At 62.3% G+C, this 56,823-nt stretch carries 48 protein-coding genes and 1 pseudogene (1 of these 49 only partly in view); 12 read left to right on the forward strand and 37 right to left on the reverse strand.

Going from position 1 to position 56,823, the window contains the following annotated elements; translation table 11 throughout:
* From E8E78_RS19560 to tssB, 13 genes are all read right to left on the reverse strand, one after another.
* A partial coding sequence (locus tag E8E78_RS19560) for a T6SS effector BTH_I2691 family protein (RefSeq protein WP_280337138.1) occupies positions 1–2,086 on the reverse strand: 2,086 nt, incomplete at its 3' end.
* Complete coding sequence (locus tag E8E78_RS19565) at positions 2,079–2,942, reverse strand: DUF4123 domain-containing protein (RefSeq protein WP_232876859.1); 864 nt, start codon at positions 2,940–2,942, stop codon at positions 2,079–2,081. The genes E8E78_RS19565 and E8E78_RS19560, both read right to left, overlap by 8 nt.
* Positions 2,943–2,998: 56 nt before the next feature.
* Positions 2,999–5,167: a type VI secretion system tip protein TssI/VgrG gene (gene tssI / locus E8E78_RS19570; RefSeq protein WP_049275551.1), complete on the reverse strand. Its 2,169-nt coding sequence runs from the start codon at positions 5,165–5,167 to the stop codon at positions 2,999–3,001.
* 71 nt (positions 5,168–5,238) lie between these two features.
* Positions 5,239–5,763, reverse strand: a complete 525-nt coding sequence (locus E8E78_RS19575) for an Hcp family type VI secretion system effector (protein ID WP_049275553.1) — start codon at positions 5,761–5,763, stop codon at positions 5,239–5,241.
* 131 nt (positions 5,764–5,894) lie between these two features.
* Positions 5,895–6,764, reverse strand: a complete 870-nt coding sequence (icmH, locus tag E8E78_RS19580; RefSeq protein WP_049275554.1) for a type IVB secretion system protein IcmH/DotU — start codon at positions 6,762–6,764, stop codon at positions 5,895–5,897.
* 1 nt (position 6,765) lies between these two features.
* Positions 6,766–8,103: a type VI secretion system baseplate subunit TssK gene (gene tssK / locus E8E78_RS19585; protein WP_049275555.1), complete on the reverse strand. Its 1,338-nt coding sequence runs from the start codon at positions 8,101–8,103 to the stop codon at positions 6,766–6,768.
* Between the two features lie 55 nt (positions 8,104–8,158).
* Positions 8,159–8,956 (reverse strand): type VI secretion system lipoprotein TssJ, encoded by a 798-nt coding sequence (gene tssJ / locus E8E78_RS19590; RefSeq protein WP_059396226.1) that lies wholly within the window; start codon positions 8,954–8,956, stop codon positions 8,159–8,161.
* A complete protein-coding gene (locus E8E78_RS19595) occupies positions 8,953–9,522 on the reverse strand; it encodes an FHA domain-containing protein (RefSeq protein WP_049275557.1) in 570 nt (189 codons plus the stop codon). The genes tssJ and E8E78_RS19595 overlap by 4 nt, the downstream gene beginning before the upstream one ends.
* The gene (gene tssG, locus E8E78_RS19600) at positions 9,519–10,535 is read right to left on the reverse strand and encodes a type VI secretion system baseplate subunit TssG (protein ID WP_049275558.1); all 1,017 of its coding nucleotides are present in this window, start codon (positions 10,533–10,535) and stop codon (positions 9,519–9,521) included. Before tssG ends, E8E78_RS19595 begins: the two co-directional genes overlap by 4 nt.
* Positions 10,499–12,265 carry a type VI secretion system baseplate subunit TssF gene (gene tssF, locus E8E78_RS19605; RefSeq protein WP_049275559.1) on the reverse strand — a complete coding sequence of 589 codons (1,767 nt, stop codon included), beginning with the start codon at positions 12,263–12,265 and terminating at the stop codon, positions 10,499–10,501. The genes tssG and tssF overlap by 37 nt, the downstream gene beginning before the upstream one ends.
* Positions 12,266–12,268: 3 nt before the next feature.
* Complete coding sequence (tssE, locus tag E8E78_RS19610) at positions 12,269–12,679, reverse strand: type VI secretion system baseplate subunit TssE (protein WP_049275561.1); 411 nt, start codon at positions 12,677–12,679, stop codon at positions 12,269–12,271.
* The gene (gene tssC / locus E8E78_RS19615; protein ID WP_049275562.1) at positions 12,676–14,166 is read right to left on the reverse strand and encodes a type VI secretion system contractile sheath large subunit; all 1,491 of its coding nucleotides are present in this window, start codon (positions 14,164–14,166) and stop codon (positions 12,676–12,678) included. The genes tssE and tssC overlap by 4 nt, the downstream gene beginning before the upstream one ends.
* 17 nt (positions 14,167–14,183) lie before the next feature.
* Positions 14,184–14,687 (reverse strand): type VI secretion system contractile sheath small subunit, encoded by a 504-nt coding sequence (tssB, locus tag E8E78_RS19620; RefSeq protein ID WP_049275563.1) that lies wholly within the window; start codon positions 14,685–14,687, stop codon positions 14,184–14,186.
* Between the two features lie 420 nt (positions 14,688–15,107).
* Here tssB and vasI point away from each other — a divergent pair, with 420 nt between their 5' ends.
* From vasI to tssM, 3 genes are read left to right on the forward strand one after another with little or no spacing between them, the layout of a single operon-like run.
* On the forward strand, positions 15,108–15,665 hold the full coding sequence (vasI, locus tag E8E78_RS19625; protein WP_232876824.1) for a type VI secretion system-associated protein VasI: 558 nt from the start codon (positions 15,108–15,110) through the stop codon (positions 15,663–15,665).
* Complete coding sequence (gene tssA, locus E8E78_RS19630; protein WP_049275564.1) at positions 15,653–17,116, forward strand: type VI secretion system protein TssA; 1,464 nt, start codon at positions 15,653–15,655, stop codon at positions 17,114–17,116. Before vasI ends, tssA begins: the two co-directional genes overlap by 13 nt.
* Positions 17,113–20,739 carry a type VI secretion system membrane subunit TssM gene (gene tssM / locus E8E78_RS19635; protein ID WP_114942385.1) on the forward strand — a complete coding sequence of 1,209 codons (3,627 nt, stop codon included), beginning with the start codon at positions 17,113–17,115 and terminating at the stop codon, positions 20,737–20,739. Before tssA ends, tssM begins: the two co-directional genes overlap by 4 nt.
* A 19-nt stretch (positions 20,740–20,758) precedes the next feature.
* On the opposite strand, the gene E8E78_RS19640 is transcribed toward tssM, so the two are convergent.
* From E8E78_RS19640 to E8E78_RS19655, 4 genes are read right to left on the reverse strand one after another with little or no spacing between them, the layout of a single operon-like run.
* On the reverse strand, positions 20,759–22,441 hold the full coding sequence (locus E8E78_RS19640) for an FAD-dependent oxidoreductase (RefSeq protein WP_049275566.1): 1,683 nt from the start codon (positions 22,439–22,441) through the stop codon (positions 20,759–20,761).
* A 42-nt stretch (positions 22,442–22,483) separates the two neighbouring features.
* Positions 22,484–22,804, reverse strand: coding sequence for an NIPSNAP family protein (locus E8E78_RS19645; protein ID WP_016500295.1), 321 nt, complete (start codon positions 22,802–22,804; stop codon positions 22,484–22,486).
* Entirely contained in the window at positions 22,789–24,522 is a 1,734-nt protein-coding gene (locus tag E8E78_RS19650; protein WP_049275567.1) for an FAD-dependent oxidoreductase, read from the reverse strand. The genes E8E78_RS19645 and E8E78_RS19650 overlap by 16 nt, the downstream gene beginning before the upstream one ends.
* 4 nt (positions 24,523–24,526) lie before the next feature.
* Complete coding sequence (locus E8E78_RS19655; protein ID WP_049275568.1) at positions 24,527–25,336, reverse strand: shikimate dehydrogenase; 810 nt, start codon at positions 25,334–25,336, stop codon at positions 24,527–24,529.
* Positions 25,337–25,487: 151 nt separating this feature from the next.
* Here E8E78_RS19655 and E8E78_RS19660 point away from each other — a divergent pair, with 151 nt between their 5' ends.
* Positions 25,488–26,258, forward strand: coding sequence for an IclR family transcriptional regulator C-terminal domain-containing protein (locus E8E78_RS19660; protein WP_049275569.1), 771 nt, complete (start codon positions 25,488–25,490; stop codon positions 26,256–26,258).
* A 75-nt stretch (positions 26,259–26,333) separates the two neighbouring features.
* Here E8E78_RS19660 and E8E78_RS19665 read toward each other — a convergent pair whose 3' ends face one another.
* Genes E8E78_RS19665 through E8E78_RS19695 form a run of 7 tightly spaced genes read right to left on the reverse strand, consistent with a single transcriptional unit; the run spans position 26,334 to position 32,851 of the window.
* Positions 26,334–27,377: an ABC transporter substrate-binding protein gene (locus E8E78_RS19665; RefSeq protein WP_016500291.1), complete on the reverse strand. Its 1,044-nt coding sequence runs from the start codon at positions 27,375–27,377 to the stop codon at positions 26,334–26,336.
* Entirely contained in the window at positions 27,374–28,510 is a 1,137-nt protein-coding gene (locus E8E78_RS19670) for an FAD-dependent oxidoreductase (RefSeq protein ID WP_049275570.1), read from the reverse strand. Before E8E78_RS19670 ends, E8E78_RS19665 begins: the two co-directional genes overlap by 4 nt.
* The gene (locus E8E78_RS19675; protein WP_049275571.1) at positions 28,507–29,865 is read right to left on the reverse strand and encodes an FAD/NAD(P)-binding oxidoreductase; all 1,359 of its coding nucleotides are present in this window, start codon (positions 29,863–29,865) and stop codon (positions 28,507–28,509) included. Before E8E78_RS19675 ends, E8E78_RS19670 begins: the two co-directional genes overlap by 4 nt.
* Positions 29,862–30,152, reverse strand: coding sequence for a (2Fe-2S)-binding protein (locus E8E78_RS19680; protein ID WP_043201539.1), 291 nt, complete (start codon positions 30,150–30,152; stop codon positions 29,862–29,864). The genes E8E78_RS19675 and E8E78_RS19680 overlap by 4 nt, the downstream gene beginning before the upstream one ends.
* Before the next feature lie 14 nt (positions 30,153–30,166).
* Positions 30,167–30,961 (reverse strand): ABC transporter permease, encoded by a 795-nt coding sequence (locus E8E78_RS19685; protein WP_016500286.1) that lies wholly within the window; start codon positions 30,959–30,961, stop codon positions 30,167–30,169.
* A 4-nt stretch (positions 30,962–30,965) separates the two neighbouring features.
* Positions 30,966–31,835 carry an ABC transporter permease gene (locus tag E8E78_RS19690; protein WP_049275572.1) on the reverse strand — a complete coding sequence of 290 codons (870 nt, stop codon included), beginning with the start codon at positions 31,833–31,835 and terminating at the stop codon, positions 30,966–30,968.
* Positions 31,832–32,851, reverse strand: coding sequence for an ABC transporter ATP-binding protein (locus tag E8E78_RS19695; RefSeq protein ID WP_049275573.1), 1,020 nt, complete (start codon positions 32,849–32,851; stop codon positions 31,832–31,834). Before E8E78_RS19695 ends, E8E78_RS19690 begins: the two co-directional genes overlap by 4 nt.
* Before the next feature lie 249 nt (positions 32,852–33,100).
* On the opposite strand from E8E78_RS19695, the gene E8E78_RS19700 reads away from it, so the two are divergent.
* Positions 33,101–33,928, forward strand: a complete 828-nt coding sequence (locus E8E78_RS19700; RefSeq protein ID WP_049275574.1) for an IclR family transcriptional regulator — start codon at positions 33,101–33,103, stop codon at positions 33,926–33,928.
* Between the two features lie 146 nt (positions 33,929–34,074).
* Here the strand turns inward: E8E78_RS19700 and E8E78_RS19705 are convergent, their stop codons facing one another.
* Entirely contained in the window at positions 34,075–35,931 is a 1,857-nt protein-coding gene (locus E8E78_RS19705; protein ID WP_049277302.1) for an ABC transporter ATP-binding protein, read from the reverse strand.
* Between the two features lie 119 nt (positions 35,932–36,050).
* Positions 36,051–36,296, reverse strand: a complete 246-nt coding sequence (locus E8E78_RS19710; RefSeq protein WP_162465295.1) for a hypothetical protein — start codon at positions 36,294–36,296, stop codon at positions 36,051–36,053.
* On the opposite strand from E8E78_RS19710, the gene dapA reads away from it, so the two are divergent.
* Positions 36,295–37,164: a 4-hydroxy-tetrahydrodipicolinate synthase gene (gene dapA, locus E8E78_RS19715; protein WP_049277304.1), complete on the forward strand. Its 870-nt coding sequence runs from the start codon at positions 36,295–36,297 to the stop codon at positions 37,162–37,164. The two genes, E8E78_RS19710 and dapA, sit on opposite strands and share 2 nt — an antisense overlap.
* Positions 37,165–37,268: 104 nt before the next feature.
* On the opposite strand, the gene E8E78_RS19720 is transcribed toward dapA, so the two are convergent.
* Positions 37,269–37,502: a hypothetical protein gene (locus E8E78_RS19720; protein WP_049277306.1), complete on the reverse strand. Its 234-nt coding sequence runs from the start codon at positions 37,500–37,502 to the stop codon at positions 37,269–37,271.
* 351 nt (positions 37,503–37,853) lie between these two features.
* Here E8E78_RS19720 and E8E78_RS19725 point away from each other — a divergent pair, with 351 nt between their 5' ends.
* The gene (locus E8E78_RS19725) at positions 37,854–39,812 is read left to right on the forward strand and encodes a hybrid sensor histidine kinase/response regulator (protein WP_049277307.1); all 1,959 of its coding nucleotides are present in this window, start codon (positions 37,854–37,856) and stop codon (positions 39,810–39,812) included.
* Here the strand turns inward: E8E78_RS19725 and E8E78_RS19730 are convergent.
* Positions 39,740–40,510 carry a response regulator transcription factor gene (locus E8E78_RS19730; protein WP_016500269.1) on the reverse strand — a complete coding sequence of 257 codons (771 nt, stop codon included), beginning with the start codon at positions 40,508–40,510 and terminating at the stop codon, positions 39,740–39,742. The genes E8E78_RS19725 and E8E78_RS19730 overlap by 73 nt on opposite strands.
* 222 nt (positions 40,511–40,732) lie before the next feature.
* On the opposite strand from E8E78_RS19730, the gene E8E78_RS19735 reads away from it, so the two are divergent.
* Positions 40,733–41,866 (forward strand): aminotransferase class V-fold PLP-dependent enzyme, encoded by a 1,134-nt coding sequence (locus E8E78_RS19735; RefSeq protein ID WP_049277309.1) that lies wholly within the window; start codon positions 40,733–40,735, stop codon positions 41,864–41,866.
* Between the two features lie 194 nt (positions 41,867–42,060).
* On the opposite strand, the gene E8E78_RS19740 is transcribed toward E8E78_RS19735, so the two are convergent.
* The 4 genes from E8E78_RS19740 to E8E78_RS19755 form a co-directional block, all read right to left on the reverse strand.
* On the reverse strand, positions 42,061–42,420 hold the full coding sequence (locus E8E78_RS19740) for a cupin domain-containing protein (protein ID WP_016500267.1): 360 nt from the start codon (positions 42,418–42,420) through the stop codon (positions 42,061–42,063).
* Positions 42,417–43,010, reverse strand: a complete 594-nt coding sequence (locus E8E78_RS19745; protein WP_016500266.1) for an N-acetyltransferase — start codon at positions 43,008–43,010, stop codon at positions 42,417–42,419. The genes E8E78_RS19740 and E8E78_RS19745 overlap by 4 nt, the downstream gene beginning before the upstream one ends.
* A 214-nt stretch (positions 43,011–43,224) precedes the next feature.
* Positions 43,225–43,677, reverse strand: coding sequence for a GNAT family N-acetyltransferase (locus tag E8E78_RS19750; RefSeq protein WP_049277311.1), 453 nt, complete (start codon positions 43,675–43,677; stop codon positions 43,225–43,227).
* 84 nt (positions 43,678–43,761) lie between these two features.
* Positions 43,762–45,450, reverse strand: a complete 1,689-nt coding sequence (locus tag E8E78_RS19755; RefSeq protein WP_049277313.1) for an NAD(P)H dependent flavin oxidoreductase family protein — start codon at positions 45,448–45,450, stop codon at positions 43,762–43,764.
* Between the two features lie 80 nt (positions 45,451–45,530).
* On the opposite strand from E8E78_RS19755, the gene E8E78_RS19760 reads away from it, so the two are divergent.
* Positions 45,531–47,018, forward strand: a complete 1,488-nt coding sequence (locus tag E8E78_RS19760; protein ID WP_059396209.1) for a PLP-dependent aminotransferase family protein — start codon at positions 45,531–45,533, stop codon at positions 47,016–47,018.
* Between the two features lie 82 nt (positions 47,019–47,100).
* On the opposite strand, the gene E8E78_RS19765 is transcribed toward E8E78_RS19760, so the two are convergent.
* A complete protein-coding gene (locus E8E78_RS19765) occupies positions 47,101–48,342 on the reverse strand; it encodes a DUF1835 domain-containing protein (RefSeq protein ID WP_280313460.1) in 1,242 nt (413 codons plus the stop codon).
* 226 nt (positions 48,343–48,568) lie between these two features.
* Between E8E78_RS19765 and E8E78_RS19770 the strand changes: the two genes are divergently transcribed.
* The gene (locus E8E78_RS19770; RefSeq protein WP_049277318.1) at positions 48,569–49,459 is read left to right on the forward strand and encodes an alpha/beta hydrolase; all 891 of its coding nucleotides are present in this window, start codon (positions 48,569–48,571) and stop codon (positions 49,457–49,459) included.
* Between the two features lie 155 nt (positions 49,460–49,614).
* Entirely contained in the window at positions 49,615–51,240 is a 1,626-nt protein-coding gene (locus E8E78_RS19775) for a methyl-accepting chemotaxis protein (protein WP_059396206.1), read from the forward strand.
* A 202-nt stretch (positions 51,241–51,442) separates the two neighbouring features.
* Here the strand turns inward: E8E78_RS19775 and E8E78_RS19780 are convergent, their stop codons facing one another.
* From E8E78_RS19780 to E8E78_RS19795, 4 genes and pseudogenes are all read right to left on the reverse strand, one after another.
* Entirely contained in the window at positions 51,443–52,669 is a 1,227-nt protein-coding gene (locus E8E78_RS19780; RefSeq protein WP_059396205.1) for an MFS transporter, read from the reverse strand.
* A 184-nt stretch (positions 52,670–52,853) separates the two neighbouring features.
* Positions 52,854–53,564 (reverse strand): TetR/AcrR family transcriptional regulator, encoded by a 711-nt coding sequence (locus E8E78_RS19785; RefSeq protein WP_080889292.1) that lies wholly within the window; start codon positions 53,562–53,564, stop codon positions 52,854–52,856.
* Positions 53,565–53,809: 245 nt separating this feature from the next.
* Positions 53,810–54,682, reverse strand: a pseudogene (locus tag E8E78_RS19790) (universal stress protein); the annotation flags it as partial.
* 154 nt (positions 54,683–54,836) lie between these two features.
* Positions 54,837–55,775, reverse strand: a complete 939-nt coding sequence (locus tag E8E78_RS19795; protein ID WP_061202411.1) for a LysR family transcriptional regulator — start codon at positions 55,773–55,775, stop codon at positions 54,837–54,839.
* Positions 55,776–55,917: 142 nt separating this feature from the next.
* Between E8E78_RS19795 and E8E78_RS19800 the strand changes: the two genes are divergently transcribed.
* On the forward strand, positions 55,918–56,823 hold the 5' portion of the coding sequence (locus E8E78_RS19800) for an iron-containing alcohol dehydrogenase (RefSeq protein ID WP_059396203.1). The gene runs 237 nt beyond the window's last position; only the first 906 of its 1,143 coding nucleotides appear in the window; its start codon is at positions 55,918–55,920; its stop codon lies off the right edge, out of view.

Consider the following 56,823-nt stretch of genomic DNA (forward strand, 5'->3'; position numbering starts at 1 on the left):
GACTCAATTTCAGCATTACAGCCTTCTGCGTTGCTCGCACGCTGACCATCGTCGCCGCCGCTGCACCGATCACTCCGAAAATCGATGAAGCAAAGCCCAAGGTGTATTCCGGTGCATCGTTCTTTTGCAGGCTGTTATAGGCCGTCTTCAGCGATAAGATGTTGAACCACAGCATCCCCGCGTTCAAACCACCGCCACCGCCCGAGGTGAGCAACCCGAGAAAGTTGGGCTTCACTCGCGCAGTGGTGGTCAGTTCTATCGATATTGTCCGGCTACCCGAGATGCGCAGTTGTTTCATTTCCTCAACCTGCGCCATACCGCTCTTCAAATACTTCTGTGCCTCCTGGCTAAATGGATTTTCCGTGATGGCCTGTTCGGTGATTCGATAGCGCGCTGCCAACAACCCCAACGCCTTCTCGGCATTCGCCTCCCGTGCCGCCAACAGCACCTGCTGACGCAGGCCATGACTGGCATCCCACCGTGTCTGGCCATGCAGGCGCTTGAGCACTACGGTATTGACCGCCTGGGCGGTAAGGTCGGTGATGTCGGCCATGGCCGGGAAGCGACCCGCCAATCCTTCGATTACGTTGTCGCTGGCGCCGAACAAAGAGCCGGTCGAATCCGCCTTGTCCTTGAACGGGTTGAACGGCGCCAAGGCGGTGTACAGCGGGCTGTCGTGCTGGTCCAGCCATTGCTCCAGGCGTTTGAAGCGTCGGTCATGCTCTTCGGTGCCGGGTGTCGGCTGGCCCATCGGGTGAATCAGCAAAGCCAGCGAGATTTCCAGACCGCGGGCGGAGGTGCGTTCGTCGCGGTCGTAACACGCCAGCGCGGCTGCCAGGCTGTAGGGGTTGTCGATATGTTGCGATTCGGCAGTGGCCAGCCAGGCGTCATGATCATTGCTGGCTTGCAAGGCCAGGTTGCGCAGGGCTGCAATACGCCGTTCCAGTTCATCGCGCTCGGCGAGGAAATGCCGGTATTTGGCGCTATCGATGCGCCGCGCCAGGCGCGCGCCGTGGGGGGAGTAATCCTGATGGGTGAGGGCCTGGAAATGTGACTCGGCCGCAGACAGCGCAGGGCCACGCCGCTCCGTGCCAAGCCTGAAGGCGGCCAGTTCAGGTGAAGGCGCATCGGCCGGGTACATGCTTTCCAGCGTCTTGTTCAGCAGCATGCCCACCAGGTTGCGATGGTGGAAATCGCGGCTTTGCACGCTCAGTTGCTCGGCATCCAGGCGGTAGCACGCCGGCACGCGTTCCTGCTCGGGAGGTTGCGCGGGTTTTGTGTGTGCCAGTTGCTCGGCGGGCATCAGGTCGCGCATTTGATGTTGGTAGGCCGAGACCGACAGGCTCAGGTCCAGGGCCATGCCTTCGGCGTCGGCGAGTGCTACCACCACCGGTACCTTCGGTTGGGTCCAGGGGTAGTGACGCGCCACGGCGACCAGGTTGCCGATAGGCAAGGTTTCGGTGACCGGGTCGCTGCTCCAGGTCAGCGGCATGCGCCGTTCGGTTGGCTTGAAGTCTTCGACCCAGGTTTGCAGGGCACTGACCGGCAACACATGGGGCTGGGTGGACGGCGCCTGATTGCCGGCGATCAGTTCGGCCATGTCCAGCTGGCGCATGTGCCGTTTGCGCAGGGCTGATGAACCGGTGATGCGGGCGGTCACGGCGTTGGTCCACAGGTGGGGGCTGTAACCGATCCACACTTCCCTGGCGGTATCGGGGCAGGTATCGGCCCACACCCAGCCCATGCTCCGGCTGGAGAGGTAGCGATCACGCAGGTGGTAGTTCTCCAGCCCTTTGTAACTCAGTTCCTTGTAAAGACCCGCGCCAACGTACTCATGGATGACCAGCTTTTCGCCCTTCGGGCCTTTCATGAACACGTAGACATAACCCGGGCGCAAAGCGCGCAGGGTGTAGGCAGAGTGTTGCAGCGGGGCGAAGCCCTGTTCCAGGTTGAAACCTGCACCGGCATAGCGGCAGGCGGGCGTGTCGCCGGTGCGTGGCACGATGGCATAGCGCACTGGCAGGATGGGGATGCGTGCGCTGCAGGCAGGGCCGGAGGTAGCACTGCTGACACTGGCGTCATTCATGGGTGGATTCCTTGCTTTCGATCAGTGCGTGCAGCTCGCGGAGGCGGCCTTGGGGTGACTCCTCAAGGTTGGTGTAGATCTTCCCCGCGTGGTCATCGCTCATGAGCCACATGTGGCTGGCAACCAGCCTGATGAATTGCCCAGCGACTTCCTCATCGCCAAAGTTGAGGGCTTTCAGTTGCGGCAGCAGGCGTTCGATCCATTGCCGGATGTCGGCCAATGTGTAGGTGGCGTGCTGTGGCAGTGCCAACACCTCATGCGCCAACGTGAGCACGAAGTGCTCGTGCATGCCTGCTTGCAGCCGCTCAAGTTCAAGCTGGCGAAGGGGTAATGCAGGTTCCTGATAAGAGCGGGCAGTGGTCGGGCTGCGCTCGAGCGTTTTCCACGCGTGCACCGGCCCCCAGTTGACTCGCCAGGCCAGCGACGTCACAGGGCCGAGCCACGTTGCTCGATGGTCTTCATCCAGTGCATCCAGCCAGGCCGCAAGGTGGTCAGGTTTGAATTGGAAAGTGGCCAGCCCCTGGTCTGGAAGCGCGATCTGCACAAGGCTGGTGAAGTGGTCTGCCAACTGGGCAAGGCCGATCTCGGCATCCAGCGCGATGGCACCGCCAATGGGCATCCAGGCCGATGTTGCATGGGCAAGCAGTTCGGGCGCTTCTGACACGTCTACCAGCAATGGCCCAAAGTCGTGACGGTCGTCCAGGGCGCTGCGCCTCCACAGCCAGGCGTGCTGGGTATTTCGGCTGATTTCATTGATGAGTTCCAGTACCGAAGGGGCATAGGCCGGGACCAGTTCGCCCTCTTGGGGTATTGGTCGGTAGGCCCAGTGCTCGATCACGCGGGTCAACAGCAACATGAACCGAGCGTTATTTGCGAAGTGCTCGTCTGGCAGCGCATTTGAAAGGGCGGTTGTCATTGGCCTGGCCCTCTGATGCAGCGGCAGTCGGGCAAAGTGCAGGTGCCATCGGGGCGGCGTCCGCACTGGCGCTCCAGGGGCTTCCCATTGACCGGCGCGCCGCTGATGGAAAAGAGGTTGCTTGCCCCATCTGCCGACTTGAGCATCTGGCCGGTGATGCGAATCGTCGGGCTGTCCAGTGTGATGCCCGTTTCATCGATTCGAATGGAGCCCCCAGGACCTTGGATGACCACTGCTTCCGATGCTCGAAGTTCATAACGGCGAGTACGTCTGCGGATATCCCCTCGGGCATCAAGCTCGGCATGCCCTTCGACCTGCTGCTCAAGGTTGCCGCCAATGTGGGTGTGGTGATTGGCTGTGATCTGGTCGTGGCGGTGATTGCCGATGGTTTCCACACGATCCTTGGCGATCTTGATTGTGTGGTTTCGACCGATGCCGAGCGTGGCGTCCTGCCCGATGGTGACGTGCTCATCGTTGCCGACCGTTTCATTACGGTCGTGGCCGATCAGGATTGATTCGTCGTTATTGACCTGTTCTTTGCGGTCATTGCCTACCTGCGTACTTTCATCGTGCCCGACCACATTGTTCTGGTCCTTCTGGGCATGAATGAACACTTCCTCCTGGCCCAGTTCGTCCTCAAAGCGCAGCTCATTGAAGCCATCTCCCTTGTGGGTCTGGCTCTTGATGGTCATGCGGGTCTTGTGGTGGGGAAGGTCGTACGGCGGCAGCTGGTTGCCACAGTAGGTACGGCCGGTGATCATCGGCTGATCGGGGTCGCCATTGACGTAATGGATGATCACGTCCTGGCCAATGCGCGGGATGGCCATCGAGCCCCAGCTGCCGCCGGCCCAGCCCTGGGATACCCGAATCCAGCAGGAACTGAATTCGTTGTCCTGGCTTTCGCGGTCCCAGGGGAAGCTGACCTTGACCCGGCCCCATTCGTCGCAGTAGATCTCTTCACCGGGTGGCCCGACCACAGTGGCCATATGCGGGCCGTCAACGCGTGGTTTGGGCAACGGTGCCGGGCGCCACTCGGTTCTGCCCGGCACCAGTACCGCCTTTTGCTCATAACGTGTGCCCTGGTCAGCCCCGCCAGCTTCTTCCTGCAGGCTGGTGAACTGGCTGCCTTCGTGGCTGACTGTGCTTACCCGCCAATGCACATTAAGGTCTTCGCGCGGGTGGCCGGTCAGGGTGAAGCTCAGGCCCGGTTGCAGGCGTATATCGTCGCCTTGCACCTCGGCAATGCGCACATCGTGGCGCAAGGCGGTGATGCGGTTTTCGGTGAACGGCTTGCCAACGGCATCGCGTTTGTAGCGGCCTGGGTAGTCGAAGCACTCATAGTCGGCGGACTGGTGCTTCAGATAGGGGCCTGAGGCCCTGTGTTCCTGGCGGTAGGCGGGGTGGGTGAAGGTGTAGTCGCGTTGAACCTGCCGTGCGGGACGCACCTGTTCGCTGTAGCGCAAGCGCCGCAGACAGGGTTGGGGCTGGTCGCCGCCTCTGTTGGCGTGGTACAGCACTGTGTAGGGTTTGGTTGATTCATCGCCATCGACAAACCCTTCATCGATGATCTTTGCTTTAGCTGCGTTGCACTCGATGTGCCCCAATGTCAGCAGTCGGTCGGTGATGATCAGCTTGTGATGCTTTTCAGTGTGCTCGAACCGATAGACCAAACCTTCTTCAGCAGCGATGCGCGCAAAAAAGTCGAGATCGGTTTCGCCGGCCTGTACGCAGAATTCCCGCGGGTGATAGTTGAAGCCAGTTCCGAATTGATACTGGGTTATGCCTTGTCGCTTCAGCATCAGTTCGAGAATTTGCGGCGCGGTCTTGTGCTGGAAGATGCGCCAGTTCGAGCGCAGTCTGGCTCGGGCCAGTTGCGGCTCGACCAATGCGTGATAGTAAGTGCGGTGGAAGCCGCTCTCGCCCTGGCTGAAACTGCTGACCAGGCCGTGCACGTAGCGGACGGGGCGTTCACTGTCGCAGATGGTGAACAGCACGGGCTTGTCGAGCAGGTGGCCGAAGTCGACATCGTATTCGAAGCTGATGAGTTTCAGGGTCAACTTGAACGGTTGGCTGAGTTCCTCCTTGAGCTCGAACGACACCACTTCGAATTCAGTTTTTCCGACCAGGGGCTGGAAGCTGTATCGCAAATCAGATTGGGTAGGCATAAGCAGTCGTTGTCCGCCGTCTGAAGTATCAGAAGTCCGGGCAGGCAGGCCTGCCCGGCTCCGCAGCTAGATCACACAGCTGTTTCTTTGGGCTTGCGCCAGTCGTCTGCACCTGCGGTACTTGCCGTGATGTGCTCCCACTCAATGCCGCGGTAGGCCATCGAGACTTTGAAGAACTGGGTGAAGTTGCTGTTGTCCTTGTCCTGCACGTGCGGCATTTCAAGGTCGATATCGATGATCACAGCGTCGATCAGCTTGGTCGTAAAGAAGCGTTCCTGGGTGCCTTCGACCGAGGTCCGATACCAGCTGAGCTCGACGTTGGGCAGCATTTCTCCGCTGGACAGCGCGCTGTAAAGCAGCGGCACCGCCTTGTTCAGGGCGCATGTGAAAATCAACGGCCCGTGTACCCGTTGGCCGGCCGGCTGCCCGCTTTGCGGATCTGTGGGCACAGTGATGCGGTGATTGACTTCCTGCACCAGGATCTGGTCTTCGTGACCTTCTACGAAGATGTTGCCGACTGAGTCGGAGGTGAAGGCGCCTTTGGTGATGTTGCCTTGGGTCTTGCCTTCGATGGCGATGTAAGCGGGTGTTGGCATGGCAGTTTCTCCTGCGTCCATGTGGATTGACACGCGCACAACAGTGGCGTGGCCATCGGTAACGATGGGCTTTTCAACAAGGCCGAAGCCTCATTAATTCGTTGAATTCTGTTGGGCTGTATAACCGCGACCTACTGCTGCAAGATGCCGTTGAGCGACTCCAGAACCTCTGTAGTAATCAGGTGCAGGCGATAGCTGTAGATGCCGTAAGCCACCGCCATGGCGATGGCCGAGATCACCAAAGGACTCCACCAGGGCCACTGCCGGTTCATGCGGAAATTGCGTGGGGCCACGTTGGTGTAGGGGTCGCATACTTCTTCTGGCGTGGGGCCGCGCAGTTCGCGGATGATCCCGTGCAGTTGGTGAATCAGAGCGTTGAGTGTTTCTTCGCCTTTTGGCGCGAGCGCATACTTGCCTTTCAGCCCAAGGCACAGGGCGTAGTACATGAACTCCAGTACGTCCTGATAACGCTTGGGCTCCTGCATCAGGCGGGTAATCACGGTGAAGATTTTTTCCCCGCCCCAGGTTTCGTCGTGGAAGATGCTCAGCAGCGGCTCCTGGCTCCAGCAACTGCTCTTGCCCCAGGGCCGCTCCATGACGGCCTCGTCTATGAACAGGCACAGGCCGTAGGAATACGCCAGCAACTGAGCGGGCTCGTAACCGTGCTGGCGCATTTCCTCCTGAATGTTGTCGATCTGGTTACGTACTTGCTGGTGCACATCCTTGATGTTTGGCAGTTCGTCCAGCGTGCGCAGGCGTATGACCAAGCCGAACAACGGTGACGCGGCATCCAGCATCAGGTTGGCGAAGCCGCCCCGCAGCTGAAATTCCGGGTCGGCGGGGTAGCCTTCCGGGGCGGGCTCTGGCTCAGGGGTTGCCGTGGATGCTTGCGCATTGGTTGCCGTGGCCTGGGCGCTGGATGCCGGCTTTTTAAGGGTTGGATCAAGCGGGCTGACTTCAGCGGTTTTGTCATCGATGGGCGTTTTGTTGTCTTCTCCCATTTCACTCACTCCTGATCGCCCAGAACTGCAGTTCAAGCCCTGGGAAATCGCCCGCAATATGGATGCCGAAGCCATTCGCCTTGGCCATGCATGCCCAGGCGGGGTCGCGCCGGTCCAGCTCGAAGTAACTGAAGCCCGCATGGAAGGGCAGGTCGCGTGGCGCCACCGGTAATGGCAAAAGAGGGATACCCGGCAGTTGCAGCGGCACCAGGTTGCTCAGTGACTCAAGCGAGGTGATCTTGGCTTTCTGGATGAACATCTGGCGCAACGCTTGCGGTGGCAGGTCGGCGCGCACGGCGAGTATGAAGTCGGCTTCGTCGATCAGCCGGCGGTCTTGCAGCGTGGTCGTCATCACGCCGAACTGTTCGCTTTCCAGCGGCAGTGAAACAGCGCGTGGCTGCAACACGGTGCTCAGGGACCGGCGCAGGGTGTCTTCCAGTGGTTTGAACGAGGCGCGCAGCGCAGTGTGGTGGTACGCGGGGTACTCTTGGGGCAGCCTGTTCTGGTCGGTGAAGGTGACGAATTCGCCGCAGGCCTGGCTCATGCAGAGGTACAGCTGCTCGGGGTGCGTGTGCGCTTGTCTGGCCAGATGCTGGAAGCACGGCCACCAACGGTTCATGGCCTGCAGCAGGTTGAAGTCGCGGATGTCGGCGATACCAGACTGGCCCGAGGCGCCTATACGCGTGGCAAGGCCGCGCGCCCGCTCGCGCAACGTGTTGGTGATTTCGTCAAGGAACCGTTGCAGTGCCGGCACCGCCCGCACCGACACGCTGGTGGGGTAGAACGCTTCGTCCAGTTGCACGCTGCCGTCGGGGCGTCGTTCCAGGATACGTGCCACGGCCAGGCGGGTGTAGGCGCTGCTGTCTTCGGTGGTGCGTCTGAGCTGCAGGTTGGGCACGGCAAGGTCTACCTGTACCAGGTCACCGTCAGCGGTGTGGGTATCCTTGATTTCCTGTGCCTGGGCGGTGTAGCGGAAGTTGGCGGCATTGTCGGGCCAGCTCACTTCGCGGCCGCCATTGGTGCGCAGCGGCAGGCACAGATACACCTCGCTGTCTTTGCTGGCGTCGTCGTCGATTTCCAGTGGCGGCGGTGGAGGCAGGTCGGCGGGAATATCGAACACCGTGCCGTCCGGCATGACGCCCCGCGCCCGGGTGATGGCGATCTTGCCAAGGCTCAAGTATTCGTCGTTCAGTTGAAGTTCGCTGAAGCCGTAGAAGGCTGCGTTGAGGCTGGCGAGGCGCTGGTGCAGGGCTGCTTCGCTTGCCCTGGCCGCCTGCTGGAAATGTTGTGGTTTGACGAACAGGCCTTCAGGCCAGAGAACGGGGTTACGTGAACTCATGGGCGCTCCGTGTCAGCGTGAGTAAGCAGGAAGGGCAAAGGGTGTCGAGGCGCCATCAGTCTTCTTCCTTGAGCACGATGTGCGTGTCGTTGACCAACACCGACAGCATGATCTGGCGGCCACGCGGCGGAATGCGCAGCACTTGCCGCCATGTGGCGCTTTCATGTCCTCGGTAGTCCCCAATCACCGCGACGAAGCGCGTTTCGGCGTGGATGGGCTCGAACGGGATGTACTTGAACTGGCCAGGGCGCAGCAGGTAGTCGTCACCGCGGATGTAGGTACTGCGCAGTGCCTTGGCCGGGTCCTGGTCCAGCAGCTGGTACACGGTGTTGCGCAGCAGTGAGTCGTCGCGCAGTTGCAGGATCTTGATGGCGATAGGCGTGGCCACAGGCTCTGAGGTAACGGCTGTGGTGCGCGGCAAGGTCAGCACCACGGCAGGGTCGTCGTAGCTGCCGGGTGCGCTTTCTTCCAAGGGCGAGCGTGCCGGGTCGCTTTCGTCCTCGTCGTGCATTTCGACGGGGGACATCGCAGGAAATTGCGCCTGCAGGTATTCGAACAAGGTCCCGATTTTTTCGGTCAGCGCATAGGGGTCCCCGGCACTCAGGGTCACTGCGTAGGGGCTGGGTTCCAGGGCAGGCTCCTGTTCGTCCGCTACGTCAAGGCTGTTCGGATTGCCGTTGAGGGTAGGGCTGGCATTGATGCTGAACGCGACCTGGGTCGCATGATCCTTGGGCGGCCCGATGGGCAACGAAGGGTTCATGACAACCTGGCTCGCTCTGCTCAAAGAGGTGCAGCCGGTGAGCCCGACCAACGCAAGCAGCAGCGGCGCGATCAGTAGTGGATGACGCGTCATGGGTGTTCTCCTGCAATCAGGCGCTGCAGTGGGCATTCTCGGAGTGCCTCGGCATCAGCCGCTGCGTCCAGCGCTGCCAGAGGGTCAGTGCCCATGGCTGCCTTGAAGACCGAGCAGATCTCGACCGCTGGTTGAGGGGCAGAAGGCTTTGTCGGCCAAGGGGTGGCAGGCTCTTCAGCTATCAGGCGGTCGAGCACCCTTCGGTCCGGGTTGAACAGGTCCTCCAGCGAGCGTGTGCAGGCTTGATCCTGGGCGTACTGAACCTGTAGGCGGTAGGCACCAATGCGAAGCTGATCACCTTCAACAAGACGCCTGGGTGCAAGCGTTTCCAGGCTGGTGGAGCTGTCATTCAGGTAGGTGCGGTGGCAGTGGTCGATCACGCAGAAGCTGCCTTCGAGCCAGCGGATTTCGCAGTGCAGGGGCGCAACGGCCTGAGCACGGTCATTGATCCGCCAGCTTGCCCGTTCGCTGCCGATGGTGCCGCCCTTGCAATCGAACCGGTGCCGGGCAGTAACGTCGTGCTGCAGTTGGTCGAGGTTGGTGATGCTCAAGGTCACTGAATTCATGAACGCCCCCGGAAGCGTACAATCGGGCTGATCTGGCCATGCCGATCATCGACGAAGCTGGTCCACCCCAGGTAAGCGCCCTGGCTGCGGTGCAAGCAGAAGGGTGACAACGCGTTCTGTTTCAAACGCAGCTCCAGGTCGTAGGCCAGACCGTCACGCAGCAGAAAGTCGATCAGTGCGCGCAAACGGCCGAAGTTGATGCCGCTGGGCAACAAGTCCCGCAGTTGCGCCTGGTCGAGCTCGCTGATCACGATGGTGAACTTGCTGCTGCGGGTGCGCGTGCGGCTGCCGACCATGAACGTGCTGCCCAACTGCCCGTTGGCACGCCCCAGGCTTGCAAGCTGCCTGGATGTGGTGGTGACTGAGCGCGTCTCGAATTCGCGGATCTGCACATGCTTGAGGTCGAAGCAGTGCGCAATGATGCCGGCCACAGTGCCCGGCGCACGGCTGCGGCTGGCGATCACCCCGGCAAAACTGAGCAGGCGGCTCCAGGGCAGCGCCGTGTCCCCTCGCAACTGCGCGTCGTTAAGCCCCAGCAGGGCAAACACATACTGCGAAAACCCGTCACTGGCACCCGGCTGGAAGCGGATGTAGTAGCGGTACTTGCGCCATATACGGTGCAACAGGCTGAGCAGGTAGTGGTTGAAAAAGTCGAAGAAGGCCGGGCGTACACCGATGCCCTGCGCATGTTCATAGGCCACCTGTTCCAGGTAGTAGGTGGGCAATGGCGAATCGGTGCCGTGCAACCCCAGAAACGTGGCAACGACGCGGTAGCGTTCTTGCTCAGCGGGTATCCTCTGGGCTTTGTACACGTCCGACACCGGGAAGCTCAGCCGTGGGTCGCAGGCCAGGCGCACCCGCCGCCGGGTGACTTCGTCCGGCCAACGTGGTTCGAGGTCATCGCCATGCAGCCCGTGCAGCCGCTCCAGCAACTGGAAGAAGTTGTACTGATGCGCCTCCGAGAGCAGCTTGTCGGCTAGATCAGCGGTTGCTTGCCGGTCTGTATTGGCCATGTGTAGTGCTCGTTATTGGTGGTGTTGATCACTTCCAGCTGATGGAAGGAGTTGATGCTGGCGTACAGGGCGAAGAAGTGGGCGAGCACGCAGCTGAACAGGTACAAGTCGCCCTCGCAGAGGAAGGCGGTCTGGTCCAGTTTCAGACGGGTGTGCAGGCCGCGAATGGGCTGCCCCTTGATCAGCCAGTCCATGGGCTGTGTATGAATGTCGCGCATGCCGGCCAAGCGTTTACGGGTGGTGCGGGCCTGCTGGATGTCGTGCAGGGCCATGAAGTCGTAGGCGCGGATCACGGCTTTCAGCGGCTCTACCGAGAGCAGGGACAGGTAGTTGAGCGACATGTTGGAGATCAATGCCCACTGCAACTGGCCGTCCAGCACCGGCCGACAGGGGCGGGTGGGTTTACAGAGATTGGTGTAGGTGGCCAGCGGGGGCGTCAGTTCGGTCATGACGTTGATGTCATCGATGCCCAGCGCCAGCGGCAGGTCCCGATTGGTGCAGGTCAGGTCGATGGACGCGGTTTCCAGTTCGCCTATGTAGCTGTTGGCGTCGGCGCGGACGAAGGCGATTCGATGCGTGACGCCATCGCCGCGCAGAGACTCTTCCAGCTGGCAGCGGTAGTACAGCGCCGTGCGCCCCTGAACGTGCTCTATTTCATGAGCGAACGACTCGAAGGGGCGGAAGGTTCGCAGCTGCTCGCCGGTGTTCCCGTCAGTCGTTGTTCGGGTGCTGATCACCTGGTCGACACTGAAGATTTCGTAGCCGTGCGGCTCTGTGCCCTTGGGCTTCAGTGGAACCAGGGCCTCCTGGCCGGAAAGGTCGATGGGCTCGGCGCTGTGCTGGAACAGGTTGACTGCAGGTGCGCAGAACAGGTTGAAATCTGCTCTGCCGACACGCAGCGTGTCGGGTAGCTGGCGGGTGAAGTGAAATTCGAGGCCTACCTGCTGGCTGTAGTGAGCTGGCCAGATTTTTTCCAGCCCGGTCACGCTGAAGAAATGGAAACGTTGGGGGAAGGCGAAGTACTCCTGCAGGATCCGGTAGCCATCAAAGACGTTCTGCGGGTAAGGCAGCAAGGCGTCGTCGGGGCTGAACCCCGGGAATGCGATGCTGTTTGCCGGCAGCCGGCGAACCTCGCCATTGATGGTCACGCTGACATGCTTGAGGTATTGAGAAATCCACAGGTAAAGCGTGCGTGCGCTGAGGGTATCGCCACTGAGGTAAAAGTCGAGGCTGGTACAGCCCAGGCTGTTCAACGGCCGCTCGACCAGTGTTTGAAGGCCGATGCAGACCACGGAACTGTCGAGTGTCTGGGTGGCGCCCACCGTGTCGATCTCGAACGGATGAATGTTGACCGCTGTGCCGGTGCGAAACTCGCAGGCCACACCGTCCACCCGTTTCGAGAACAGCCGCGACCCTTTTGGGATGCGCTGTGACTGGCTGAGGGATTGCCTGATCGGGCTGAATTGGATGATTGTCGCGCTGGGCAGGGGCCGCAAATAGTTCGGCCACAACAGCTGCAGCATGGGATGGGTCAGCTCTGGCAAGTCGTCTTCCAGCTTCAGCCGTAGCTTGGCGGTGAGGAACGCAAAGGCTTCCATCAGGCGTTCGACATCGGGGTCGCTGGCACCTTTGCCAAGCAACCGGGCAAGTTGTGGGTTGTCTTTGGCGAAGTCGTTGCCGAGTTCGTGCAGGTACCGCAGTTCTTCGCTGAAACTGTCTTTCAGTGACATCGGTCACCTCACTCGGGTGTAGCGGTTGTGCCCGTTGACCATCAGCTCGAGCTGCAGCTGCTCTGCGTGGTTGTTGACCTGGACCAGGCAATCCAGCCTGAAATGCAGCTCTAGCGGGGCATGAGCATCGGGCACTGCTTTGAGCGTGCGAATCTGTATGCGTGGCTCGAAGCGCTGCAGGGTGCGGCGGATATCCGCGCTCACCTGCACAAGCAGGTCGCCGTTGTTAACGTCATGCCCGTTGAAGTCGCGCAGGCCCAGCTCAGGGCTGCTCTGGGAGCACCCCAGGCGGGCATTCAGCAGCGTTTCGAGGTGGCACTTGATGGCGGCGAACTTGTGGGAAGCGCTCTCCCGTCGGGAAGGCTCCCGACTGGTAGCCTGATCCCGCATCAAACGATCAAAAAGACCACTCATTGCGTATCGAGCCGGCCGACCAGGGAGATTTCGAAATTCGCGCCCATGTACTTGAAGTGCGGGCGCACGGCGAGCGAAACCTGGTACCAGCCCGGGTCACCGGCAACATCCGAGACCTCGATTCTGGCGGCTCGCAGTGGCCGGCGGCTGCGAACGTCGGCAGACGGATTCTCCTGGTCGGCGACGTACTGCTTGATCCATTTGTTCAACTCGGACTCAAGGTCACGGCGCTCCTTCCAGCTACCGATCTGCTCGCGCTGTAACACCTTGATGTAGTGAGCCAGCCGGTTGACGATGAACAGGTAGGGCAACTGGGTACCCAGCTTGTAGTTGGTCTGAGCCTCCAGCCCCTCGGGGGTTTTCGGGAAGTTCTTGGGCTTTTGCACCGAGTTGGCCGAGAAGAACGCGGCGTTGTCGCTGTCTTTGCGCATGGTCAGGGCGATGAAGCCCTCTTCGGCCAGTTCGAATTCCTTGCGGTCGGATATCAGCACCTCGGTAGGAATCTTGGCCTGCAACTGGCCGAGGGCTTCATACAGGTGAACCGGCAGGTCTTCGACGGCGCCGCCCGATTGTGGGCCGATGATGTTCGGACACCAGCGGTAGCGGGCGAAGCTGTCATTGATGCAGCTGGCCAACAGAAACGCAGAATTGCCCCACAGGTAGTTGTCGTGCTGCCCGGCGATGTCTTCGTCGTAGTTGAAGCTCTGGATCGGTTGTTCCTGCGGGTGGTAAGCGGAACGAAGCATGAAGCGAGGCCCGGCCAAGGCGACGTGGCGGGCGTCTTCGCTTTCACGAAATGCACGCCACTTGGCATGCCGTGGGCCGGCGAAGAGGTCTTTTATTTCCTTGAGGTTGGGCAGCTCCTCGAAACAGCTCAAGTTGAAGAACTCGGGGGCAGGTGCGGCAAGAAATGGAGCATGGGACATGGCGCCAACGGAGGCCATGTAACTCAGCAGCTTGATATCAGGGGAAGAGGGGCCGAAGTTGTAGTTGCCAACCATGGCCGCAACCGGCTCTCCCCCGAATTGGCCGTAACCTGCGGTATAAACATGTTTGTAGATACCGCTGCAGGTGATGTCCGCAGCATTTTCGAAGTCGTCCAGCAGGTCCTCTTTACTGGCATGCAAGATTTCGAGCTTGATGTTTTCCCTGAAGTCCGTGCGGTCGACCAGAAGTTTCAGGCTGCGCCATGATGATTCGAGCTGCTGGAACTCAGGCTGATGCAGAATGGCATCCATCTGTTTGCCGAGTACCCGGTCGATTTCGGCAATCATCTGGTCGGCCCTGTGCTTGTTGATCAGTTGATCCGGGTCATTGCTTTTGAGGATTTCGGCAATGAACGCAGATACGCCCTGCCTGGCAACCTGGTAGCCCTCTTGAGCAGGTACCAATTTGGTTTCTGCCATGATCTGGTCCAGCAAGGAGGCACTGCCCAACGTGTCGGTCGTTGCGTCTGTGGTGATGGTGGTGCTGCTTGGCTTAGGCATGGGGACGCTCCGTAGTCTCAGTCTTCGTCGGGTGCTTCAAGCACCAGGTCCAGTTCTTGGGCGAGTTGTTTACGGGCCTGCTCGTTGTTGAGCAGGTGCTGCAGTTGCTTGCGGAAGGCGGGGACGTTGCCCAGCGGGCCTTTCAGGGCGACCAGCGCTTCACGCAGCTCCAGCAGCTTGTTCAGCTCAGGCACCTGGCGCGCGATCCGGTCCGGTCCGAAGTCGTTGATGGACCTGAACTGCAGGTGGACCGCCAGCTCGGCATCCGGGGCGGTGCTGAGCCTGGAGGGCACAGACACGTCCAGGCTCACGTCGGCGTCGTTCAACACGCTGTTGAATGTGTGTTTATCAATGCGCACGACCTGGCGGTCCTCAAGCGCACGGCTGTCATCCAGGCCGAAGTCGCCCAGAACCAGCATCTTGTGGGGCAGCTCCACCTCAGCCTGCTCATTGCTCGTCGCGGGGACATACTTGATATTGACGCGTTCTTTAGGTGCGACGGATCCCGTGCTTTTAGACATCAGTACGTAACTCCCTGTTGAGTTGTAGGAGATTTAGAAGCAAGTTGTATTTAATGTTGTTGTGGTCTTGTAGGAAGTTTCCTGCATATGTTTAATTGGTCGGGCTGGTTGTCCGTTTTCTATAAAAACCATGCATGGAAAAGTGTCCGGTGGTCGAGCGTGAAGATGTAAGTAAATATTTGTTTGTGTGCATTCAGAACTCTGTACTAGGCTTCCGCTGGATTTGTTCGAGTTGGCTGCATGCGCATATGTGCATTGGCATTTATTTGTAGGAAAGTTCGCGCCGTCATATAGGCCGTTTGTACTATTTCAGAGAGTAAGTTCAGGATGATTAACCGCTGTGCATATGGCGCTGGTCTCTCGTTGCTGTTTTGTCTGCAATCGGGGCTGGCGGGCCCCACGCGGGACTGTCCCCGGATTGTGTCCAACGTCGAACGACTGGCCTGTTTCGATCAGGCTGCGGGCACGCCGGCGTACACACCAAAACGACAGTGGTCAGCACCGGAGCAGCAGGCTCCCAGTGTGTTGCGCGTGATGGCAAATGAAGCTGCACGGGCACCGGATGACCTGACGTTTCGCATCGGCAGCCAGACGCAGGACAGTCCAGGCGCACCAGCGCTCGTGATTTCGGCACCCGCCATTGCATCGGGTGATGAACGTACCTACATGGCGATCAGTTGCATCCAGGCCATCTCTCGGCTACAGCTGATTGCCAGGCGCCCGATCGATGCAAGTTGGGTCAAGGTACGGCTGACCGGGGAGGGCTGGTCTACCCGTGAGACGTCCTGGCAGGTGATGGAGAACGGGCAGGTGCTCGATGCGGGGCGGGGCCTGCCAGCCATCGAGCAGATCAGGAAGCTGATCGGTGCCCAGCGTATCGAGGTTGTGAGTGAGCACGGCGAGGTCGACGGGCTGACCTTCGATGCTCAAGGCCTGGATCCGCTGATCAGCCAGGCGCGAAGCACATGCCGGTGGTAGCGCAGGTATCCGCGGCCGAAGTCGCTCGGCTGCTCGCACCGATTGATCCAGCAGTGCCTGCCGGGCTGTTCGATGTCGAGGACGAAACCTACCAGGCCATTGACCAGGAAATGGTAAAGCTGGGTGGGCTGCAGCACGCCTCGATCGACTGGGTCTACATCGAAGAAGCGTCCCGTCAGTACCTGAGCCAGCAATGCAAGCATTTGCGAATTGTTGCGCACCTGAGTGCCGCATGGCTGCGTAGCGGCTGCTGGGAGCGTTGGGGATTCAGCCTGGCGCTGTTGGCCGGCATGATCGAGTGCTACTGGGAACCTGCTCACCCCAAGCCGGGGCCGAAAGGCTTTCTGGGCAAGCGCAAGCTGGTTGGCCTGGTAGTCAGCCGCTTGGTCGAGGCGCTACCGCGTCTTGACCGTTTCACCTTTAGTCCTACTCATGCAGCGGCGGCGCAGGCAGCGTTCAACCACCTGCAGCAACAGGGCGCGGCACAGCTGGAGGCAGCTGTTCTCGACGAATTGGGGCGCCTGCTGCGAAAGCACATAGAGCTCGCCAACGGTGTCGGCGAGGGTGCGATACCCAAGGCACCGGCGGCGACCGTGAAACCTGCGCCGCTGGCCGACGTCATCGCCACACCCGCGTCACACCTGTCGATGGGCAATGAGCGTGAGACACGGCGGGCTGTGCTCGCCATGGCCGAGCTCATCAACCAGCAGGACCCTTATGACGCCACTGGCTACCAGTTACGGCGTTTTGGGTTGTGGGCGCACATTCAGGCTGCTCCCCCGGCCAGGCAGGGCAACCGGACGGAATTGATGGCGGTTCCGCTGGATATCACGCGGGTCTATGAAGAGGCCATTGCCAGTACGTCATTTGACCCTGCGCTGCTTCAGCGTATTGAAAAAAGCGTGACGGCTTGCCCCTACTGGATTCGTGGCAGCTTTCTGGCTGCGACCGTTGCCGCACGGCTGGCGATGGGCGAGGTTGCTGAAGCCATCCGTTGTGCGACTGCCCGGTTCGTACAGCGAATGCCGGCGCTGCAGCAGTTGTGCTTCAGTGACGGCACGGTGTTTGTCGACGACCAATGCCTGGCCTGGCTCAAAGGCACGCAAGGGCCCTCCGAGCAAAGTTCAACCTCCCACGAGTTTGGCGGCCTGCGCGAGGAGCTGGTCAGCCAGTTGGAAACCACTGGTGTAGAGCCGGTGCTCCTCAGGCTGCAAGGGCTGCAAGCGGGCTTTCGTGCTCCCCGTGAGCGCTGCCACGCCACCGTGATCGCTGCCGACCTTCTGGCCGCACGGGGGGTGTCGTGGCTGGCCCAGGACCTGTGCGCCAGCGTTGCCCAAACGATGCAGCAAACCACCGCCAGTGCGTGGGAGCCAGAAGTGTTCCAGCGGCTTCAGCAGTACGCGACATCCCCAGCGCTGGCAGTTCAAGACAAGGATCAGGAGCCTCGATGAATCAAATATGGACGCAACTCAAACGTTGGGGCTTGCCGTGGGTAACGCGCATTGGCCTGGCGCTGCCGCTGCTGCTTGGGCTTGGCGCCTTGCTGATGCTGGTCGCTATCTGGTGGCTTGGCCCGCAATGGATGTGGCGTGAGCAACAGCCGCTGGCAAGTGTGGCTCATCGCAGCGTGGCAAGCCTGGTACTCGTGCTGGTGCCGCTTTTGTGCTGGCTTGTGGTGGTGCGCCGGCGCTTACGCCGCCTGCAAGCAGAACGCCGGCAGGCACGCGCCGTCGAACTGGATGGCGCGCTACCGTTCATGCAGGCGCAAGAGAAGGCGTTGAGCCAAGGGCTTGAGCGATACCTCGACAATGCCGGTGGGCGACGCGCCCTGTACCGGCTGCCCTGGTACCTGGTGTTGGGCGATGAAACATCCGGTAAAACCAGCTTCATCGACCACACCGATCAGCGCTTTACCCTGACGCGAATCGACCAGGCCCAGGCACGGGGTCGGCAGGCTGAAGCACCGGCTTACCCGGTCGGTTGGTGGGTCAGCGACGATGCCGTGATCATTGACCCGCCCGGTATCTTCATCAGTCAAAAGCCCCCGGCTGGCTCGGCCGCCAACGACCCCTCCGAGGCTGGACCCTTCGCGGCGCTCGGTACCGAGGCCAGGTTGTGGGAGCACTTGTTGAGCTGGCTTGTGCGTAATCGAAGCCAGCGGGCGCTTAATGGTGTGTTGCTGGTCGTCGACTTGCCGGCGCTGTTGCATGGCAAGCCCGACCAACGCGTCGCGCTGGCCCATGGGCTGCGCACACGCCTGTACGAAGTGAGCACCCAGCTGGGGTCGCGCCTGCCACTGTACGTGGTATTGACCAAATTCGATCTGCTGGACGGCTTCGACCAGTTCTACGGCAAGCTTCCCGCCGCCAAGCGTGAAAGCCTGTTGGGGTTCACGTTCAAGCTCGATGCAGTTGAGTCGTTCGATGCCTGGCTGGATGAGTATGACGAGCACTACGGGCAGCTTCTCGCCACATTGAACGAGCAGGTCATCGATCGCCTGGACGTACTGGGCAAAACAGCGCCGTGCGGGCGCCTGTTCTCACTGCAAGCCCAACTGGTCGGGTTGCGACCCATATTGCTGGCATTTCTGCGCGAAGCCTTGGCAAGTGACCGTTTCACCACGCCACCGTTGGTACGTGGTGTGTATTGGTCGTCAGTGGTGCAGCACGGCGACATGAGCAATGCATTTGTCCGTGAAGCGGCACAGCCCTACAAGACGAAACTTCCCCTGCGTGAGGGCAAGGCGCAGGGCAAGGCGTTGGTCTATTTCATCCAGCAAGCATTCAGGCGGGTTATCTATCAGGAGGCCGGCCTGGCGGGCGACAACGTCCGGGTAGCGCGCAGCAAGCGCCAATTGCTGTGGATTGGTTCTGGCGTAGGCCTCCTGGCGTTCAGTATCGCCATCGCCAGCTGGCAGCGCTACTTCGATATCAATAGCTCCAAGGCTGCCAGTATGTTCGCCAAAACCCAGGAGTACAGCCGTCACGAAGTCGATCTGCGGCTTGATCCGACCGGGCGCAACCTGCTGGAGCCACTGGACCAGATTCGCGATGCGGTGGCGGTGTTTGGTGACTATCGCGCGGCGTGGCTGGGTGTTGCCGATTTTGGTCTGTATCAAGGGCGCAACATTGGCCCCCTGGTTGATGAGGCGTACCTGAGCTTGTTGTCCAGGCGTTTCTTGCCGGCGTTGGCCAGTGGTGTGATCGATGCCATGAACGCAGCGCCCTCTGGCAGCGAGCAGCAAATGGCCGCGCTCAGGGTTTACCGGATGATCGAGGATCGCGACAGCCGCCGGCCCGAATGGGTCGAGGACTGGATGGCCCGTCATTGGCAACGGGCATTTCCTGGGCAAGGGCAACTGCAGCGTGACCTCATGCAGCATTTGAAGTACGCCTTGGCCTATGCAGACACGGATTTGCCGCAGTACCGTCAGCGTGTCAGCGAAGTGCAGCAGGCGTTGCGCAAATTGCCGTTGCCACAGCGGGTCTATGCAGGGCTGAAGCAACAGGCGCAAGAGCAGTTGCACAGCGGTCTGGACCTGCGCCACCAGGTAGGGCCTGCGTTCGATGTGGTGTACCAGCCGTCTTCCGGGGCCAGTCAAGGGGAGAAGGAGGTACTGCTGGCCGCCATGCTTACCGCCAAAGGCTTCAGGGAATACTTCGAGCCGCGCAGCCAGCGGTTCGCTGAAATGGCGATGGTCGATCAGTGGGCCTTGGGCGAGCGCAGCCAACTCGACTATTCGGACGTCGACCGCAATGCGTTGACCGAACGGCTGCATAACCTCTACAGCGCCGATTACATTGACAGCTGGCGACGCGCCTTGAATGCATTCACCGTCGCCGACTTCCGTGATCTGGACCATGGTGTCACGGTCCTGCAGCAGTTGACCGGCCCAGCAGCACCTTTGCAGCGGCTGCTGGATACGGTCAGGGATAACACCTCACTCGCTTCACCGGCAGGTGTTGAAATAACGGGTGAACTGAATACGCTGCGCTCAGCAACGGGCAAACCCGAGCAACAGCAAGCGTTGGCCATCCAGCGGGCGTTTGCAGGCTTGGGCGCGATGCTGCAGGCGACAGGAGAAAAGCCGAGCTACTACGATGAAACCCTTGGCGCTGTCGCGGCCGTGCTGGACTACGCCAAGGCCGTACAGGACAGCCCGGACCGCGGCAAGGCCGCACTGCAAGCTGTGCATCAGCGCTTTGCGATGACCGGGCATGACCCGATAGGCACCCTTCAACGTATTGCCACAGGCTTGCCGGAGCCCATCAACCACCAGGTCCGAAAGCTCGCCGACCAGACCGCCCAGGTGCTGAACGTTGAAGCACTGCGCGAACTGGAGCGGCGTTGGGATGCTGAAGTGTACAGTTTCTTCCAGCAACGTCTGGCAGGCCGCTACCCCTTTATGGTGAAGGCACCCGATGCTTCACTGGATGACTTCGAGGCGTTCTTCGGGCCGAAAGGGAGGCTGCAGCAGTTTCATGATCAGTACCTGGAGGTCTTCCTGAAGGAGAACCTTGAGGCCTTGCAGTCCGCTCAGCACGGGCAATCCTTGATTCGCGCCGACGTGATCGAGCAACTCGAGCTGGCGGATCGCATCCGCGAAACCTTCTTTGACCAGCGCGGCAAGTTGAGTGTGCAGTTCAGCATCGAGCCGTTGGGGCTCAGCGCTAACCAGCGCACCAGTCTGCTGGACCTCGATGGTCAGCTGATTTCCTACACCCATGGGCCGAGCCAGATCACCGGGATCGTCTGGCCCAATACTTTGGGGCAGCAGGTGCGCAGCAACCTTACCTTGCTGAGGCAGAACGGTAACAGCAGCAGCCTGGAGTACCGCGGGCCATGGTCGATGTTCCGCCTGCTCAGCCGCGGCTCACTCAATGGGCGGACGCCAACCAGCGTAGACCTGAGCTTCCGGACCGGTGATGGCGTGATGCGCTATCGACTGAATGCTGAAAAAGCCTTCAATCCCATCACCCAGCAACCGTTCAAAAGCTTCCGGTTGCCGCGAGGGTTGTTGCAACAGCCGCCCAAGGTGGCTCAGGTAGAGCAGGCGCATGGGCAGCCTTTATGAAAATCAGCCCTTGCGGTGTTCACTGTGAACGCAGGCCACTTAACGCTCTACCGGCCAGATACCCAAAGGTCATCCCCGGGCCAAGGGTAATACCACCACTCGGGTAATACCCGCCCATCACGCTGTGCATGTCGTTACCCACCGCAAACAGCCCGGGTATCGGCTGCCCCGCGTGGTCCAGCACCCGGGCCGAGGCGTCGGTGCCCAGGCCAGCGAAGGTGCCAAGGCTGCCTGGCAGCAGTTTAACCGCATAAAACGGCCCCTCCAGCAACGGCCGAAGCGACGGGTTGGGTGCCTGCTGCGGTTCACCCTGGGCCCTGTTGTAGGCCGATGCGCCGCGCTGGAAGGTCGGATCTTCACCCTGTGCCGCAGAGTGGTTGAAACCGTCCACAGTGCGCTGCAACTGCGCGGCATCGATCCCGCAGCGCTTCGCCAACTGTGCCAGCGTGGCGCCGCTGTGCAGGTAGCCACAGCGTTGGTAAAAGCGGATGGGGAAGGGAAACGGCTTGGCCCAGCCGATGCCGTAGCGGCGTTGCGCGGCGTGGTCGCATATCAGCCAGGCTTCAGGCGGCTCGCCTTGCGGCGTGGCAGCGAACAGTGCGTTCATGAAGTCATGGTAGCAATCGGCTTCGTTGACGAAGCGTCGGCCATCGCGGCGCACAGCAATGAAGCCGGGTTTGGCGCGGTCGATCAGGTGCGGGAAATGGCCGAAGGTACCATCTTTGCGTGGTACCCGCGAAACCGGTGCCCAGGCACCGGATTGCGCCAGCTTGGTACTTACCAGGCCACCGGCCTGTTCACCCAGGCGCAGGCCGTCGCCGCTGTTTTCTTTGGGCGCTGCAGAGTAATGCCGGGTTCCATCCGGCGCATGCGCCATCAATTGAGCGATGCGCTTGCGGTCGTGCGGGAAGCCGCCACAGGCCAGCACCACACCCCGGCGTGCTTGAATCGCCTGGCCATCGGCAAACAGCGCGCCGCTGACCCGGCCTTCCCCCAACAGGCGGCTGGCCGGCTTGTCGGTCAGCAGCGTCACACCCAGGTCCAGGGCGCTGCGCAGCAGGCGTGCCACCAGTGCGTTGCCGTTGACCAGTTGCTGGCCGCGTCGGTGCAGCAGCAGGTCGCGCCCGTGGCGCAGCAGGCGTTTACCTACATGCAACGCTGCCTTGGGCGAGTGTGTGGCATTGAAAAAGGCGGCCATGTCGGCGCCGCCGGCAATGCCCATGCCGGCCAGGCTGACGATGTCCAGCGGCGGGCGCAGCTTGTGCAGCCAAGGCCCGAGCAGGCGGCCGTCGTAGGGCAATGCGCACAGCGAACGGCCGCCGTTTGCGCTGCCGTCACCTTCGCGCATGTCAGGCATGCGGCTACCGGATTGAAACTGTACAGCGGTGTGCTGTTGGAAAAACGCCACCATTTCGGGGCCGTAGCGCAGGAACGCACGCTGGCGTGGGTCCAGCTCGTGCGTATGGGTTTGCGCACGCAGGTAGCGTTCTGGGGCATCGTCGTTTTCGACGATGCCTTCGGCAACGGCCAGCGGGTTGCGCGGAACCCACAGCCAGCCCCCCGACCAGGCGCTGGTGCCGCCCAGCTGGCGGGCTTTTTCCGCAACGATCACGTGCAGGCCGTGATGCGCGGCGGTAACGGCGGCCGCCAGGCCAGAGGCACCGGAACCGATGACGAGTACGTCGCATTCGAGGGGTTGCATGCAAGGGTTCCGCTCAGGCGTTGGTAGGAGATGGCTTACGGTTTACTGCAGCGGCGAAAAGCCGGTGGGCCGCATCAGCCGCGATTGCAGGCGTACTACTGCCGCCAGTTCGCGGTTGCGCCGGGAGAATTCCGCCCAGCGCGGGTCGGCTGCCATCGCGGCGCGGCGGGCGATGCGCTCGTCGAGGCTGGCATAGCCCCAGATGTGCACCACCTGGTTGACGTCGCCGAACTCGCTGGTGAAAAAGCCCACCAGGTTACCCAGGTGCTCGCTTTGCACTTCCAGCGCATGGCTTTGGTACAGGGCCAGCCAGTCGGCCATTTTCAGTGGGTCGAGGGTGTAGGTTCTCAGTTCGTAGTACATGCCGGGGTCTCCGTTTGGGTGGCCGGCGCCTGCAGGCGCGCGGTGATGTGGTTGGCAGCGAGCCAGCCGAAGGTGAGGGCGGGGCCCAGGGTGATGCCGGGGCCGGGGTAGGTGCCTTTCATCAGTGAGTTCATGTCGTTGCCGACCGCATAAAGGCCGGCAATTGGCTGGCCGTCGCGGTTCAGCACGTTGGCCTGGGCGTCGGTCACCAGGCCGCAGGCCGAACCGAGGTCGCCGGTGTGGATACGGATGGCGTAGTACGGCCCGCTCGCAAGCGGCGCCAGGCATGGGTTGGGGGTGTGCTGCGGGTCGCCCATGTAGCGGTTGTAGCTGTTGCCGCCTTTGCCGAACGCGCGGTCGATGCCGTTGCAGGCGTCGGCGTTGAATTGCTCCAGGGTGTGCACGAATACCTGCGGGTCGACTCCGATGGCCTTGGCCAAGGCTTGCGGTGTTGCCGCCTGATACAGGTAACCGGCGTCGATCAGCGCCTGGTTGTTCACCGGTTTTGGCCGCGCCAGGCCCAGGCCATAGCGGTTCATGGCCTCGGCGTCGCAGACCAGCCAGCAGCTGGAAAGGCCGTTGGCGAACATGGTCTGCACGAAGTGGTGGTAGGAGTCGGATTCGTTCACAAAGCGCCGCCCGGCCGGGTTCACCGCGATCACGCCGGGTTTGGCGCGGTCTGTAACCAGATGCGGGAAGCGCTCACGCTCGCCACTTGCGTGGCGCAGTTCGGAAACCGGCGCCCAGAAAAAGTTGGCCGCCAGGCCCTCGCCCTGCGCTGCCGAAACAGCGCGGCCAAGGCGCAGGGCAGCGCCGTCGTTGGCAGCGGGTGACATGGTCAGGTGCGGTGCTTGCTGGGCTGGCCGGTAGCCAGCGGCGAGTGCGCCCGCCGCGAACCCGCCCATGGCGCACACCACACCGCCGCGGGCCAGTACCCGTTCACGGCGCCCCTCGTGCTGTACCACCACGCCCGTGACCGCGCCCTGTTCAACGATCAGTTCCAGGGCCTCGCTGCGCAACCACAGCTGGGTGCCATGGGCAAAGGCGCTGGTGGCCAGGCGGGCGATCAGTGCGTTGCCGGTAGTCAACCGGGTGCCACGCGGGTGCTGCAGGCGGTCCCGTGCGTAACGTGCCATCAGTTTCAGGCAATGCCACAACGACCTGGGCGAGCGGCGAATGCTGAGGAAATGCTGGATATCCACGCGGTTGACCATCATGCCGCCGAACAACAGCATGCCGGGCGGTGGCATTTGCAGGTCCTTGAAGCGTGGGCCGAGGTGCTTGCCGTCGTACTCGACCATTTCCAGCGCCCGGCCAAACTGGGTGGCGCCAGGGGCATCGGGGTAATAATCCGGGGAGTGCGGTCGAAGGGCGTAGCGAAGCTCGGTGTGCTGTTCCAGCCAACGCAGTGCCTGGTGGCCATGTTCGATGAAGGCGTCCGCGAGGGCTGGGTCGTAGCCGTCGCCGATCACATGTTTGAGGTAGGTGCGCATGGCCTCGGGTGAATCCTTGGCCCCCGCGGCGCGAGCTTGATCGGTGCCATACAGCCACACCGCGCCGCCGGATATCGCCGAGGTGCCGCCAAAACGTTCGGCCTTTTCCACTACCAGCACCTTCAGCCCACGGCGCGCCGCCGTGGCGGCAGCGGCAAAACCACCGGCGCCGCTGCCCAATACCACCAGGTCAAAGCTGTGTTGTATGTGTTCAAGAGTCGCCATGGCCTCAGATCTCCTGCGGCGTCACGCCCATGAAGGCGCCAAGGTGGCCGAGTTGGGCGAAGGCCATTTCCGGGCCGGTCTGGATCGCGCAGCCTACTTGCCGGGCGCGGTTCAGCAGCGGGGTGATTTCGGGCGAAGTGACCACGTCGGCGACCAGGGTGTCTGGCTGCAACGTGGCCAGCAGGGCAGCGGACAACGGCAGTTCTGCGCCTGTGCCCATGCCGACCGGGGAGGCGTTGGCCACCAGATCGAAGTCTTCCAGCCCACTTAACTGCGTGCTGACCGAAAGCCCCGGGAAGGCATTGCCGAGCAGTTCGCACACAGCGCCCATGCGCGCTGTGCTGGGGTCGCTGAGGGTAATGCTGACGATACCTGCCTCGCCCAGTGCGTAGCTGATGGCACTGCCAACACCGCCGCAACCGATCACCAGCGCCCGTTTGCCCGCCGGGTCAAAGCCGTGCTTGCGCGCAGCACCGAGGAAGCCGGCGCCGTCTACGTTGTCACCCAGCAGGCGCCCGTCGCGCTCGCGGCGTATCACATTGACCGAACCCAAGGCAGCCGCACGTTCGCTCAAACCATCCAGGCGGCTGGCCAGGGCCTGTTTGTACGGCACGGTGACCACGCACCCGCGCAAGTTCTGCCAGCCGCGCAGGCTGTCGGCAAAGCTGCCCAGCGCGGCTTCGTGCAGGTCGATGGGCAGCATGGCGACGTTGCAGTTGTTGTTGGCGAACCAGGTGTTGAAGTTCTCGGGGGACTTCACCTGGGCAATGGGCGAACCGACGATGGCAACCAGTTCAGTGGAACCACGAATCATGCTGACCTCCTTATTGATGTTGTTGTGGAGGCAAGCGTGATGCAGCGGCCGAAGAGCAACAATGCGTTGATCGGGCTTTTGATGCGATAATCGCAATCATGATCCGGTTATCGCAGTAATCGGCTGTTTTTTTCACTTGCGAGTCGTAAAGATGAACACGCCCGCCATCCACCCCCGCGACTTGATCGCCGGCTTGCAGAAAGGCCTGGCCCTGATGCAATTGTTCAGCGCTGAGCAACCGCGCCTGAGCGTGCCGCAGACGGCCAGGTTGTCTGGCCTTACGCCGAGTGCCGCACGGCGTTTTTTGCTGACTTTGGTGCACGAGGGCTTTGCCGAAACTGACAGCCGCGAGTACTGGCTGACGCCCAAGGCTTTACGTATTGGCCAGGCGTACGTGGACTCTGCGCAACTGCCGCGCATGCTGCGGCCGATTGTCGAGCAGGTGGCGCGCCAGACCCAGGAGCATGTGTCGGTGGGTACCCGCGATGGTGACGAGATCATCCACCTGGTGCGCAGCCGGTATAGCCATGTGGCGTCGTTGTCGATCAGGCCCGGTTCGCGGGTGCCAATGTATTGCACGGCCGGCGGGCGGATCTGGCTGGCCTGGCTGGGTGAGGGGGAGCGAGGTGAGTACTTTGCACGCAACCCGTTGCGGGTGTTGACGCCCTACACGCTCACAGACCGGGCACAGCTGGAGGCGGAATTGCACCGGGTGAAGGGGCAGGGCTTCTGTATTGTTGATCAGGAATATGAAATCGGTATGCGGGTGCTGGGTGTACCGTTGCTGGACCGTGCCGGGCAGTTGAAAGCGACGCTGACCATCACGACTCATGCCTCGCGGTTGAGTGTTGATGAAATCCGCATGCGTTATTTGCCGCCCCTGTACGAGGCGCAGGCGCTGTTGCGGCCAGTGCTGGATTGAGGCGCCATGCAGGCGGGGTGGCGGTGCCCGCTGGCCGGCACCTGGGGCGCCGGCAGCGAGCCAGGGGGCCTCGGCCTATCGCTCGATCTGGCGATTCCAGCGGGCGTTCCATTCCGGGCGCTGGGTGTTGACCTGGTCCCAGTCGATGGTCACGGCAGTTTGCAGGTAGGTCTGCATGGCCTCGACCTGGCCACGGGTCTTGTCGCTGGTCGGGGTATTGGGGTTGGACGGGATCTGGTCACCCAGCTCCAGTGCCGGTGCTTGCGCCTCAGGGCTGAGCAGGAACTGGGCAAGCTTTTGCGCCAGCTCCGGCTGGTCGTTGTTGGCGGTGACGCATTCGGCCTGGTTGAGCACCACGGCGCCTTCCTTGGGCGCGGCGTATTCCACCGGGATGCCCTTGAGCTTCAGGGCCGTCACCTGGGTAGGGGTGAGCGGGAACAACGCGGCCTCATCGGTTTGCACCATTTCCGAAAGCTTGGCCGAGTTTGGGATGTACTCCAGCACGTTCGGGCCAACGTTCTTCTTCCAGGCCGTGAAGCCCGGGTTGACGTCGGTATCGCTGCCACCGTGCAGGCGGTTGTACATCAGGAAACCGTGCAAGCCGAAGGTGGATGACGCCATCGACTGGAACACCACTTTGTCCTTGAAGCGCGGGTCGGCCAGGTCGTTCCAGGAGGTGGGTGTTGCCCAGCCTTTTTCCTTGAACAGGCGGCTGTTGTAGGCAAGCCCGGTCACCCCCAGGCTGACGGCGGCGGCCTTGTCCTTGATCAGGGCCTTTTCCGGCAGCTGGGCCAGCGTCGGGTTGGGCTTGAGCGTGCTGCACAGGCCCATGCCGATGGCGCGGTACATGATGCCGTCATCCAGCACCATCACGTGGATCGACGGCTTGTTCGGCGTGGCCTGGACCTTGGCCAGGATGTCGGCCGAAGTGCCGGGGACGATCACCACTTTCACCCCGTTGGCCTTCTCGAACGGGGGCAGGATGTTGTCGCTGAACAGCCGCTCCATGGTGCCGCCATTCATGCCCAGGTACAGCGTGGGTTGCGCCATGGCGGGCAGGCAGGCGAACAGGCCAGGTACGGTGCAGAACAGCGCGAGCAAACGTTGCTTGTGCGTCATGACAGGTTTTCCTTGTAGTGGTGGCTGGGCTGAAAACGGTTGATGGAGAAGGCCGCCAGGCTGATGGCCGGCGCGCCAATAAGGACGCATTGCGCCAGGGCTTCCCCGGCAGCCGGGCCAATCTGAAAACCGGCGCCGGCAAAGCCGAAGCCATGCAGCAGGCCGGGTCGGCGCAGGCTGGGGCCGATCACGGGTTCGTCATCGGGCAGGTAGCCTTCGGTGCCGCTCCAGGTGCGAATCGCCTGGGCGCCGGCCAATGCCGGGTACAGCTCGGTGGCATTACGCAGGATGTCGAGCACTGCGGCTTGCCCCGGGCGGGCGGTGGTCGGGGTCAGGGCAAAGCCGCGCCCACCGCCCAGCACGCAGTTGCCGCGGGCCACCTGGCGGGCGTAGATACCGCCGCCTTCGACCCCGGTGCTGGCGGTCATGAATAGCGGCAGTGGTTCGGTGACCAGCATGGCCGGGTGGGCCGCCGTCAGCGGCACCGCTTCGCCGAAGTACTCGGCCAGTTGCGCCGACCAGGCACCGGCGCAGTTCAGCAACCAGGGTGCCCTGAAGCACTGGCCTGTGCTGGTGCGCACGGTGAAGCGCTGGCCGTCGTGGTCTACCTCCAGCACTTTGCATTGTTCGTGCAACTGGGCGCCGCTGTGCCGGGCCGCCTGGGCGAAGGCGGGTGACACCAGGCGCGGGTTGGCATGGCCGTCCTCGGGGCAATATGACGCGCCGACGGCGATATCGCCCACCCAAGGGAAGCGCTGGCGCAGTTCGCGGTGCTCCAGCAGTTGCAGGCGCAGGTCAAAGGCCTGGGTCCGACGGGCATAGGCCTTCAAGGCGTCGAAGTCGGTTTGGCTGCGTGCCAGCTTCAGGTGGCCGCTGCGGGTGTACTCGCCGTCGATGCCGATCCACTCGCGCAACTGCCCCCAGATGGCATGGGCACGCATCGACAATGGCAGCTGGGCCAGCGAGCGGCCTTGGCGACGGACCCCGCCATAGTTCACCCCGCTAGAGTGCGAGCCACAGAAGTCACGTTCAAGCAGCGCCACCTGTTTGCCACCGCGGGCCAGGGTCAATGCAGCGCTGCTGCCGACGATGCCACCGCCGACGACAATGGCGTCCACCTCGATCCGCTTCATGGTTTGATCTCCAGGCCGAAGGGCAGGGGCTTGACCGGTGCCTGGCCACGCAGGCGCCCGACCTGGTCAATGGGCCGACCGCTTTCGCAGGCAATCAGTTCGGCGGCGGCGGCCCCGCACACACGGCCCTGACAACGGCCCATGCCGACCCGGCACATGGCTTTGACCCGGTTGATTTCCCAGTGCCCGGCGCGCACGGTGGCGCGGATTTCGCCAGCGCTGACCTGTTCACAGCGGCACACGGTCAACGGGTCCGGGGCCTGCCGCGCCCACTGCTCGGGGAACGGAAAGGCCTGTTCCAGGCCCTGGCGAAAGCGCTGCAGGGTAGCCAGGCGTTTTTCCAGCTGTTGCTGGCGTTGCGGGTTGCCAGGTTTGCCGAGGTCGGCCAGCAGCGTCAGGGCGGCCAGTTCACCGGTCATTTCGGCGCCGTCGGCACCGAGGATGCCGGCGCCGTCGCCAGCCAGGTACACACCGGGGCTGCTGGCGCGGCCTTGGGCGTCACGTACCGGTAGCCAGGCGCGGTTGAGGCTGTTCCAGGTAAACTGGCAGCCCAGCAGGTCCGCCAGCTGGGTTTCGCTGCGCAGGGCGTGGGCGAATGCCACGGCGTCGCACGCCAAGCTGTGTTGCTGGCCATTGCGCGACCAGCGTACGGCGCTGGCGCGTAGCTCGCCTTCGATGCCCAGCAGCGTCACCCCCTGATGCACCGGCACGCCTTTGCGGGTGAGCCAGGCGCGGTAGTACAGGCCCTTGGCAAAGGTGCCCGGCTGCAGCAACAGGCGCGGCAGGGCGCGTACCTGGGCGCTGAACGGCGAGGTGTCGAGCACTGCGCTGACAGTGGCGCCGGCCTTGGCGTACTGGTAGGCCACCAGGTACAACAGCGGCCCGCTGCCAGCCAGCACCACCCGCTCGCCGATGGCGCAGCCCTGAAACTTCAGCGCGATCTGCGCGGCGCCCAAGGTATACACCCCGGGCAAGGTCCAGCCGGGGATCGGCAACACGCGGTCGGTAGCGCCAGTGGCGACGATCACCCGATCGAATGCCAGGCGATCGGCCAACCGGCCCTGCTGCAAGGTGTCCAGCACCTGCTGCTCGGCATTCCACACCAAGGTTTCCGGGCGGTAGTCGATCTGCTCGCGCAGTTGTTCAAGGGTGTTGTGCAGGGCCCGGGCCTTGTCCGCCTCGAAGCCGTACAACGCTTTGGCCGAGCGGCGAAAGTTGGCCGGCTGCTGGCGGTAGATCTGCCCGCCGCCACGGCTGGCTTCGTCCAGCAGCACTGGGCGCACGCCATGGGCCACGAGGGTTTGCGCGGCGCGAATGCCGGCGGGGCCGGCACCAATGATGACGGTTGCGCTCATGGCTGGCGCCCCGGTTCGCGGGTGACACACTGGCCCGGTTCCAGAAAGGTCGAGCAAGCGCGCACCCGGCGGCCGTCCTGCAGGCGTACCCAGCAGTCCTGGCAGGCGCCCATCAGGCAGAAACCGGCGCGCGGTTCGGCGCTGAAGTCGCTGCCACGCAAGTGGGTGGCGTTGGTCAGGATGGCGGTCAGCAGGGTATCGCCGTTCATGCCTTGAGCCGGTTGGCCGTCGAGCAGGAAGGGCAACGGTTCGCGGTCGTGTTCGGCCACGCGCTTGAACAGCGGCATAGGGGCATTCCTTGTCATTGCTTGCCCACCAGCACGCGGTCCAGGCCATACACGCGGTCCAGGGCGATCATGGTCAGGGCGGTGACGGCAATCACCAGCGCCGAGACGGCGGCCATCATCGGGTCGATGGACTCGGTGGCGTATACGTACATGCGCACCGGCAGGGTCTGGGTGGCAGGCGAGGTGACGAAGATCGACAGGGTCACTTCGTCGAAGCTGTTGATGAACGCCAGCAGCCAGCCACCGGCCACGCCGGGCAGAATCATTGGCAGGGTGACCTTGCAGAACAGCGTGATGCGCCCGGCTCCCAGGCTTTGCGCGGCCTGTTCGGCGCTGCGGTCGATGCCGATGGCGGCAGCCAGTACCAGGCGCAGCACGTAAGGAGTAATGACCACCACGTGGGCGAACACCAGCCAGGTGAAGCTGCCATTGACCCCAAGCAGGGCGAACAACCTCAGCAAGGCCACACCCAGCACCAGGTGCGGGATGATTATCGGCGACAGCAGCAGGCCGTTGACAAAGCCCTGGCCAGGGAAGCTGTAGCGGGTCAGCGCCAAGCCCGCCGGCACGGCGATCAGGGTGGCCAGCGAGGCCGCCAGGGCGGCGAGTTTCAGGCTGTTGTAAAACGCGTCGAGGAAGTCGGCACGCTCGAACACAGCGCTGAACCAGCGCAGCGAGAAGCCGGCAGTGGGCAGGCTCAGGGTGTTTTCCGGGGTGAATGCCACCAGGCACACCACCCCCAGCGGGGCGAGCATGAACAGCATCACCAGGGCATGAAAGGACAGGGCCAGCGGGCCGTTACGGGTCATCGGTTCACACTCCAAGTGCACGTTTGTAGCGGCGTTCGACCAGCCGGTTCCAGCTGAGCATCACCAGCAGGTTGATCAGCAGCAGGGCGACGGCGATGGTGGCGCCCATGGGCCAGTTCAGTTCGGCCAGGTACTGGTCGTAGATCATGGTGGCGACCATCTTCAGCCGCCGCCCGCCCAGAAGGCCCGGGATGGCGAACGAGCTGGCGGCCAGGCCGAACACGATCAGCGTGCCCGACAGCACACCGGGCATGATCTGTGGCAGCACGATCCGGCGGAATACTGTCCACTGGCTGGCGCCCAGCGACAGCGCGGCCTGCTCGGCGGCCGGGTCGAGCTTTTGCAGCGAGGTCCACACCGGGATGATCATGAACGGCAGCATCACGTGGACCAGGCCGATGATCACCGCAAACGGGGTGTACAGCAGCTTCACCGGCTGCCCGCCGAGGGCGCTGATGCCTTGGTTGATCAGGCCGTCAGAGCCCAGCAGCAGGCTCCAGCCGAAGGCGCGCACCACCACCGAAATCAGCAGCGGGGTCAGCACCAGGATCAGGAAGATCGAGCGCCACGGCGCGCCCATGCGGCTGAGGACCATGGCTTCGGGGATGCCGATCAGCACACACAACAAGGTGACCAGGGCACTGATCCAGAAGGTGCGAAAAAAGATTTCGTAGTAATAGGTGTCGGTCACCAGGCTCAGGTAATGGCTGAAGGTGTACTGGCCGGCCTGGATACCACTGGTGTAGTCGAACGCGTTGAACGACAACAGCACAGTCAGCCCCAGCGGCATCACCAGCAACGCCAGGAACAACAGCAGGGCCGGGCTGCTAAGGCCGTAGCCCCAGCTGTTGCTGCGCAGTTTTGCCGTACTCATGCGGCCACCTCGGCTGTGTTCAGCACCCGCAGCAGGGCATCGTTCCAGTCCAGGCCGACCTGGGTACCTTCGTCCAGCGGCGTGCTGCCATCGTTGGCGCGGACCACCGCCAGGTTGCCCAAGGCGGTATCGACGCGGTACAGCCACTGGCTGCCAAGGAAGTAACGGCAGCTGACGCGGCCTGCCAGCTTGCCGCTGCCGGCTGCACCCAGGCTGATCTTTTCCGGGCGCAGGCTGAGGGTCAGCGGGCCCTGGGCGGCTGCCTGCGGTAACCCGCCGGGGCCTGTGACGCCATGCAGGCGGTTTGCCTTGCCGACAAAGTCGGAAATGAACGGCGTGCCCGGGTGCTCGTAGAGACGGTAGGGGTCATCGATCTGGGTGATGCGCCCGGCTTCCATCACCACCACCCGGTCGCTGATCGACAGGGCTTCGGCCTGGTCGTGGGTGACCATCAGGGTGGTGATGCCTACTTCGTTCTGGATACGGCAGATCTCGAACTGCATCTCTTCGCGCAGGTGCGCGTCCAGGTTTGATAGCGGCTCGTCCAGCAGCAGCACCGGCGGTTCGATCACCAGTGCGCGGGCCAGGGCTACACGCTGGCGTTGGCCGCCGGACAGTTCACGCGGGTAGCGTTCGGCGTGCTTGTCCAGGCGTACCAACGCCAACGCCTGGTCGACGCGCCGAGCGATCTCGGCGTTGGCCACCTTGCGCATGCGCAGGCCGAAGGCAACGTTGTCGCGCACGGTCATGTGCGGGAACAGCGCGTAGCTCTGGAACACCACACCCAGGCCCCGGCTGGCCGGCTTGGCGTGGGTGATGTCGCGGCCGTCGAGGACGATGCGGCCACTGGTGACCTCGACGAAGCCAGCAATCATCTGCAGGGTGGTGGTCTTGCCGCAGCCAGAAGGGCCGAGCAGGGAGACAAACTCGCCTTTTTCGATGGCCAGTGACGAACTGGCCACTGCCTCCGTAGCGCCATAGCGCTTGCAAAGCTTGTCGATCAACAGAAAGGTCATGGCTGTGCTCCATCGCAAACGGAACCGGGGTAACCCGGCAGTTTCAGGGTGGGCAGAGCGCCAGCGGCGAAAAGCAATGCTTTTACGGACGTTGGCGCTCGCTTCTATGGCGGCGGCCGATGTTGTGATATCGCCCTATGGACCGGAGAGTAGGGCAATGATTAGGATGGCGACAAAGAGTAATTTCACTGAGTGACAGCTATTTTGAAATTATTCCACTCAATGAAATTTTTATGGGTTTAACGAAAAATGGATTCCGGTAAACGAAATGAACACGCCAAGGAAGTTGGCGTAAGTGCAGTGTCGCGTTTGTTCGCCGTGCTGCGCGCGCTAGGTGATTGCGGGGGGGAGGGCGAGAAGGTCAGCCAGCTGGCGCTGCGGGTTGGCCTGGCGCAGCCCACCACCCATCGGCTGTTGCGTAGCCTGATCGAGGAGGGCATGGTCGACCAGTGCGCCACCAGCAAGCGTTATCGGCTGAGCCTGGATTTCTTTGCCCTGGCGGCCAAGGCCGGGCAGGCGGGCAACCTGCGCGATGTGGTGCGCCCCAGCCTGCTGCGGTTGTCGGCTTCGCTGGGCGATTCGCTATTTCTGCTGGCGCGTTCGGGGTTCGATGCCGTGTGCCTGGACCGCAGCGAAGGGCCGTACCCGATCCGTACCTTTACCGGGGACATCGGCGGCCGCGTGGCGTTGGGCGTGGGGCAGGGCAGCCTGGCGATCCTGGCCTTCCTGCCTGAGGAGGAGCGGGACGAGGTGATCCGCTACAACCTGCCGCGGTTGAAGGACTTTCACCATTACGACGAAGTGTTGCTGCGTGCCGAAATCGACAACGTGCGCAGCCTCGGCTACGCCGGGCGCAACACCGGAGTGCTCGACGGCATGGCCGGCCTGGCAGTGCCGATTCTGGACCGGAACGGCCATGCGGTGGCAGCGTTGAGCGTGGCGACCATCAGCGACCGCCTGGGGCCCAATCGCATGCCCACCGTGGTGGCATTGCTCAAGCGCGAGGCGACGGCGATTGGCGAACGGATCAACCCCTTCGACCCGGTGCTGCGCCGGCCCTCGCATGTGTTTGGTTGAAGTACCAGATTCAGGTAGGCGCGATCTCAGTGGGGGCAACTGCCTTGCACAACATCTAAAAGCTGGCGCGACCATTGGGGAGCGGGCATGCCCGCGAACACCGGCGCAGCCGGTGCCATCCATCGCGTTGCCAGCTTCAGGTGAGCCTATTCAACCGCCTCGGCCACGCCCTGGTCTTCACCCAGGAATCCACCGCTCTGGTGCTGCCACAGTCGGGCATAAGTACCGTTCTTCGCCAACAGCTCGGCGTGGGTACCTTGCTCGATGATGCGCCCTTCATCCATCACGATCAGCCGGTCCATGGCGGCAATCGTTGACAACCGGTGGGCGATGGCGATGACGGTCTTGCCCTGCATCATTTCGTCCAGGCTTTCCTGAATCGCCACTTCCACTTCCGAGTCCAGCGCACTGGTGGCTTCGTCCAGCAGCAGGATCGGTGCGTTCTTGAGCATGACCCGGGCAATGGCGATGCGCTGGCGCTGGCCCCCAGATAGCTTGATACCGCGCTCGCCCACCAAGGTGTCGTAACCGTTGTGGCCCTGGCGGTCGCTGAGCTGGCTGATGAAACCATCGGCCTGGGCATTGGCTGCAGCGGCGCGGATTTGCGCGTCGGTTGCGTCCGGGCGCCCATAGGCGATGTTGTCACGGATCGAGCGGTGCAACAGCGAGGTGTCCTGGGTGACCATGCCGATGGCGCTGCGCAGGCTGTCTTGCGTCACCTTGGCGACGTTCTGCCCATCGATTCGGATTTCGCCACTGTCCACGTCGTAGAAGCGCAGCAACAGGTTGATCAAGGTGGACTTGCCAGCGCCGGAGCGGCCGACCAGCCCCACCTTTTCGCCTGGGCGAATATGCAGGCTCAGGTCGTTGAGCACCTGGCGCTCGCCGTTGTAGTTGAAGCAGACCTTGTCGAAGCTCACCGCGCCGCCGCCGGTTACCAGCTCGGTGGCACCCGGCGCATCCTGTACCTTGGGGCCGCGGGTGAGGGTGGCCATGCCGTCTTGCACGGTGCCGATGTTCTCGAACAGCGAGGTCATCTGCCACATGATCCAGTGCGACATGCCGTTGATACGCAGGGCCATGGCGGTAATGGCCGCGACCGCCCCTGTGCCGACCTGGCCCTGGTGCCACAGCCACAGCGCGTAGCCGCCTGCACCAAAGATCAAGCCCACCACCAGTGCCTGGTTGACGATCTCGAACTGGCTGACCAGGCGCATCTGGCGAAAGCCGGTTTGCTTGAAGTCCTCCATGGCCGCGCGGGCAAAGTGCGCTTCGCGTTTGGAGTGCGAGAACAGCTTTACCGTGGTGATGTTGGTGTAGGCATCGGAAATCCGCCCGGTCATCGACGACCGTGCGTTGGCCTGTTCTTGCCCGACCTTGCCCAGGCGGGGCACGAAATACAGCATGGCCAGCCCGAACAGCACGAGCCAGGCAATGAACGGCAGCATCAGTTTCAAGGCAAAGCCACCGGCCAGGGCGATGATTGCAATGAAGTACACGCCGATGCCGGGCAGGATCTCGATGAGCGTGAACAATACCTCGCGCACCGCCAGCGCTGTCTGCATCACCTTGGTGGTAACACGGCCAGAAAACTCGTCGGAGAAGAACGACAGGCTCTGGCGCAGCATCAGGCGATGGAAGTCCCAGCGCAGGCGCAGCGGCAAATTGATTGCCAGCACCTGATGCTGCACCAGGGTGCGCAGCGCCACTAGCCCGATGCTGGTAACCAGGACGATGCCTATCCCCCACAGTACGTGGCTTTCCTGTGTGCTGGCGGCGGCGCCACCGGCCTGCCAGGCCGAGAGCAGGTCGACCACCTGGCCGAGGAACGCAAACAGCCAGGCTTCGTAAATCGACACCCCGGCACTGAGCAGTGCCAAGGCAAGAATGTAACCGCGAGCGCCCCGGGTGCAGGCCCACATGAAGCGCAACAGGCCAACTGGCGGCGGCGGTACTTCGTCAGGGGGGAAGGGGTCTAGCCAGCGTTCAAAAATGCGAAGCATGCGTGTCTCCGGTAAATCAGCATCTGCCTGACAGGTAACCATACCGCACATCGGCATGCTCTACCTGGGCAACACGAGGTTGACATCTGGTCCGCCGCCCCACCATTATCCAGCCATACCTACGCAACGGGCTTTCTCATGATGTCCACATCCAACCACGCCATTTCCGCTTCGGGCTTCATTGCCCAGGCAGGCGCGTGCGTTGCCGTTGCCAAGAAATCCAAGAAACAGCCGCTCATCTGACCGAGGCGCGCTGTCTCGTCAGGTGGGCTGACGAGACAGAAGGCGCCAGGTATCCCTGCCAGACCACTTCGACTCTTCACCCGCTGACGCTGACTTTCGGTCAACATCAGGAGTTTTTGCATGTCGAATTTCCGTGGTATCTGGATCGCCCTCGTCACACCCATGCGCGCCAATGAAGTGGACTTCGCCGCACTGGAAAAGCTGGTGAAGAAGCTGCTTGAAGACGGCGTAGCCGGTTTTGTGGTGTGCGGTACCACGGGCGAAGCGGCAGCACTGTCCAAGGCCGAGCAACTGGCCGTGCTGGACGCGGTGCTGGCCTGGGTGGCGCCAGGCCAGGTGGTGATGGGCCTGTCGGGTTACAATCTGCGCGAACTGTTGGCGTTCCAGGCCGAAATCCAGCAGCGCGACATTGGCGGGCTGCTGGTGCCGGCACCTTGCTACATCCGCCCTTCGCAGGCTGGCATCGAAGCGTTCTTCAATACCGTAGCCGATGCCGCCAGCGTGCCGCTTATCGTGTACGACATCCCTTACCGCACCGGCGTTCGCATCGAGCGCGAAACCTTGCGCCGGATTGTGCGCCACCCACGCATCGCGGCAGTCAAGGACTGCGGCGGCGACAGCGAAACCACCATGGCCCTGATCCAGGACGGCCACGCCCAGGTGCTGGCCGGTGAAGACCTGCAAATATTCAACAACCTGTGCCTGGGCGGTGCAGGGGCCATTTCGGCTTCGGCGCATGTGCATGCACACCTTTACATGCGCATGCTGCGGCAGGTCGATAGCGGTGACTGGGCGGCTGCGCGTGGCACGTTCTACCAGTTGCTGCCCTGGATCAAAATGGCTTTCGCCGAGCCCAACCCTGCCGTGGTCAAGGCCGTATTGCAGTTGCAGGGGTTGATGAGCGACGAGCTGCGCGAGCCGATGCAGCCATGCACTCAACCAACCAGAGACAAACTGCTGGCGGTGCTGGCGCTACCCGGTGCCCTGTAGGAGCAGCCTTGTGCTGCGAAGAGGCCTTGAACCCGAACAAAGCCTTGGCGCTAGCACGAAAAAGCCAGGTATCAGCCTGGCTTTTTCGTGCCTGGTTTTTACCATCAGAAGTCCTTGCTTACCGCCGTTTGTGCGTGGTCCTCTTGCTGCTGTTGTTTGGCTTGCACCTGGGCGATCTGCTGTTTCTGCTCGGCCGTGTCATTGCCCCAGAGGCGTGCCTGCTCCGCCAGGAAGTTCTGCTTGAACTGTTCAGCCCGCTGAGAGCCGTCTTCAGCATGCACGGCGCCGGCCAGGCCAAGCAGCACACTGCCAATCGCGATGGTTTTTATCAGTTTCATGATGCACCTCGGTTTCCTTGCAGGCTTGCCTGCGTAGGGTTATCGCCCGCTTGCTTGGGCAACGGTCTGGCCACTTGGGCGCAGTGGGCCATGCCAGTACCGTTTCAGCGGCAGCGCGCAGCACACCAGGTTGCGCGAATGCCGGCTTCGATGGCGGGTTTGCCAGCAGGTGCTTTACTTTCAGCGTTGGTGTTCATGATGCCTGCTCCCGTTGTTTCGAAGTTGAAGTGTGTCGATGGGTTCAGCTTCTCACCGAAGCAGTGTTCGGAAAATACAACGGCGGTAGTGCAACTTGGGTGGTGCAACAGTTGTGGTGCAACAGCTGTAGTATCAACAGCGTGAGTGGCCAACATGACCAGATGGCATGAAATCAAAGAGGCCGCAGTTGAACTTTTCGGCCTGCCGAAACCCTTCGCCAATGCGCAGGACGAACAGGGTTTTCTCGATACCCAGGCTGCAGAAAACCTTCGCAGGCGACGCTTGTTCATGTTTGTGGCCATTGCCGTATGGGCTGGTTTTGGCTATTGGGATTATTACCACTACGTGCGCCATGAGCAGGCGCTTTCGCGCCTGGACTTCTACTGGATCCTGGTGTGGCGGCTGGCAGGCACCGTGGCAGTAGCCGCAGCAACCTGGGTGTCATTCATCTCGCGTTTTGACAACGAATGGTGGGTGAACAGAACCGTGGTGATTGCGGTGTGCTTCGCCCAGACCTGCCTGGTGGCAATGATGCAAATTGTCCCCGCGCCGTTGAATTACAATTACTACTTTGTCGGCATTGTCCTGGTTATCTTCTTTCAGCACGGCACCTTGGCGCTGCTGGCGCGCTATTCGTTGTTCAGTACCGGCTATTGCGTGCTGCTGCTCTGTGTGCAGGAAGTAACGACGGGTGTTCTGGATACCAACTTTTTCCCCGCCATGTTTTACCTGCTGGCGTTTGCACTGGTGGGCTGGACCATCAGTGTGCGCGCCGAGAAAGTTGCGCGGGAGGGCTATCTTAAATCCCTGGCGTTGAACAAAAAGAACGAAAGCCTGGAGCAAGCCAACTTCCGCGTCCGCCGCGAGAAACAGAAAGCGGACGATGCGCTGAAGGCCTTGTTCGACCAAGAGGCGAAAAAAGCCGTGGAAATCCGCGAAAAGGCCGAAGCCAGCACCCGCTTCGTCCGCGCGGCCTACCACGACACCATGCAACCCTTGGCCTCTATTGCCTCCCTGGCGTACGTTGGCGAGCGATTGGTCGAGCAGGGCCAGCATGAACGCCTGCAGGAAATCTTCCACGATATCGACGTGTCCGGGCGGGAAATCAGCGCCCTGTTCACCGGCCTGCGCGAAGTGTTTACCAGTGGCGAGTCGCAACCGGCCATCGAGCCGTTCTCCCTGAACGCGTTGATGACCGAACTCGAATCGCTGCACCAGCCCTTGGCGCACGCCAAGGGCTTGCGCCTGAAGTTGCAGCAGCGCCGGCAGGATGCCGTGCTCGATTCAGACCGGGCGATTTTCAAGCGTGTGCTGGGCAACCTGATCTCGAATGCCGTCAAGTACACCGAGCGGGGCGGCGTGGTGGTCGGCAGCGTGGCGGGCAGGACTACCGTGCGCGTCGATGTGGTCGATACGGGTATCGGCATACCCGACGCGTTCAAGAGCAAGGTCTTCGAGGAGTTCTTTCAGGTCGACAACCCCAGCCATGACACCCGGCGCGGCTTAGGTTTGGGGCTGTCGATCGTGAAAAACTTCATTGATCGCTTGCCGGGCCATCGGCTGAGTTTCAGCAGCCGCCCCGGGCACGGTAGCCGGTTTTCGGTCGACTGCCCTTTGTTCCAGGGGGGAGCACCGTCGACGGGCGCCAGTGTGCCGGCGCCGCAGGTCGATGACACGTGCCTGGACATCGCCGGGGCCTATGTCCTGCTGGTCGATGACGATAAACGCATCCTCGACAGTTTGTCGAAGTCGCTGAGCCTGCAGGGCGCCATCGTCGCCACGGCCGAGGACCAAAATACCTTGCAGGAAGCGTTGGCGAGGGCGCCGGATCGCTACCCGGACCTGCTCATCTGCGACTACAAACTGCGCGACGGCCTGGTCGGCGTGGCGCTGATCGAGCAGGTGCGGGCGTTTTACGACTGGGCGCACGTGCCAGCGATCCTCTACACCGCCGAGCTGTTGCGCCAACCGCTGCATGACGACAGCCTGTCACGGGCCGTCGGCAAGGGCGAAAGCGCAGCCACCCTGATGGCTGCCGTTCAGCAGCTCTTGTCTCGCGGTCGGCTGGCCAATGCTGGCGAGGCCGGTGAAGACAGCACCCCCAGCACCTGACCGGTCTTGGCGAACAGGCCTTGCAGGCCATACAGGTCGATGACCCCGAACTTGCCGTAAAGCTTGCTCAGGTACTGACGCACGTTGACCGGGTTGATCTCCAGAATCGCCGCGATCTTCCACGGCGCATTGCCTTGCAACGCCAGGCGCAGAATGTCGAACTCGCGCGGTGTCACGCCCAGGTCCTTGGGGCCTAGCGGTGTTGCGGGTTGCTGATGGAAGGCAGAGGAGGGTGCCTGGCCGCCTTTGCCAATCGCCTCGCTGGGTAGGTAGACCCCACCGCTGAGCGCTCGTTTGATGGCCTCCAGCATCACTTCATGGGCACTGGCCTTGGGCACGAAGGACGAAGCACCGCGGCGCATCACCTCGTCGACGAAACGCCGCTCCGACTCCGCCGACATCACGATCACCGGCGCCGTCACGCACCTGGCAGGGTCGGGGTCGGCTGGCGCCTCGCGGCCGGACTTGAACAGCGACAGCAGGCTCAGGCCGTTGTCGGGCGTAAGGTCGTTGCTGGTGGCCGAGGTGGGGATGCACAAGTCCAGGAAGATCACGTCGAAGGCCTGGCCACGCACCAGTTCCAATGCTTCTGCGGTGCAGGAAGCCTCCAGCACCTGGGCGTCCTGATGCACGGCCTGGATAAGGCTCTTGACCCCGGCCCTGAGGATGCCGTGGTCGTCTATCAGCAGAATACGCATCAGCCGGCTCCTGGCGGGGGGATGTGCTTGCAGTATTGCCGAGAAAGGGGCGGGTGTACCTACTACGGCTGTAGTGGGTACAGTGAGTCGGGGTATCAGCAGCTGGATGGTTGCGGGGTAGAGGCTATACGCCACCTGCAAACAGTCCCGATCAATCCTCTCATTTGCCAAGGCACAGGAGAGGGTCCATACCAATGACATCTCTGCCAAAGGAATCACCGCATGTCAAAGCTATATCCAAGTATTGATCCTGAGGGGCTGGTCGAGTACTCAGTGGTCTACACCGACCGCTCGCTCAATCACATGTCCCAGGCATTTCAAGGCGTGATGAAGAACATTTCCAGCACCCTGAAACAGGTCTATAACGCCCAGGCGGTTGCAGTAGTGCCGGGCAGCGGTACATTCGGCATGGAAGCGGTAGCGCGGCAGTTTGCCACCGGCCAGCAATGCCTGGTGATCCGCAACGGTTGGTTCAGTTATCGCTGGAGCCAGATCCTCGAGATGGGCAACATCCCGGCGGCTACCACGGTGCTGAAAGCGCGGCCGGTCGAGGCGGATCGCCAGGCAGCCTACGCGCCGCCGCCTCTGGACGAAGTCCTGGCGGCCATTGAGGCGCACAAGCCGCAAATCGTCTTCGCCCCCCACGTTGAAACCTCATCCGGGATTATCCTGCCCGATGATTACTTGCGGGCTATTGGCGACGCCGTGCATGCAGTGGGGGGGCTGTTCGTGCTGGACTGTATCGCCTCAGGCACGCTGTGGGTTGATATGCACAAGTGCGCAGTCGACCTGCTGATCAGCGCACCGCAAAAAGGTTGGAGCGCTTCCCCTTGCTGCGCGCTGGTGATGTTCAGTGCTTTGGCCCTCGAGCGCATCGAGCATACCCAGAGCAGCAGCTTTGCCTGCGACCTGAAAAAGTGGCTGCAGATCATGCAGGCATACGAACAGGGCGGGCATGCCTACCATGCGACCATGCCCAGCGATTCGCTCGCGCGGTTCAATGACGTGATGAACGAGATGCAAGCCTACGGTTTCGACAAGGTTCGCGCTGAACAGCAGGCGCTGGGCGATAGGGTACGTGCCATGTTGACCGGCAAAGGCATCAAAAGCGTGGCCGCAGCCGGCTTTCAGGCCCCAGGCGTGGTGGTGAGCTATACCGATGACGCCGACATCAAGAACGGTAAGAAATTTGCCGAACACGGCCTGCAGATAGCCGCCGGGGTGCCGTTGCAATGTGACGAGCCGGCCGACTTCCAGACCTTCCGTATCGGCCTGTTCGGGCTTGAAAAGCTGCACAATATCGAGCGCACGGTCAGCACCCTTGAACAGGCACTGGACGAAGTGATGGTGAGCTGAGCCCTTCTTGGCTGCAGCACGGTCAGGGCTGCCTGCTATGGGGCGCTGTGACGCAGAGAACAATGGTCATTGTGGGAGCGGGCTTGTCCCGCGAATGGGGCCACGCGGTGCATGGCACCGGCTCCGGCGGTGTTCGCGGGGCACGCCCGCTCATACAGTGATCTGAGCTGCGCTCGATGAAATGCGACCCGTGCCTAGTTCGCCGGCAAGAGGATCACGAAGTTCTTTTTCATGTCTTCCAGCACGGTCCACTTGCCCTTGGCGCCCGGTTCGATAATGAACGTGTCGCCAGCGGCCAGTGTGAGGGGGGCGCAACCTTCAAGTTCGATGACGCAGCGTCCACTCAGAACATGGCAAAACTCCCACACTTTGTAGTCTATGCGCCAGGCCCCGGTGCTGGCTTCCCATTCTCCGGAAATGCGCCCTTGCTGTTCATCGTGATAGTACTTGGACGTCAGCGTATGAGGGGTGCCTTCCAGCACCTCTTCAAAAAAGGGAAGGTCGCGCACCGGTTGGATATCCAGTTCGCGGAACACGGTCAGTTTCTTGTTCATGGCTTTTTCTCGAGCACGTTGTGGGTGGGGCGATACATCAAATAGGCTTCACCGGTTACGCCCAGCATCGGGTGCGCAACGATCTGGCAGGTTTTAACAATCTGAAAACCGTGACGTTCGTAGAAGCGGCGTGCACCGTGGTTTTCTGCATAATCGATCAGGCATAGCCCTGCCAGGCCAGCGTCCTCAGCACGCTGCTGGGCGTGGCGAAGAAACTGCACGCCCAGCCCCTGGCTGCGCCAGGCCTCATCCAGGGCCAGGCTGGATATGTACAAGGTGTCGGGTACTTCCATGTCGGCATAAGGCGCGAGCACCGGGTCTGTCTCGACAGGCCTGTCAGGGGCCTCGCGCAAGGCATAGCTATGCATCATGCCGATGACGCGCCCTTCGAAGGTGGCCATCAGGCAGTTCTTGTAGGAAAAGTCGCCCTGTTCCCTGGCATAGCGAGACGCACCGACACTCAGCAACGCTTCCCCAGGTGCGGCAAGCTTGCTCCATATGTAATCGGCCATGCCCTCCGATGTCAGTTGAAAGAAGCGCGCAATATCGTGCGCGTCCGAGGCTTGGGCGGGCCTGAAGTCGATAGGCATGAACAGTGCTCACATGGGATAGGGTGGTTAGTTTTCGAGGATTACGCCTTTGGCAGGGGGGCAGGGTAGACGGGTTCAACGGTTCCCATCATGCTCTGGGCGAACACCCTCAGCACTTAGTGCGACGCTGGCCCATGAACAGCGGCCCCGGCAGCAACAGCTGCAAAGCTGAAAACCAGGCACCGCTTTGCGGCACTTCGCGACACGGCCGCACCTACACGGTCGGCAGGCGCTTTTCCATTGGCTGGTAGACCAGCCCGGAAAACTCGCCCACTTCGCCTGCCAGGGTGAAGCCGTAGCGTTGGTAGGCAGGCACTGAAGGCAGCGATGCCTTGACCGTCACGACGTCAACCCGGGCGTGTTCCAGTGCTGCATTCATCAGGCGCGTGCCGATGCCCTGGCGTTGCCAGCCCGGTGCAATGAACAGCATCGCAACGTGGCGGCCTTCCTTGAGCTCGATCAGCCCCGCGAGGGCGCCCTGCGCAACACAGGCCAGCATCAGGTTGTCGCCCTGCATGCGCTCGGCAAACGCCTGGGGTGCTGCCACCTTGGTGAAGGTCTCGATGCCTTGGGTAGACAGCGAGGGCGCGACTGCCTGCATGAAGGCATCCAGGCACAAGGTGCTGGCTTGGGGGAGGTCGTCCGGGGTCAGGTTGCGTATTTGCATATTGTTCGTCCGTGTCTGTTAGCGTCCTGCTGGCAACCTTATCCTGTAAATCCGGCTTGATCGACAACCGCCAGGGCTTGGGGATCAAGCGGCCCTCGCCACGGTCGGCTTACCTTCCCCAATCAGAATGTCTTCGAAAAACGCCCCGACCGGCTCGGTGGGATGGCACAGCTGTATTTCCAGCACCCATACCACCTCGCTCGGGACGATTTCCACCTCGGCCAGTTTGTCCTGCCCATAGAGCATGTGCGGGAAGTCGGCGATGCGATGGCCGGCCAGGTTGCGTTCCAGCTGCCAGCCTTTGGCCTGGGCACTGTGTTCGGCGAAGTCATACAGCTCGCGCCCGGTCAGCCCGCGGCCCCAGGCCTGGCGGGTTTCGTCGAACACTTCATGCAGTGCCTTGACGCAAGCGTGATGCAGGTCGCGTTGGCCAAACACGAAGGTGTCGCCATAGTCGCCTTCGTAGCCATCCCATACCGGGCCGACGTCGACTACGACGATATCCGTAGTACGTAATACACGTTGCAGGTTGATGCCTTGTCGCGGTGTACGCACGGTGTCGTCGCCGAAGCGGATGTAGGTGGGGTGCCAGGTGTGGGACGCGCCCATTGCCTGCAAGGTTTGCGCAGCCATCTCCAGTGCCTGGGCGGTGGTCATGCCGACGCGCAGTTGGCTGGCGATCGTGGCCACGGAGCGCACTGACTGCTCGCGGGCAGCGAGCATGCCGTCCAGCGAGTAGCGTGGGCCGACTTTTTCCAGCTCTGGGTGCAGGGTGTTGGCGGCTGCAGCCTGGGGTGCCAGTGCGCCGTTGGCGACAAAAGCCTCCGCGACAAATCGGTGGGGTTGTACGCCGGCGGCAAGGCACAGTTCGCGGGCCTGGTTGATCATGGCGGCATTGCCGCAGGCATAGACCTGGGTGTCGGCCCACTGATGCGCCTGGCCCAACGCCACCTGCTGCACGCGTGCCTCAGCCGAAAGAACCGGGTGCCAGCGAAAGTTGGGGTGTTCATGGCTGGCCTGCTCGAGAAACGCACGGTCATAGAAGTCCGCCGTCGATGACCCGCCCCAGTACAGCGTGACCTTGGCCCCGCGGGCCAGGGCTGTCAGCAACAAGGGCTTGATGCCGGCGTATCCTGTGCCGGTGGCAAACAGCACCAGTGGGCGTTGGTCTTCATGCTGCCAGGTGCAGGCGCCCACCGGCCCCTCAAGGTTCAGTACGGCACCTGCTTGCAGGGTGGGCAGCAGGCCTTCGGTGAACACGCCGCCGCTGACCTTACGGATGTGAAACACCAGTTGCCCCTGGTCCTGAACGGGCAGGTTGGCAATGGAGAAGCAGCGGCTGTCACCGTTGTCGAGCTGGAATCTTACGTATTGACCTGCCCGCACTTCCAGCGGTTGAGCAGGTTGCAGCACCAGTTCGACGATATCCGCACTCAGCTCGCGCTGGTTGTGAACCTGCGCCTGGAACACCAGTGTCGGGGTGTCCAGGGACCAACCTGGGATCGCCAGGCGCATGTCGCTGCAGGCGTGGCTCTGGCACAGCAGCATCTCGTCGGCGGCCAGGGGGTAGGAGGGCGCGGGGGTGTCTGCATCCCGCTGCTTGTCCTGATACTGCCCCGATACCACCTTCACCTTGCAGGACCCGCACGCGCCGCGGCGGCAGGAGAAAGGTACCGGCAGGCCACTGGCGAGCATGGCATCGAGCAGCAGCTCCTGGCTGGCTTCGAAGGTTTTGCCCGAGGGCGACAATTCGATGACGTGACGGCTTTGCATGAGCACCTCGGGGGGCAAATGGAGGCTCGATTGTTGCTATAGTCCAGGACCAGCAGAACCTCCAGTTTTGGATAATTCACATGGTCCAGCTTCGCAAATGGCAGCCGCTGCTCAAGCTTGATGGGGCGCAGTCTTCGTACCGGCAGATCGTCGAGGGGTTGGTGGCCGCGATCAGCGAGGGCCGCCTGCGCCCTGGCACGCCGCTGCCGGGCACGCGGGAAATGGCGCAACTGTTGAACGTCAACCGCAAGACGGTGATCCTTGCCTACGAGGAAGCCGAGACCAAAGGCTGGCTGCAGAGCGTGCAGCGCCGGGGCACTTTCGTCAGCCAACAGCTGGCGACCGGAACACCCACCGAGCCCGCTACCACGGGGCCTTTCGCCCTGGCGTTGCCAGAGGAGCCTGCCGTTGCCTACTTCGAGGCGAACGAACGGGCTGCAGCGCAGCAGGGGCGGCCAGGGGCCTTGTTCTTTGACAACGGCGCCTGTGACCATCGGCTGTTGCCCCAGGCAGTCCTGCATCGCTATTACCGCAATGCCTTGCGCAGCAGCTTTACCAGCAACAGCGTGCGCCATGGCAGCGATTGCAGCAGCCTCTACCTGCGCGCCGCCCTGGCCGATATGCTGAGGCACAATCGCAGCCTGAACGTTGGCGCCGAGCATATCTGCCTGACCCAAGGCGTGCAGATGTCGTTGTCCCTGTTGGCCAGCGTGCTGCTCAAGCCGGGGGATGCCGTGCTGGTCGAGCGCCTGAGCTATCCGCCGGCGTGGGAGATTTTCCGTCAGTTGGGTGCCCGGCTGGTGACCGTGGACCTGGACCATGAGGGTTGCCGGGTCGATCAGATCGATGCCCTGTGCCGGCAGCACAAGGTGCGGATGATGTACATAACGCCCCATCACCAGTTTCCGACCACGGTCAGCTTGCCAGCCGGGCGCCGGCAGCAGTTGCTGGAACTGGCGCGGCGGCACGACTTCTGCGTGGTCGAGGAAGACTACGACTACGAATACCACTTTTCCGGGCGGCCTTATCTGCCTTTGGCCAGCGACCGTCAGCAGCGGCACGTGATTTACATCGGCACACTGTCCAAGCCCTTGGGCAGCACGTTCCGTTGCAGCTATATCGTCGCGCCGGTAGAGGTAACCGCAGTGCTGGAGCGCAGGGCGACGCTGACACTGGGGCAGGGCGATGCGGTGATGCAGCGGATGCTGGGGGACTTGATCAACGATGGCGAGCTGAAGAAGCACTTGCGCCGGGTCAACCGCGAGTACCGTCGGCGTCGGCAGACCCTGTTGGCTTGCCTGCACGATGCGTTTGGCGAGCAGATTACCGTGCAGGAGCCGGAAGGTGGGTTGGCGCTGTGGGTGCGGTTTGCCGACGCGATCAATGTGGACCAGTTGGTAGCCAAGGCGCTGGAGCTGGACCTGGTGGTGCGCAGTGGTCGGCAGTTCTCGCCGTTTGGCCATGCCGAGAATGCTTTGCGCCTGGGGTTTGCTTCGCTGGATGTGGATGAGATCCGGCAGGCCACCCAGCGTTTGGCACAGGCGTGGAGCGCTATTGCTGCGGGATAAAATCAAGATGCAAGCCCGGATGAGGGCTCTGTGGGAGCGGGTAAATCCGCTCCCACAGGGGCTTGCTAACCCTGAGGAATCATCAACGTCGCCACACCTCGCCTTGTTCGGTCACTACCCAAGGCCTGTCAGCCGCATCCACCAGCACCCCGCCAACCCAACGCTGCGCAGGGTTGTGATCAAGCCAGTGAGCCTTGCCTGCAAGCACTTGCTCGGCAAGCGGGGTCAGCCGCAGCGGTCGCTGCGCCCAGGCCTCTCCCGGGCCTTCCAGCAGGATCGGCTGTGGCGCGTGGATCAACGGCTGCAGCAGCACATGGAACATCTGGTCACCGAGGTAAGGCAGCGGGTCATCCTGCATCATCAACTGGCCATAAACGCGCCCGGCCGGTAGCTCGCCGCGTGAAGCCAACACGCGCAGCAGCAGGCGTTCGGTAAGGCTCAATCCATCCTGTGCCCCCGGCAGCTCCTGTAGCTGGCGCGCCAATGCCCCGCCGAGCAACGGCAAGGCCGGGTGCGTGTGGTCAGCGAGGCTTGCCCAGGTCTTTGGATTGGGTGCGGTGTAGGCCGCCCATGCCTCGCGGGCCAGGGCCAGTGCATCCTCACCCAGTGCGCGACGTTGCGGCCACAGCCAGGCCAACAGGTCGGGGGCCAGTTGCCCGATGCCGATGAAACGCTCGATACCGGGTACCTGATCAATTTCGATCAGCTCAAGCCGACGCGGCAGGCCGGGCAGGCTGGCGAGCACGCGAATCAGGAACAGCTGGTCGTAAGCGTCGGCCTCGCACCACAGCACAATTTCGCTGTCGCGGTTCAGCCCGGCCAGTGCGCTACGCTGCGCGGCCTGGCGCTGTTCCAGGTCCAGGGGGCTCAGCTTGAATGCCTGTTGCACGTAGGCGCTGCGCACCTGCCAGTACTGCTCGTCGGGCAGCGCCGGTACAGGCCCCATGACCATCGGGTCGTCGAACATCTGGAAGGCGCCGGCAAACCCGGCGGTACGCAAGCTGTGGGCGATGTCGTTGCCGCAGCGCCAATGCTGCACGCTGGCCTCGTCATCCGCGGAAAAACCGGGGTGGCGTGCTGCGAAAGCCACGGCGTCGGCATGGGCCTTGAGCCTTGGCCAGCTGGCAAAGCCGGCCTCGCGGGCCACCAGCCATTGGGTGTCGGCAAGCCGGTAGTCGGGGCCGGGCAGGCCAAGCGTGCGCAATTGCTCGCGGGCGTCGTCGGCTTGGTGGTTTCTCAGTTCAGCCAGCAAGCGCTTGGCGCGTTTGCGCAAGGCGGGCAGGTCGAGCAAGCCGTGGTGGCGGGAAGCATTGATGGCGGGCATGCCAACTCCTTTGGGGCTCGGTCCGCCGACAAGCCGGGAGCTGGTATGGAAATGGAGTGAAGCATGGCTCGGGCAACCCCTTTGCGCGGACCGCAGGCGCAGCCGGCGCCCAGGCCCCGACTTTAACGGTGCAGCGCAGCGGGTTGCAAACGATAGTTTTCCCATGGGTTGCCGTGCGCCTTATAGTGGCGGGCTTTTCTCCGTTGAAGTCAAAGGAATGGCGACCATGCGCATACGCACCCTGTTTGCAGCAATCGGGACCAGCTTGTCGCTGGGCTCGGCATTGGCTGCACCAAGCCAGCCAGTGCCTGTAGCGGGCGAACGTATTTCGGTAAAAGTCGAGGGCACCGGGCCGGACGTCATCCTGATCCCCGGGCTGGCCTCTTCCCGTGAGGTTTGGGCGGGGCTCGCCAGCACACTGCGCCAGCAACATCGCCTGCACCTGGTGCAGGTTGCAGGCTTTGCCGGCTCGCCTGCCGTGCCCACTGTGGACGGGCGCGTGGCCGCTCCGGTGGCCCAGGCGGTTGCAGACTATATCGGCAGCCAGCACCTTGAGGCACCGGCCATCATTGGCCATTCGCTGGGCGGTGAGGTCGCGCTGATGCTTGGTGCACGCCACCCCGAGCGGGTAGGGCGGCTGATGGTTGTCGATGCGCTGCCGTTCTACACGTTATTGATCAACCCCATGGCTACCGCCGAAGCGGCTGCAGCGCAGGCGGCGGCATTGCGTGATGGGATGCTGGCGGCCCCGGCAGTTCAGGCCGAAGCCATGCAGCGCACAGCCATCGACCGGCTGGCCAAGACCGCTGCGGCCCGGCCGGCACTGGTCGAAGCCGCGCTGCGCTCGGACCGCAAGGTGGTGGCCGATGCCACCTATGAATTGATGACCACCGACCTGCGCCCGGAGCTTGGCAGCATCCAGTCGCCGGTGCAGGTCGTCTATGCCTATGACCCCTTGTATGGCATACCCGCTGCCAGCGTTGATGCAACCTTCGCAAACGCCTACGCAGGGACGCGAAACATCAGCTTCAAACGTATTGATGGCAGCTTCCACTTTGTCATGCTGGACCAACCGCAGGCCTTCGCGGAGGCGGTAGTCGACTTCCTCGAACGCTGAGATTGGCTGCGGCCCAACCTGCGCCCGGCAACATCTGTTCGGTTACCGCCCATAACCGACTCCCCACGCCTCAAGCCTGCGCGGGCACCTCCGATAGCAGCACACCCACCGTCGAATTTCGACCAGAAGTGGTGCCAACAAGGAGTACTGCCCGCATGCTTGCCAACCTGAAAATACGTACCGGAATGTTCTGGGTGCTGTCGCTTTTCAGCCTGACCCTGCTGTTTTCCACTGTCAGTGCCTGGTGGGCAGCAGTGGGCAGCGACCAGCAGATCACCGAGCTGGACCAGACCGCACACCAGTCCGACCGGTTGAACAATGCGTTGTTGATGGCAATTCGTTCCAGCGCCAATGTGTCCTCGGGCTTCATCGAGCAGTTGGGGGGCCATGAGGAGAGTGCAGGCAAGCGCATGGCGCTGTCGGTCGAGCTGAACGACAAGAGCCAGAAGCTGGTCGATGAATTTGTCGAAAACGCCCGCGAGCCAGCCCTGCGCACGTTGGCAACCGAGCTGCAGGCTACCTTTGCCGAATACGCCAGGGCGGTGGCCGGGCAGCGTGAGGCGACCCGCCAGCGCTCGCTCGAGCAGTACTTCAAGGTCAACAGCGATGCCGGCAATGCCATGGGCCGGCTGCAAGCCCTGCGCCAGCAACTGGTGGGCGCACTGAGCGAACGTGGCCAGCAGATCATGCTTGAGTCTGACCGGCGCCTGGCCCGCGCCCAACTGCTAAGCCTGGGGCTGTTGGTGGTGACCTTGGTGCTGGCGGCGCTGTGCTGGGCCTTCATTGCCCAGCGTGTTTTGCACCCACTGCGCGAAGCCGGTAGGCATTTCCAGCGTATTGCCGGTGGCGACCTGAGCGTGCCGGTGCAGGGGCAGGGCAACAACGAGATCGGCCAGCTGTTCCACGAACTGCAGCGCATGCAGCAGAGCCAGCGCGACACCCTGGGGCAGATCAACCACTGTGCCCGGCAGCTGGACGCTGCTGCCACGGCGTTGAACGCGGTTACTGAGGAAAGCGCCAACAACCTGCGCCAGCAGGGGCAAGAGCTGGAGCAGGCAGCCACCGCGGTGACCGAAATGACCACGGCCGTGGAGGAGGTTGCGCGCAACGCCATCACCACCTCGCAAACCACCAGCGAGTCCAACCAGCTGGCCGCGCAGAGCCGACAGCAAGTCAGCGAGAACATCGACGGCACCGAGGCCATGACCCGCGAGATCCAGGCCAGCAGTGCACACCTGGAGCAACTTGTCGGGCAGGTGCGGGATATCGGCAAGGTACTGGAAGTGATTCGCTCGGTGTCCGAGCAAACCAACTTGCTGGCGCTCAATGCCGCCATCGAGGCGGCCCGCGCCGGTGAGGCCGGGCGCGGCTTTGCGGTGGTGGCGGATGAGGTGCGCACGCTGGCCTATCGCACGCAACAATCGACCCAGGAAATCGAACAGATGATCGGCCGCGTTCAGGCGGGCACCGAAGCGGCGGTGGCTTCGATGCAGGCCAGCACCAACCGAGCGCAGTCGACACTGGACGTGACCCTGGCCTCGGGGCAGGTGCTGGAAGGTATCTACAGTGCGATTGGCGAAATCAACGAGCGCAACCTGGTCATCGCCAGTGCGGCCGAAGAGCAAGCTCAAGTGGCGCGGGAAGTGGACCGCAACCTGCTGAACATTCGCGAGCTGTCGATCAACTCGGCGACGGGAGCGCAGCAGACCAGCGAGGCGAGCAAGGCGCTGTCGGGGCTGGTGGGCGAGATGACGGCATTGGTGGGGCGGTTCAGGGTTTGAAATGTAAACGATGTCTGCGGTTTGTACTTGGGGCAAGCCCGCTCCCGCAGTGATTGCGCCAGCGGTCAAGAATTGTGCAAGACAGTTGCTGCCACAAGTACAGCGCGGCCCGAAGCCGGCGCTGTACTTGTGAGAGGGGCCCGCGAAGCAGGCGCCTCGGTGCCGACAGCTCAAGCTTTTCGCAGTCGCTTTGGGCAGCTGCTCAGCCCGGCTGAGCAGCAAGGTTATTGCTGACGTTGCGCCCCAGCACCAGCACGGTGACAAAACCACAGCCCACCAAAGCGGTAGCCAGGCTCAACAGCACTGCGGTGCCCATATGGTCTACCACCTGGCCGCCGAAGAACGAGCCCAGTGCAATGATCACCTGGAACATGGCCACGAACAGCGGCATGCCACGTTCAACATCCTTGGGCGCCACCACAAACATCCAGATATTGGCGCAGGCCGGGAACGCACCAAAGGCGAAGCCCCACAGCGCGATCAGCATGGCGGCGCCCGTCATGCCGGTGGCGAAGTGCGGGAACAAGGCGGTGCTCACTGCAATCATCAGCGCAACCAGCATCAGGGTATGCCGCACGCTGCGGTTGGCAGCGTAGCCCGCGAAAATGTTGCCCATGAACCCGGCGACGCCGTACAGCAGCAACAGTGAGCCAATCGTAGGCCCGTCAAAGCCGGCATTCTGTTTGAAGAACGGGGCAACATAGGTGTACGCGGCAAAGTGCGCCAGGCCGATCAGCAGCACGGCGATCAGCCCGACCCGCGCTTGCGGGTTGATGAACAAGGCTGGCAGGTCGCTGATGCGAATAGCCTTTTCCGGCAGCAGCCGCGGCAGCAGGAATACCTGCGCCAGCAGCACCGGTATGCCCACCAGGGCGGTGACCAGGAAAGTCATGCGCCAGCCCATCAGGCCGCTCAGCCAGGTGCCCACGGGCACGCCCACTACGGTCGCCAGGGTTACGCCGGCCATGATGATCGAGTTGGCCTTGGCCACGCCCATGCCGTCTGGGGCCAGGCGGCCGCTGAGGGCGATGGCGGTCGCCCAGAAACCACCGATACTGACACCCAGCAGCACGCGGCCGACCAACAGCAAGTTGAAGTCGACGGCGTAGGCCACGATGGTGTTGGCGATGATCATGATCAGCGTCAGCCCAATCAGCAGGTAGCGCCGGTCCAGCGCGCCGACCCCCACGGAAATCAACGGCGCTGCCAGCGCGGCCATGATGCCGGGCAGGGTCACCATCAGGCCGGCAAGGCCTGCACTGATGCCAAGGTCACTGGCCACATCGTTGAGCACCCCCACCGGGAGGAACTCGCTGGTGACCAGGGCGAAGGCACCCACGGCGACCGAGAGGATTGCCAGCCATTGCTGTGTGACACTCTGTTGATTATGTTCGGGAAGGCCGCGACGGGCCTGGCGGTTGCTTGGCATGGGGGTCGGTTCCATGAGGGATGTCGCCTGTAGCAGGCGCAGGAGCGGAGGGATTTGCAGGCGATTATAGGGATGGCGTCGCCAGGCCGACAGGCAGGCCGCTTGATAGTCATCATCAGCGCAATCGATGAAACGCCTGGTTTAGAGCGGAAAGTATTGCGTTGCGGGGCCACGAAGCCAAGTTTCAGCGCGGTGTCACAGCCGTTTGCCTTACCGGTACGACACCGCCCAGCACCATCTGGGTGACCGTACGGGTGGCGCGATCAAAGTCCAGCTTGTCGGGTACGGCCACACCTCTGAGCTGCGACATTTGCCAGGCAAGATTGGTATAGGTGCGCGTTGCCGACCAGATGAAAATCATCAGGTGTTCGGGGTCACAGGGCGCCAACCGGCCATCCTCGATCCAGTTGCGCAGGCAGGCAACGTTGCGCCTGGCTTCCTCCTGCAGCATGTTCTTGCACACCTCAGGTAGGCGTTTGCCGCCTGAGAGCAACTCCTGGCTGAACACGGCGGCGCTGAAAGGGTGCTCCCGAATGATGCGGATACGGGCCTTGATATAGGCCCGCAGGCCCACTATCGGGTCGTCGCTTTTTCGCAACGCTGCCGAAGCCCTCACCAGCGGCTCGATGAAGCTCATCAGCACCTGGACGTACAAATTCTCTTTTGTCTGGAAGTAGTAATAGATATTGGCCTTGGGCAACCCGGCGCGCTCGGCAATTTCGTGCGAATGGGTGGCGGTGAAGCCGGTGACGGCAAACGCTTCGCTGGCAGCCTGCAGAATTAGCTTGTGATTCCTGCGCCGGATACCGGGGTTGCCCAGCGAGTGGTCGATCGGGCCGTAAGGGGCGTCAGCGCCATCGTTGGCCGTGTCTGGCATGTCGGAATGAGCGTACATCACGGTTTCATCTGGGCTTTGAGAGGCGGTGTATAGAAATGTATATAGCGAGTGTTATGCTTTTCTTCAGCCGTTGCAAGGCTGCCATTTACACACCAAGGACAAACCCATGGATTTTTTGATCAGGTGGGCGACGGCCACCGACTGCCCGTTCTGATGCTGGGTGGATGTGCAGCGGGACCTGGTGATGCTACACGCAGGCTGGGCAGCCCCTGAGGAGGGCGGCCCGCCTGGTCTTGGGTGCTAGGCGTGACCAGCACATCACACTGCGATTCGTTCAGTACATGCTTGGTAACGCTGCCAACCAACAGCTCCTCCAGCGCGCTCGCACCCTGCTTGCCGACTACGATCAGGTCGCACTCCAGCTCCTGTTCCTGCTCGGCAATGCGCCAGCCAGGGTCACCGTGCTCCAGAATCTGCCGTGCATCGGCAATGCCCGCGGCCTCACTCAATGCAGCGAGTTGTGCCTGTGCGTCCTTGCGGATGACATTGCGGTAGTGGGTGAGGGTGTCGTGGTCGATATGGGCGAAACGCACGCTGCCTTCGAACGGGGCTTCGTACACATGCAGCAGAATGATTTCGGCCTGTGGGGCAATGGCCCTGGCCAGTTTGATGGCGCGCAGCGAAGCGGGAGAGAAATCGACCGGCACCAGCACCGTGCGATAGGTAGCACGAGGGGCCGGCTTGACCACCAGTAAAGGGCAGGGCATGTGGTTGAGCATTTTCTGCACGGTTGAACCCAGCAGCAGGCGCCGCGCCACGCTCTGACCCTTGGCGCCGCATACCAGCAGGTCGCTGTGTTTGTCCTGCACCACCCGGGTGATTTCCGTGATCACCGACCCGCTGGCGACCTGCACGCCTGCGGAAATGTTGTAGCGCTGGAACAGCAGGGCTGCCAGTGCGCGGGTTTTTTCGCCGGCGCTGTCCAGTACCCGCTTCAACAGGTCGTCATCAGGCGCCACCAACTGCTTCAGGCGCTCGAAGGGGGCCGGGTTGGCAACGTAGAGCAGGTCCAGTGCGGCCTGCTGCGCGTTGCTCAGGTAGGCAGCGCGCTCTGCCGCGTTGCGGGCATGGGGGGATAGGTCGGTAGCTACCAGTATGTGTTTCAGCGGGTTCATGTGGGGCTCCTTGTCCAAGGCCGCGCACAGTGTTCGAGGGTTGTGCACTGTGCGCCTGGCGGTGCTTGAGTCATTCCTTGCTGGCAGCCATCGTCGCGCGAACCTGGCGCGAGGGCTTGATTTGGGTCAATGGAGTGCAGGTGCTGCAACACGCCTAACTGCGGCCAGGTTGCCCACCCTGCAATAGCAGCTCGCTAAGTTTTTCCATGGCCGGTGTCGCTTGGCTGCCTTTGCGAGTGACCAACTCGTAAGGGTCGCTGACCGAGCCCATGGCCAGGGGCAGCATGCGCACTTGCTGGTTCATCGCGCATTGCCGGGCCACGTCAATCGACACCAACGCCACAAAGTCGGGGCGGTCCTGCAGCAGCGACAAGGTCGCCAGGATCGAGGTGGTCTCCACCAGGTGCAGCGGGAAGCGCAACCCGGCGTCGTGGAATTCACGCTCCAGTTGCACGCGCATCGGCATGTTGGCCCGGTATACGATCCAGCGGCTTTCGGCCAACTCGGCAAGGCTGACGGTTTGGGCGTGTTTGAGCGGGTGGTCGACATTGGCGATGACCGCCAGCGTCTCATCCTGGACAAAGGTGCTGGCAAACAGCTGCGGCGCATTGCTGACGCTGGTGCGGCACAGGGCGATGTCCAGCCGGCCGCTTTCGATCTGTGCCAGCAGCGACTGGCTGGTGTCTTCGATGATCTCGAACGACATCTGCGGCTGGATACTGGCCAGCTGTGATACGGCCCGCATCAGCAAGGGCACGGCGCCCATGATGGCGCCCACCGCCAGCCGGCCGCCCACACCGCGCAGGATTGCATCCAGGTCATGGCGCAGGTTGGAAATATCGGTTTGCACCACGCGCGCGTAGCGGATGGCGCAGTGCCCGGCGGCCGTGGGCTCCAGTCCGCGGTTGGTGCGGTTGAACAGCACCGTGCCGAAGGTGGTTTCGATTTCCTGCAGCGCTTTGCTGGCGCCGGGCTGGGTAAGCCCGACGCTGCCTGCTGCACCCAGCAGCGAGCGGTGCTCGTCCAGCTCGATGAGCAGGCGCAGGTGGCGGGCATGCAGCCTGGACATGATCGAGTTAAGTGATGGGGTCATCGGGTATGCGTCCTGGTTATACCGCTATGGATTGTTCTCAATACCATGGCCAGGCGCGCATTCCTATACTGGCGCTGCACGGTGTCGCATCCAGTGCGACTGAACCGCCTATAACAACAATGCCAGGAGCCTGCTGAGCCTTATGTCCCTGATCAACTACATCACCCAGATCCAGTTCGATATCGGCGCCATTGCCCTCTTGCCTGCCGAGTGCGAGCGCATTGGTATAACCAGGCCTTTGATCGTGACCGACCGCGGCGTGCGCGCTGCCGGTATCGTCGATACGGCGTTGAACACCTTTGCCGGCAGCGCGGCCCAACTGCCGATCTATGACGGTACACCACCCAACCCCAACGAGAACGCGGTACGTGAAGCCGTGGCCATGTTCAAGGAGTGCGGCTGTGACGGCATCATCGCCATTGGCGGCGGCTCGGCGATCGACCTGGCCAAAGGTGTGGCCGTGTGTGCCAGGCACGATGGGCCATTGAAAAGCTTTGCGGTGATCGAGGGTGGCCTGGAGCGAATCACGCCGGCAACCGCGCCGGTGATTGCCGTACCCACCACGGCCGGGACCGGCAGCGAGGTAGGGCGGGGCGCCATTCTGATTCTCGATGACGGGCGCAAGGTGGGCGTGATCTCGCCCCATGTGGTGCCCAAGGCGGCCATTTGCGACCCGGCGCTGACCCTTGGCCTGCCGGCGCAACTAACCGCGGCCACCGGCATGGATGCGATTGCCCACTGCCTGGAAACGTTCATGGCACCTGCATTCAACCCACCTGCCGACGGCATCGCCCTGGACGGCCTGTGGCGTGCATGGCGCTTTATCGAAAGCGCTACCCGAGACCCGCAGAACCTCGATGGGCGTATCAACATGATGAGCGCTTCACTGCAAGGTGCACTGGCTTTCCAGAAGGGGCTCGGCTGCGTGCACAGCCTTAGCCATGCACTGGGCGGGATCAACCCGCGCCTGCACCATGGCACCCTCAACGCGATTTTCCTGCCTGCTGTCATCACGTTCAACCGCAAAGCCACTACTGTGCTGAACGAG

The sequence above is a fragment of the Pseudomonas sp. BN505 genome (assembly GCF_029873175.1).
Taxonomy (GTDB): Bacteria; Pseudomonadota; Gammaproteobacteria; order Pseudomonadales; family Pseudomonadaceae; genus Aquipseudomonas; species Aquipseudomonas putida.

Coding starts and splice junctions, on each gene's coding strand:
- E8E78_RS19565 (WP_232876859.1), bottom strand. CDS start 2,942: ATGTTGCTGTTGACCCGCGTGATCGAGCACTGGGCCTACCGACCAATA.
- tssI (WP_049275551.1), bottom strand. CDS start 5,167: ATGCCTACCCAATCTGATTTGCGATACAGCTTCCAGCCCCTGGTCGGA.
- E8E78_RS19575 (WP_049275553.1), bottom strand. CDS start 5,763: ATGCCAACACCCGCTTACATCGCCATCGAAGGCAAGACCCAAGGCAAC.
- icmH (WP_049275554.1), bottom strand. CDS start 6,764: ATGGGAGAAGACAACAAAACGCCCATCGATGACAAAACCGCTGAAGTC.
- tssK (WP_049275555.1), bottom strand. CDS start 8,103: ATGAGTTCACGTAACCCCGTTCTCTGGCCTGAAGGCCTGTTCGTCAAA.
- tssJ (WP_059396226.1), bottom strand. CDS start 8,956: ATGACGCGTCATCCACTACTGATCGCGCCGCTGCTGCTTGCGTTGGTC.
- E8E78_RS19595 (WP_049275557.1), bottom strand. CDS start 9,522: ATGAATTCAGTGACCTTGAGCATCACCAACCTCGACCAACTGCAGCAC.
- tssG (WP_049275558.1), bottom strand. CDS start 10,535: ATGGCCAATACAGACCGGCAAGCAACCGCTGATCTAGCCGACAAGCTG.
- tssF (WP_049275559.1), bottom strand. CDS start 12,265: ATGTCACTGAAAGACAGTTTCAGCGAAGAACTGCGGTACCTGCACGAA.
- tssE (WP_049275561.1), bottom strand. CDS start 12,679: ATGAGTGGTCTTTTTGATCGTTTGATGCGGGATCAGGCTACCAGTCGG.
- tssC (WP_049275562.1), bottom strand. CDS start 14,166: ATGCCTAAGCCAAGCAGCACCACCATCACCACAGACGCAACGACCGAC.
- tssB (WP_049275563.1), bottom strand. CDS start 14,687: ATGTCTAAAAGCACGGGATCCGTCGCACCTAAAGAACGCGTCAATATC.
- tssA (WP_049275564.1), top strand. CDS start 15,653: ATGCCGGTGGTAGCGCAGGTATCCGCGGCCGAAGTCGCTCGGCTGCTC.
- tssM (WP_114942385.1), top strand. CDS start 17,113: ATGAATCAAATATGGACGCAACTCAAACGTTGGGGCTTGCCGTGGGTA.
- E8E78_RS19640 (WP_049275566.1), bottom strand. CDS start 22,441: ATGCAACCCCTCGAATGCGACGTACTCGTCATCGGTTCCGGTGCCTCT.
- E8E78_RS19645 (WP_016500295.1), bottom strand. CDS start 22,804: ATGTACTACGAACTGAGAACCTACACCCTCGACCCACTGAAAATGGCC.
- E8E78_RS19650 (WP_049275567.1), bottom strand. CDS start 24,522: ATGGCGACTCTTGAACACATACAACACAGCTTTGACCTGGTGGTATTG.
- E8E78_RS19655 (WP_049275568.1), bottom strand. CDS start 25,336: ATGATTCGTGGTTCCACTGAACTGGTTGCCATCGTCGGTTCGCCCATT.
- E8E78_RS19660 (WP_049275569.1), top strand. CDS start 25,488: ATGAACACGCCCGCCATCCACCCCCGCGACTTGATCGCCGGCTTGCAG.
- E8E78_RS19665 (WP_016500291.1), bottom strand. CDS start 27,377: ATGACGCACAAGCAACGTTTGCTCGCGCTGTTCTGCACCGTACCTGGC.
- E8E78_RS19670 (WP_049275570.1), bottom strand. CDS start 28,510: ATGAAGCGGATCGAGGTGGACGCCATTGTCGTCGGCGGTGGCATCGTC.
- E8E78_RS19675 (WP_049275571.1), bottom strand. CDS start 29,865: ATGAGCGCAACCGTCATCATTGGTGCCGGCCCCGCCGGCATTCGCGCC.
- E8E78_RS19680 (WP_043201539.1), bottom strand. CDS start 30,152: ATGCCGCTGTTCAAGCGCGTGGCCGAACACGACCGCGAACCGTTGCCC.
- E8E78_RS19685 (WP_016500286.1), bottom strand. CDS start 30,961: ATGACCCGTAACGGCCCGCTGGCCCTGTCCTTTCATGCCCTGGTGATG.
- E8E78_RS19690 (WP_049275572.1), bottom strand. CDS start 31,835: ATGAGTACGGCAAAACTGCGCAGCAACAGCTGGGGCTACGGCCTTAGC.
- E8E78_RS19695 (WP_049275573.1), bottom strand. CDS start 32,851: ATGACCTTTCTGTTGATCGACAAGCTTTGCAAGCGCTATGGCGCTACG.
- E8E78_RS19700 (WP_049275574.1), top strand. CDS start 33,101: ATGGATTCCGGTAAACGAAATGAACACGCCAAGGAAGTTGGCGTAAGT.
- E8E78_RS19705 (WP_049277302.1), bottom strand. CDS start 35,931: ATGCTTCGCATTTTTGAACGCTGGCTAGACCCCTTCCCCCCTGACGAA.
- dapA (WP_049277304.1), top strand. CDS start 36,295: ATGTCGAATTTCCGTGGTATCTGGATCGCCCTCGTCACACCCATGCGC.
- E8E78_RS19710 (WP_162465295.1), bottom strand. CDS start 36,296: ATGCAAAAACTCCTGATGTTGACCGAAAGTCAGCGTCAGCGGGTGAAG.
- E8E78_RS19720 (WP_049277306.1), bottom strand. CDS start 37,502: ATGAAACTGATAAAAACCATCGCGATTGGCAGTGTGCTGCTTGGCCTG.
- E8E78_RS19725 (WP_049277307.1), top strand. CDS start 37,854: ATGACCAGATGGCATGAAATCAAAGAGGCCGCAGTTGAACTTTTCGGC.
- E8E78_RS19730 (WP_016500269.1), bottom strand. CDS start 40,510: ATGCGTATTCTGCTGATAGACGACCACGGCATCCTCAGGGCCGGGGTC.
- E8E78_RS19735 (WP_049277309.1), top strand. CDS start 40,733: ATGTCAAAGCTATATCCAAGTATTGATCCTGAGGGGCTGGTCGAGTAC.
- E8E78_RS19740 (WP_016500267.1), bottom strand. CDS start 42,420: ATGAACAAGAAACTGACCGTGTTCCGCGAACTGGATATCCAACCGGTG.
- E8E78_RS19745 (WP_016500266.1), bottom strand. CDS start 43,010: ATGCCTATCGACTTCAGGCCCGCCCAAGCCTCGGACGCGCACGATATT.
- E8E78_RS19750 (WP_049277311.1), bottom strand. CDS start 43,677: ATGCAAATACGCAACCTGACCCCGGACGACCTCCCCCAAGCCAGCACC.
- E8E78_RS19755 (WP_049277313.1), bottom strand. CDS start 45,450: ATGCAAAGCCGTCACGTCATCGAATTGTCGCCCTCGGGCAAAACCTTC.
- E8E78_RS19760 (WP_059396209.1), top strand. CDS start 45,531: ATGGTCCAGCTTCGCAAATGGCAGCCGCTGCTCAAGCTTGATGGGGCG.
- E8E78_RS19765 (WP_280313460.1), bottom strand. CDS start 48,342: ATGCCCGCCATCAATGCTTCCCGCCACCACGGCTTGCTCGACCTGCCC.
- E8E78_RS19770 (WP_049277318.1), top strand. CDS start 48,569: ATGCGCATACGCACCCTGTTTGCAGCAATCGGGACCAGCTTGTCGCTG.
- E8E78_RS19775 (WP_059396206.1), top strand. CDS start 49,615: ATGCTTGCCAACCTGAAAATACGTACCGGAATGTTCTGGGTGCTGTCG.
- E8E78_RS19780 (WP_059396205.1), bottom strand. CDS start 52,669: ATGCCAAGCAACCGCCAGGCCCGTCGCGGCCTTCCCGAACATAATCAA.
- E8E78_RS19785 (WP_080889292.1), bottom strand. CDS start 53,564: ATGTACGCTCATTCCGACATGCCAGACACGGCCAACGATGGCGCTGAC.
- E8E78_RS19795 (WP_061202411.1), bottom strand. CDS start 55,775: ATGACCCCATCACTTAACTCGATCATGTCCAGGCTGCATGCCCGCCAC.